The organism is Pseudomonas sp., from assembly GCF_049590575.1.
Taxonomy (GTDB): domain Bacteria; phylum Pseudomonadota; class Gammaproteobacteria; order Pseudomonadales; family Pseudomonadaceae; genus Aquipseudomonas.
Genome location: NZ_JBAWDE010000068.1, coordinates 1 through 57141, shown reverse-complemented (window position 1 = coordinate 57141; position 57141 = coordinate 1). Strand labels below are relative to the sequence as shown.

Here is a 57141-nt window from a genome sequence, read left to right as displayed (position 1 = left end):
AACGGTTTGCCGGTGGGCCTGACGTATGTCACCGGCGCGCTGTCGCGGTTTGGTCGCGGGCTGGGGCGCTGGATGCTCGGCGAGCGCCGCAACGGCTGGCGGGTGCAATTGATTCCGTGGGCGGGGATGTTCGTCGGCGCGGTGATGGGTGCACTGCTGGAGCAGCAGATGGGCCTGAAGGCGCTGCTGGTCAGCGGGGGGTTGGCGGGGTTGCTGGGGCTGGTGTCACTGAAGATTCCGCGCCGCTGGCACTTGGGTTTTATGCCGCGATAAGGTGCAAAAAGGAGGCTCGCCCGACGTTTAGGCCTCGACGTCCGTGTACTGGTAAAGAGCCATCATGTCGGGCGAGCGGTGTGAATCATAAGCGAATGCCCGGCGGCTGTCCGCCGGGGATTTCCTAAAAGCACTAAGGCAAAGGATTACAGGCAGGTCGCGAGCGCAGCCAAACGGCGCTTGGCGGGCATCGTGTCTTCGGCCGCGTAGTAATTCACGGTGGAGCCGGCGCCGGCGCTGATCACGTCGACAAAATAATCGCCACCCGTGGTGTAGACGGTAAAACCACCCGCTGCGGTCGGTTCCTTGAAGCCGCCGGCGTCCACGCCGAACACACTTTCGTCCTGCCAGCCGAACTGGATGCACTCGGCAACGACCAGTGTGGCTTTATCCGAGGCCATGCTTTTGTAGGGGCTGCCTGCACGCGCCTCTTTCATCTTCGAACCTGCGCAACCGGCCAATGCAGCCAGTGCTGCCAGTACCATTGCGCCCATTACGACCTTCCGCATGCCATCGCCTCCTTGGAAAAAACGCGACTTTACCATTTGCAGGAAGTGCGTGGGCCACTGTGAACTGGCGGGGTGCAGCGCATGAATTTAGTTTCACTGTGAAGGGAGACCACGCCGCCTATAGTCGACAGGCTCATTTTTAGAAGTCTCCCTTCTGCCCGCCCTCCCGCGGGCTTTTTTTCGCCGGGTTTTTATAACAGCCAGCGAAACAGATAAAACAACGCCATGCTCAGCAGCACAGTGACCAGCACACTGCGCGTCCAGTACATCAGCGCCACGGCGCAGATGCTCGCCAGCAGGTACGGGTTGGCGAGGCTCAGGTTCAACTGGTGGTCAGCCAGAAAAATGATCGGCCCGCAAATCGCCGTGAGCATGCCCGGCACCGCAAAGCCGAGGAATTCCCGCGCCCCACGGTTCAGCCGCACCGGCAAACGCGGCTCAATAAACAAGTAACGGTTAAGGAACACCACCAGGCCCATGGCCACAATCATCAGGTAAATCATCGCTGCCCGACTCCCAGTCGCTTGCACACAAACCCTGCACTCATGCCCAACACGCCGGACACCACCACCGCCGATTCCCAATGCAGAAAGCTCAACCACACCGAAAACAGCAGCGACACCGCCACGCAGACCACTGTCGGCACGTCGCGCACAACCGGGGTGATCAGCGCAATAAAGGTCGCCGCAATCGAGAACTCCAGGCCCAGTTGGTCAAGGCCGGGAATGCTTTTACCCAGCACGATGCCGGCCAGCGTGAACAGGTTCCAGGCGATGTAGAACGTCAGGCCGACGCCCAACGCATACCAGCGATTGAAGGTTTCACGGTCGTAATGGCTGACCAGCGCAAAGAATTCATCGGTCAGCAGAAACCCCAGGCTCAGGCGCCAGCGGGCTTTGAGTGGTGAAACTATCGGGCGCAAATGCATGCCGTACAGCAGATGCTGGGAGGTCAGCAGCAAGGTGGTCAGCACGATGGAGATCAGGCTGGCGCCGCTTTTGACCATGCCGATGGCGACCAACTGCGCCGCGCCGGCAAACACGATGGCCGACAAGCCCTGGGCTTGCAGCGGGGTAAATTGCGCATCGATGGCCATCGAGCCGGCCAGCAAGCCCCATGGCGCACAGGCCAGGGACAGGGGAATGACGGCGATCGCGCCGCGAGCGAAGGCGTAATGAGGTAAGGCGGTAGGCATGGAGACGGCTCATCGACAGACAGTCGACAAGCATGCCAGCGTATCCAGGGGCTTGTCTTGAACGATCTTGCTCAGGCCAGCCTTACCGAGACCTGCTCCACCGAATCGCGCGCTTCGCGCAATTCGTGGGCGTCCTGGTTGAGCCGGTGAATGGTATTGAGCAGGCGCTGGCGCAGCACTTCATCGCCGAGTTTTTCGACGGCGCGCATCAGGTCAAACGCTGCGGTTTCATTATTTTCCGCAACGGAATCCAGGGTCTTGCGCAGGTTACGAGTGGCACGGGTCACGCGGGGGTCTTCCTTCATCAGCAATGGCAGGCACCTTAGGACATTCGTGTTTCAGTTTAATTTCAGGCAGTTGTGGCTGATTTGCGCGGATTTGATCCATGTCAGTCGAATTCAGGATTTACCCTACAAATCGGAAAAAACACTATTGCAGTGGGCAAGCGCGAACTTTGCGTGTACGAACTGATCCATGCCATGCACGGCAACCCGCCACGGTTGCGCAGCGTCTGGATGCAATGGGCGACAGACCACAACGGACCAGCACCTGCTGCTGAACCCTCGGAGCGTTTATTCATGCTTGTCGCAATTGCGATTTTCATCTTCACCATCGTCCTGGTCATCTGGCAGCCCAAGGGCCTGGGCGTAGGCTGGAGTGCCACGATGGGCGCAATCCTGGCCCTGGCCTGTGGCGTGATCAGCCTGGCCGACATCCCGGTGGTGTGGCACATCATCTGGAATGCCACCGGCACGTTTGTCGCGCTGATCATCATCAGCCTGTTGCTCGATGAGGCCGGTTTTTTCGCCTGGACCGCGCTGCATGTCGCACGCTGGGGGCGCGGCCGCGGCCGGCGGCTGTTTGCCTATATGGTGCTGCTCGGCGCACTGGTCTCGGCGCTGTTCGCCAATGACGGCGCGGCGCTGATCCTCACACCGATCGTGATGTCGATGCTGCTGGCCCTGCGTTTTTCGCCGGCCGCAACCCTGGCATTCGTGATGGGCGCGGGGTTTATCGCCGACACCGCGAGCCTGCCGCTGGTAGTGTCGAACCTGGTGAACATCGTCTCGGCGGATTACTTCAAGATCGGTTTCAACGAATACGCCGCGGTGATGGTGCCGGTGAACTTCGTCAGTGTCGCGGCGACGCTGGCCGTGCTGCTGTGGTTCTTCCGCCGTGACATCCCGCAAACCTACGACCCGGCTGACCTGGATGACCCGGCCACGGCGATCCACGACCGCGCCACCTTTCGCGCCGGCTGGTGGGTGCTGGGCATCCTGCTGGTCGGCTGCTTTGCCCTGGAGCCGCTGGGCATTCCGATCAGCGCCATCTCCGCAGCCTGCGCGGTGTTGCTGCTGGTGATCGCCGCCAAGGGCCACCAGATCTCCACGCGCAAAGTGCTGAAAGAAGCGCCGTGGCAGATCGTGGTCTTTTCCCTTGGCATGTACCTGGTGGTCTACGGCTTGCGCAACGCCGGCCTCACCACCTACCTGGCGACCTGGCTGGATACCTTTGCGCATTACGGCGTGTGGGGCGCGGCCATGGGCACCGGGGTGCTGACGGCCTTGCTGTCGTCGGTGATGAACAATTTGCCGACCGTGTTGATCGGCGCGCTGTCCATCGAGTCCAGCCATGCCGTGGGCGTGGTCAAGGACGCGATGATCTATGCCAACGTGATCGGCAGTGACCTCGGTCCGAAAATCACCCCCATCGGCAGCCTGGCTACCCTGCTCTGGCTGCACATCCTGGCGCGCAAAGGCATCACCATCACCTGGGGCTATTACTTCAAGGTCGGGATCGTGCTGACCTTGCCCGTACTGTTGATCACCCTTGCCGCCCTCGCCCTGCGCCTGAGTATTTAGTTATGCTCGGCGCTTTCCTCTGTCGCGGGACGACTCGATGAGCGCCATGCAACACGCCTGGCTGGGCAACTACGAAATCAGCCGCACCACCTGCACCGGCCTGACCTTCGCCCGCCATAGCCATGACGAATGCGTGATCGGCGTAAACCTGTTGGGCGAGGAAAAGGTCTGGCTCGACCGCCGTGAATTCGAGGCAGGGCCTGGCTCCATCACCTTGTATAACCCCGGTCAGATTCAAGGCGGCGGCGCGGCGGATGGGGCGCCGTGGCAGTTTGTCAGCCTGTACGTCACGGCCGAGCAATTGGCCGCCGACCTGGGGCTGGCGCAGGTAGAGTTCGACCGTTCACTGTGCTTTCAGCCGGATCTCGCCCAGCGCCTGGCGGCGACGGTGAAAGGCGCGTTAAGCGCAGATGCCCGGGTGCGCGAATTGAATGAAGACGCCTTGGTCCTGCTGCTCGGTGAAGTGGTCAGCCTCAGCGGCGTACGCTTGCCCTGCAGTACGGGCACCGGCAAAAGCCTGGTCGGTCGCGCGCAGGAATTGCTCGCCGCGCACCTGCATCAGTCGCTGCCGCTTGAGCACTTGGGCGATGAGCTGGGGTTGTCCAAATTCCACGTGCTGCGCACCTTCCAGCAAGAAACCGGGCTGAGCCCCAGGCAATGGGCCATGCAATTGCGCACCTGTCGCGCCAAGGGCCTGTTGCGCAATGGCGTGGCAGCGAGTGAGGTTGCGCATGACCTGGGCTTTGCCGACCAGAGCCACCTCAACCGACACTTTCGCGCGGCCTATGGCATCACACCGGGGCGCTATCAAAGCGTGCTGAAACGCTGAACAGCGCAATCTGGTTCAAGACAATCCGCCCGCGCCGGCCCAGACTGCCCACGATCATTTGAAGGAACACGGGCATGCTGACGATCTTCTTTTACGCGCTGGTATTCGGTTTTGTGTTTTGCCTGTCTCCCGGCGCCGTGCTGGCAGAGACCTTGCGCCGTGGCCTGCTCCACGGGTTTACCCCGGCGCTGCTGGTTCAGGTCGGCTCACTGGTGGGCGACGCCGTGTGGGCGGTAATCGGCCTGACCGGCATCGCCCTGCTGATCCAGCATGACGCCGTGCGTGTGCCGCTCACGATCGTGTGCGCGGTGTATCTGGCCTGGCTCGGCGTGCGCAGCCTGCTCGATGCCTGGCATTTGCCAGAGACCGGCGATGCACCGCCCAGCTCCGGGAAAAATGCGCTGGCGGTGGGCGCGGCCATTTCCCTGGCCAACCCGAAGAACATTGTGTACTGGGGCGCGCTGGGCAGCGCGTTGGCCGGGATCGTCGGCGCCACCCCCAGCCACGCGCAGACCCTGATGTTTTTTGCCGGCTTTATGCTCGCGTCGGTGCTGTCCTGTTTTCTCACGGCCGCACTGGTCAACCTGCTGCGCAAGAACGCATCGCCGTTGTGGCAACGCATCAGTTATGGCACTTGCGGCGTGGTATTGATTTACCTGGCCATTCTGGCCGCGCAGGGCATATGAAGTTATATAACTCACTGCTTCAAAGTGCCTCTTGTCTGAACAAACTCTGAACAACGAGTTATTTAACTGATCCAGCGTTGACATTTTGTAACCGGCTGAGTAGATTGCCCGTGCCCGCAACTAGGGCCTTTTTTAAACCTCACAAAAGAAGCCAATGGACACAGTATCTAGTCGCTGTCCGAGCACCGCTTCAGCGGGCATCGGGCGCCAAACCCAGAATATGACAGGACTCGCCGGTCCGGTACGCTGCGCTAGAGCTTGATGCTCCACCGTAACGGCCTCACCGGATACGTGTCCGGTCCCGAGGTGTGTTATGACCTTCCAACTCCTTGTTTTACCTGATCTGCGCACGCTGGCCACGGCCCTGCGCGCCAAGCTGTGCCGCGAGCCCGTGGGCTTTTCGCCTACCCGTTCGCCGTATGCCACACCCTCCCCTCAAGTGCGCCCGGCCCCGCCGCTGGCGCACTGGCGTATCTGCCCAGCCACTGGCCAACTGCAGCAGCACTGGGATCACGCCGACCCGCAAGACCCACAGAGGCCGAGCGTTTCCAGCCTGGCGCAAGCTGGCCCGATGCTCGGCCTATCTCTGAGCACTCGCGCTGCTTAAGCCTGCTGGAAACAACAACTTCCTGATAAATACCCTGGTGTTCCTGATGAACAATTCCAGTTGTAATCGGCTGCGCGTTAGTTAACTAACGCGCGTTGTAGAAGTTATGCAAACCCTTATTTAAACCGATCGCGAAGTCCGCGACTCGGCATGCTTTCGCTCGCCTGTAGCCAGGTAAGTAACGGGTATGTTTTGTCGAGAATTGGCGACAGGAGTACACACAATGAGCGCTGTAAAAAACACGCCGCTGCACAAAAAAACCGCTACCGACGCCGATACCAAGCTGTCGATGCGTGCCGCCCGCGAAGCCCACAACGGCCTGGCGGCGACCCTGGCCAACGTGCGCGCCACCCAGGATGGCCTGACCGAACTGGACGCCGCCGCCCGCCTGCAACGCGAAGGCCACAACGAAGTCGCGCATGACAAGCCGCCGCACGCCATCGTGCAGTTCCTGCAAGCCCTGAACAACCCGTTCATCTACGTGCTGCTGACCCTGGCCGCTATCAGCTTTGTCACCGACTATTGGTTGCCGTTGCAGGCCGGCGAAGAAGTCGACCTGACCAAAGTCATCATTATCATGACCATGGTGCTGCTCAGCAGCCTGCTGCGGTTCTGGCAGGAACACCGCTCGGCGAAATCCGCCGAAGCCTTGAAAGCCATGGTGCGCACCACTGCCACCGTGCTGCGCCGCGAGCAAGTGGGCAGCCCGCCAGGCCTGCGCGAAGTGCCGATGCGCGAGCTGGTGGCCGGCGATATCGTGCAGCTGTCGGCGGGCGACATGATCCCCGCCGACATCCGCCTGATCGAATCGCGCGACCTGTTTATCAGCCAGGCCGTGCTCACCGGCGAAGCCCTGCCGGTGGAGAAATACGACACCTTGGGCGATGTGCAGCAAAAGTCCGCCAACGCTCTGGCGGCCGACCGCGACAACCTGCTGGACCTGCCGAACATCTGCTTCATGGGCACCAACGTGGTCAGCGGCCGGGCCAAAGCCGTGGTGGTCGCCACCGGGCCACGCACCTACTTTGGCTCGCTGGCCAAGGCGATTGTCGGTTCACGGGTGCAGACCGCCTTTGACCGTGGGGTGAACAGCGTCAGCTGGCTGCTGATCCGCTTCATGCTGGTGATGGTGCCGATCGTGTTCCTGCTCAATGGCTTCTCCAAAGGCGACTGGGGCGACGCGTTCCTGTTTGCCCTGGCGGTCGCCGTCGGCCTGACCCCGGAAATGCTGCCGATGATTGTCAGCGCCAACCTGGCCAAGGGCGCCACCGCCATGGCCAAGCGCAAGGTGGTGGTCAAGCGCCTGAATGCAATCCAGAACTTCGGTTCGATGGACGTGCTGTGCACCGACAAGACCGGCACCCTGACCCAGGACAAGATCATCCTCGAGCATCACGTCAATGCCTTCGGCCAGCGCGACGATGCGGTGCTGTCCCTGGCCTGGCTCAACAGCTTCCACCAGAGCGGCATGAAGAACCTGATGGACCAGGCCGTGGTGCAGTTCTCGGAGCAGAATCCAACGTTCCAGGTACCGTTTGCCTACAGCAAAGTCGATGAATTGCCCTTCGACTTTGTGCGCCGTCGCCTGTCGATTGTGGTCAAGGACGCCGCCGACGATCATCTGCTGGTGTGCAAAGGCGCAGTGGAAGAGATGCTGAGCATTTCCACCCATGTGGTGGAAGCCGGGGTGGCCGTGCCGCTGGATCAGCGCCGCCGCGATGAGTTGCTGGCGCTGGCCAATGACTACAACGAAGACGGCTTTCGCGTCCTGGTGGTGGCTACGCGCAACATCCCGCAGGCCTTGGCCCGCAAGCAATACACCACGGCGGATGAGCGCAACCTGGTGATCCAGGGCTTCCTGACCTTCCTCGATCCGCCCAAGGAAACCGCCGGCCCGGCGATTGCCGCCCTGCAACAGATCGGCGTGGCGGTGAAGGTGCTGACCGGCGACAACGCCGTGGTCACCAGCAAAATCTGCCGCCAGGTCGGCCTCGAGCCCGGCCAGCCGCTGCTGGGGGTGGAAATCGCAGCGATGGACGACGCCACCCTGCAGCGTCGCGTGGAAGAACGCACGGTGTTCGCCAAGCTCACGCCACTGCAGAAGTCTCGCGTGCTCAAGGCGCTGCAAGCCAACGGCCACACCGTCGGTTTCCTCGGCGACGGGATCAATGACGCGCCGGCCCTGCGTGACGCCGACGTGGGCATTTCGGTGGACAGCGGCACCGACATTGCCAAGGAATCGGCCGACATCATCCTGCTGGAAAAGAGCCTGATGGTGCTCGAAGAAGGCGTGCTCAAAGGCCGCGAAACCTTCGGCAATATCATGAAATACCTGAACATGACCGCCAGCTCCAACTTCGGCAACGTGTTCTCGGTGCTGGTGGCCAGCGCGTTCATTCCGTTCATGCCGATGCTCGCCATCCACTTGCTGCTGCAAAACCTGATGTACGACATCTCCCAGCTGGCCCTGCCGTGGGACAAGATGGACAAGGAATACCTGGCCAAGCCACGCAAGTGGGATGCGAAAAACATCGGCCGCTTCATGATCTGGATCGGGCCGACCTCGTCGATTTTCGACATCACCACCTTTGCGCTGATGTGGTACGTGTTCTCGGCCAACAGTGTGGAGATGCAGACCCTGTTCCAGTCCGGCTGGTTTATCGAAGGGCTGCTCTCGCAAACCCTGGTGGTGCACATGCTGCGCACCCGCAAGGTGCCGTTCTTGCAGAGCACCGCCGCGTGGCCAGTGTTGATGATGACGGCGATTGTCATCGGGCTGGGGATCTACGTGCCGTTCTCGCCGCTGGGCCCCCTGGTCGGCCTGCAACCGCTGCCGCTGGCGTACTTCCCGTGGCTGGTCGGCACCTTGCTCGCCTACTGCTGCGTGGCCCAACTGATGAAAACAATCTACATCCGCCGCTTCAAGCAGTGGTACTGATCCCCGCCGTTTAAACGGTGGCGGTCGCCCGGCCGCCACCGCGCAATACAAGGATTCTCACCATGCGCGTCTTGATCTGTGCAGGTCGTCATTACGCCGACACCAAAAAGTCCCGCCACGTGCTGGACGCTTACCACCGCCTGCGCCCGGTGCAGGTATTGATTCACGGCGGCAACCAGTTCCTCGGCAGCGACATCGAGGAATGGGCGCGGGAAATCGGCATCGACGTGGTGCGCTACCCGCCCAACTGGCAACGCCACGGCAAGCAGGCGGAACGCCAGCGCAACTATTTCATGCTGACCGACAGCCGCCCCGATGTGGTCATCGCCCTGCCGGGTGGTGACGACACGTCCGAGTTGGTCTGCCAGGCCAAAGCCAGTGGCATTTCGGTGCTGACCGTAGAAAGCTGAATTCACGCGAGGTGCATCATGCACAAAAAAAACAGCCCTCATCCAATGGACGGGTTCGCCAAATACCGCGCGCGCCATGCTCGCGGCCCGCACAAAACCTTGCTGTTGTTGCCACCGGCACAACGGCGCGCGTTGCTGCGCAATTTGATATTTATCGGCGTAACCCTGGGCCTGGTGCTGCTGGTTGCCGTGATCTCCAACGCCCACGCCGCCGGTGGCGCCTACGTCGTCGATGACGGTGCGATCAATGCGCCGGGAGCATGCAACGTCGACGCCTGGTACAGCGCCAACCGGCACGCCGTTGCAGCTACACCTTGGCCGGCTGCTCAAGGTATAGCTGCAACGGCGGGTCGACACGCCTTATGATGGTCCACTCACCCAGAAGAGATAAGCCTGTGAACCGTATCGAACAGATCGCGCTGATGGCGACCTACAATCAGTGGATGAACCGCAAGGTCTACGACGCGGCCAGTCAGCTCAGCCATGCCGAATTGGCCGTGGACCGGCAGGCGTTTTTCGGCTCGATTCTCGGCACGCTGAACCACCTGGCACTGGGCGATACGGTCTGGCTCAAACGCTTTGCGCTGCACCCCGCCGGCTATTCGGCGCTGGCGCCATTGAGTGCCATCGCCACCCCCGTCGACCTCAAGCAACTGGCCTTCGCCGACCTGCCCGCACTCGCGGCCCGGCGTGAATGGCTGGATCAACTGATTGTCGAGTGGGCCCACCGCCTGAACGACAGCGAGCTTGACCACCGCCTGCAGTATCACAACATGCGTGGCATGGCAGCGGACAAGCCGTTTTTCAGCCTGCTTGTGCATTTTTTCAATCACCAGACACACCATCGAGGCCAGGTGACGACCTTGCTGACACAGGCGGGTGTGGACGTGGGTGACACCGACCTGCTGGCGCTTATTGACTAGCGCCAGGCGCTTTACCCATTCGTTTGAAGGTCATAAACGAACGTCACACCCTGCGTGGGGTCGTACCTTCAGGTGCCGGGATTTTTCACCGCCCGCCCTCCCCGCGCACATCGTGAGTCTACCGATGCGCGTACCCCATAAGAAGGAGACGCTTACATGGTCATTCACTTCAAGGTCGCCGGGCACCTAGCCTGCGGCCATCACGGCAGCAACCTGACGTCCAGCACCGAACTGAACCGCGTCAAATGCCGTACCTGCCGCAATACCGAAGCCTACAAGGAAGCGCGCCGCACCCAGCGCAACGCCGCCCGCCGCGCCAATCGCAAAGCCAAGACCCACACCGCCGTTGACTGGCGCAGTGCCTGGACACAACGCCTGACCGACCTGCCCGGCTTGCAACGCCTGCCACGCGGCTTTATTGGCCAGCCTTTCGTTTAAGGCACACACGCAAAAGCCCCGACAATGCCGGGGCTTTTGCGTTTTGGTGTCATTTATGACTGTTGTTGCGCACTCTCGGAATCGCCTGACTTGACATTAAAGCCTCTGTAGATCACTGATCTACCGAGCTTTTTCATCGCATCCCACACGCAAGAAACCTGGCTGTCGACCTTGCGCCGGAGCGCCTGGAACTATATATTCCCAACCCTGCAACACCGCGCTACCGCCCGAATGGCGAAACTGGTAGACGCATGGGACTTAAAATCCCCCGCCTGTAAGGGCGTCCCGGTTCGATTCCGGGTTCGGGCACCAACTCTTGTTCCACTGACAGCCAGTAAAGTCCATGGAACCCTTTAAAACCCGCCACTTGGCGGGTTTTTTCGTTTATGGCGTTCCGTCGGTTTCCAGCTGAATCAAGCGCTGATCCTCGCGGCGCTGCATGCGATTGCGGGCACACCTGGAGATCCATCCACTTCCAGTGGATTGCTACATTGGGGCCACATCTGAGGGCATGCTTTGGATTAGTTTGAAAAAGGATGCCCCCAACTTGTGGTCCCACAGCCCCTTCTCGGAAAAGTTATACGCTACCGCTCCCAAGCCGCCGTCGAGCGCTATCCGACCACATCAGCTTATCGCCTACTATCTTCTGACCCCCTATGAAATTTTTTGGTGCAAGTCGTCGGAGGTTGCGTAGCTGTTTAAATATCCAATTGTTCGTAGGTCAGTCAGCGTCGATCAGGTGAAGTCGTCAGCGGCCTGGTCGTGGCCTTGCCCCGCCCGTGGGTTCCACTGAAAACCCGACCGGGCCAATACCCCGGGCTTGAGACGCTGATCCTCGTCATAATCTTCGTGCGGATGGAAAAACAGCGGTTTGGCTCTATCGATCGAGCGCAACACCTGCTCGTACCCGACCAGGTAAGCTTTGCGCTGTTGTTCAGACACATTGCCCGGCATCCAGGCAACGTAGGGTGGCAGCACGTCAAACCCCAGGTAGCGGAATATCCCGTTGTGGATCGGCCAGAGAAGGTGGGTCATACAGCCGTCGATCCCATCCGGCTGATACAGGCTTTCGGCGGTGCCGGTGGTGACGCAGACCATGGCTTTGCGGCCTTTGAACTTGCCGTTGTCGTATTTCTCACCGGCCGCGTATGCAAAGCCACGGGTCATGGTGCGGTCAACCCAGCCTTTCAGCACGGCTGGCATTGAGAACCACCAGATCGGAAACTGGAAAATCAACAGATCACACCAAAGCACCTTGGCCTGCTCCTGTTCCACATCAAAGGTCGGTCGGCCTTGGGAGAACATGTTCTCCTGTTCCGCAGGGAGGTTCAAAAACTCTGCGTTTACACGCGGCGTGGTGATATCCGCGCCATCCAGGGGCGCCTTCCATTCCAGCGCGTACAAATCACTCACTTGAACCTTATGCCCCTGGGCTGTCAGGCTTTCACTTGCCAGGTCTTTCAGTGCACCATTGAAAGACCGAGGTTCCGGATGGGCATATACAATCAGGACATTCATCTGCATTTCCTCAAGGCCAATGACGCCTTTGATTCTTATGCCTGACCTGGGGTATGACAAATCATCGTTTATAGCCTCATGAAAGAGAAAAACTGCGCCATGAAACCTGATATCCCCCTCAAGTCCCTCGCCTGCTTCGACGCAGTAATGCGCACCGGCAGTGCCGTCCTGGCCGCCGAGCAGATGTTTGTTACGCCGGGAGCCGTGACGCAGCAGATCCGTAAGCTTGAGTGTTGGCTGGGCGTGTCGTTGTTCACTCGCACCGTGCGCAAGCTGACTCCTACTCAGGAAGCGTTGGCCTACTGGCAACAGGTCCAACCTGCACTTCAGACGTTGGAGAACGCCAGCCTTGCGCTGCGTCATCGACACGCCCAGGAAGTGCGTCTCAGCCTGCCTCCCGCCTTTGCCAACTCATGGTTCGCTCGGCGTATGCCGACACTCACTCGCCAGCACACTCAACTCAAACTGCACCTGAGTGCGAGCACCGATCTGGTTGACGTCAGCCACGATGGATTTGACCTTGCCGTACGCCATTGCGATGGGCAGGTTCGAGGGTTGGTGGCCGAGTTGTTGCTGGCGGATGAGGTCCGGGTGTATTGCAGCCCGCTGTATCGCGAGCGCCTGCAATTACGCTCGCTCGCCGACCTCACGCGCACGACGCCGCTCTACACTACGTCGCATGCGCATTGGCCCGCGTGGCTCGCACAGCTCGGCATGGCCGATTCAAAAATGGCAACCGGCCTGCGTTTCGACCAGCCTGAACTCGCCATCGATGCGGCGCGGCGTGGTCAGGGGGTGGTGCTGACCAGCCCCTGGCTGGTCGAAGAGGCCGTGGAGCACGGGCAACTCGAGCAGGTGTTCGAAGCAACCCTGTCCGTCAGCAAGGGCTACTACCTGGTTCACAGTGCTAGCGCGCCCTTGCGTACACCCGTCGAGCAGCTCCGGCAGTGGTTATTGCAATCCGCGCTTATTGGCTCGCCTCACGTGCAGCCCTGACCAATCCATCCAACCAGTCCTGATGGCCATTGATCATTGGGTTTGGCCGAGCCAGGGCCAGTTCTACTGCCGGCTTACCCTTCTGGGTTTCCTGGGTAAGGATGCGCACGCGCCCCAGCGACAGATCCTCTATCAGCCACGCATGGTGTACATCCAGGCGGGTATCACCCTCGCCCGCCCAACCGTGCCAGGCAATCCGCCCTGGTTGGCCATCAGCCGGCGGGACGAATTCATTGCACTGCGCCTCGACCGGGAATCCGAAGGTCTCAAAGTAGAAGCGCATCCCGTCTTGTAGCTCAGGACCCGGGCCGTCATGCAAGCGCACATTCGCCGAGTTGGCGTAATAGCTCGGCCATTGCGACGCGTGGCTCAACAACGGCCAGATATCGGCGGCGGCGAGGCCGGCGACGATGATTTCATTGGAGACAAAATTCTCGGTGAAGCCCGGCAGGTAGCCTTGCGGCCAGATGATCTCTTTCATGCTCAGCACTCAGTGGTAATGGACTGGAGCCATGGTCGGTGCTAGCGTGAAATAAAACCAATCGTCATCTTTTATGCAGAGCATCATGAATCCTGATATCAGGCACCTCGACCTCAACCTGCTCAAGGCCCTCGATGCCTTGTTGGATGAGCGCAGCGTCACCCGTGCCGCCGCGCGATTGGCACTGACCCAGCCCGCCGTCAGCGGCATGCTCACACGCTTGCGCGAAAGCTTTAACGACCCGTTGTTCGTGCGTGCGCAACGCGGCATGGTGCCGACGCTTCGGGCTGAACAATTGGCCGGGCCGATCAAGCAGATGCTCAGTGCTATTGGGCAGATGCTGCAACCCCATGCGTTTGAACCGCACACGGCAACGATGACGCTTTCACTGGCGTCCACCGACTACGCGTTACGGGCCGTGGTGGTGCCTTTCCTCAGCGCACTGCGTGTGCAAGCGCCGAATATTCGTATCGCCGTGCAACCCGTCGACCCTCAGCAACTGCCTGGCCAACTGGACCGTGGCGATATCGACCTGGCCCTCGTGACACCGGAAAGCACCCCGCCAGGCCTGCATTCTGCAGCGTTGTTCGATGAGCGTTATGTATGCGTGATGCGCGACGATCACCCTGAGTCGCGGCATGAGGCGCTGACCCTGGAGCGCTTTTGTGCGCTGGATCATGCGCTGGTCTCCCCCGCCGGTGGCGCTTTTGAAGGGGTGACCGATCACGCGCTCGCCCGCATCGGCAGGTCACGGCGCGTGACCGTCTCGGTGACCAGCTTCCTGGTGCTGCCGGAGATCTTGCGTGCCAGCAACCTGATCGCCGTGGTGCCCCGCCGTTTGGCATTGCATGCCGATGGGCTGCTCATGCGTGAACCGCCGTTGGACATTCCAGGTTTCGGCAAGACTGTGGCGTGGCATGAGCGCACTCACCATGACCCCGCTCACACATGGCTGCGCGGACTGTTGGTGGACACTTGCCAGGCACTCGGCTGAATGCCTTCAAGCGCCGCGTTGCACCTTGACCTTGCTGACGATATACGCACCGATAGGAATCGCCGATGTAGCTGCCGGCGACGGCGCGTTACACACGTTCACACTGAGCCTTGTGTTCACGAAAAGGAAGTCGTCGATCAACTTGCCGCTGTTGGAGACGGCCTGGGCGCGGACACCTGCCGGATAGGGTTTTAACTCATCCTGCTTGATAGAAGGGCAATATTTTTGCACCTGCTTGAGATAGCCGCGCTTGAAGATCGAGTTTCTCATCTCGATCAACCCAGGCTTGAAGTTAGCCTTGAGCACTTTTAACACCCCAGGAGATGTGAAGATCTCGAACATGTCCACCAGTGAGAAATCGGTTTTCTTGTAGCCTTCCCTTTTCAGCGCCAGTACGGCATTGGGGCCGACCGTCACCGTGCCATCGATCATGCGGGTCAGGTGCACGCCCAGAAACGGCATGGCAGGATCGGGAATGGGGTAAATCAAGTGATTGACGATTTGATTATGCTCATGGGGTAGCAAGTAGTACTCGCCCCGGAACGGGCAAATCTGGAACTCAGGCTCCAGGCCGAGCATCCGCACCACACGATCAGCCATCAGCCCGGAACAGGAAATCAGAAATCGACCCTGATAAACCCCGGTAGTGGTCGTGATCACCACCTCATTCTCGCGCTCATCGAGCGCGATGACCTCGCTGTTGTAACGGATAACACCGCCCTGGCGGGTGAACTCGTTAGCCATTTGCCGGGTGACTTCGGCGTAATTGACAATACCGCTTGAGGGCACATAAATGCCGCCAAGGCCGATAATGTTCGGCTCCCTTTCACGCAGCGCATCTGCAGTCAGCCATTCACGCTCCAGCCCGTTGGCCGCCGTGCGGTCCCACAGCGCCTGCATTCGCTGCATCTCGACGTCATTGGTGGCCACCAGCAGCTTGCCGCAGGTGTCGTAGCGAATGCCGTGCTCATCACAGAACGCTTTGGTCGCCCGGTTGCCCTCCAGGCAGAACTTCGCCTTGAGGCTGCCAGGGGTGTAGTAAACCCCGGCGTGAATCACACCGCTGTTATGCCCGGTCTGATGACGGGCCGCGCCCGATTCCTTTTCCAGCAGCAGAATCTGCGCATCCGGGTATTCGCCCGCCAACTGCATGGCGGTAGACATGCCGATAATGCCGCCACCGATGATCACAAAGTCGTACACCTGTATTCCCTCTCTTACATCCGTCATGGGCAAACGGGGGCGTCTGCGCCCCCGCGCCGTGTCAGTTGGCGCTTTGCCCGTGCTGATGCGCCAGCTTGGGATAGCTGATGTAACCACGTTGCCGCATCAACTCACGACGCAGGCCCGGGTGCGCAGTGAAGCGATCGCGTCCGTGCAGCCAGAACAGGTTGTTGATCAGCAGGAATGAACCCACAGCGACCGGCACCGACAGCTTGGCATCGCTGTTTTCCAGTGACTCGCCGAGCGCGTATAACCAGGTGCCCTCTTCGAAATTTTCAGGCTGCACGAATTGGTCGATATAACGCATGGTCGGCCGGCCGACTTCATCGGTGTCGAAGATGGCATGGAACACATCCTCCTTGACGTTCTTGCTCGGCGGCGCCGTCCAGCGCAGGGGACGACGCGCCAGGGGATGCTTGTAGAACCTGTCCAGATCCGCCCAGTCATCCAGGTGCAGGATCAGCGAGTTGCCGCCTTCCATATTCTGTTCGTCGATCTTCATCATCAGCACGTAGTCGGTGATCTGATTCACGAAGGTGCCGTCGTTGTGCAACTCCATCACACGGTGCGGAGCACGCAAATAGCTGTCTGAGGTGTCGACGTTTTCCACCACGAACCGTGCATAGAACTGACCACTCATGGCATCGAAGTTAGAGCGCCCGAGTAAATGCGCCACGGCGGTGGAAAATTTGACCATGTCGTCGGCCTGGGACACGTTATCCAGGCCTTGGGGGACGATCAGCAGTCCCCCGGTTGCTCGGTCCATCACCGTGTTCACCAGCATTGGGCGCAGGGTACCGCCGCAGAGCTCATCAAGGATCTGGCCAAATTGGAATCGCAGGAAAGACTTGTACTCCAGCGCCTGCACCGGCAGTTGAGCCACAGCGCTCAAAAACGCACTGACCGTCGATTGCGCAAACGTTAATTCAAGCAGGCGTGGAGACTGGGCCGAAGGCTTGATTGAAAAGCCCTGGAAGGTTGCTGGTGGCTGCATGACCGCAACGTCGAGCGGGGCGAAGGCATTCATTGCTACATCCTCTTTTTTGTCGAGTAGAAAGGCGCACGACGACAGCGTCGTGCACCCGATGGAAATTACTGAATCAACACCTCAGAACAGCGCGACGGTGTAGCTCACCGTCATGCGGGTCTGGTCCTGATTGGCATCCGCCTCGGAGTGCAACACCCCCGAGCGCATGGCGAACCCAAGGCCCTTGAAGGTGCCGTCCTGGATCACGTAGTCGAGTGCCAGGTCGCGTTCCCATTCCTGTTGATCGCGGCCGGTGGTGGTCTTGATGTTGTCGCCCTTGAGGTAGACCACCGAGGCGCGCAGGCCAGGGAGACCGGCGGCGGCAAAGTCGTAGGCATATTGGGCAAACCAGGTCTGTTCACCGGCGCGGTTGAAGCTGGTGATCATGCGATCGGTGAACAGGTAGAGGGATGTGCCGGTAGCACCTTTGTCCGGCAGCGATGCCTGGTTGAGTTGGACAAAGTTGCTGGCGTTCGAAATGCTTTGGTAGCCGCCTGTCAATGCGTGGCCGCCGAGGCTGTAGGTGAAAATGGCGCTCCAGGTACGGTTATCGATCTCACCCGAGGCATCGTCGCTGTAGCCACTGGTGCGATAACCGGCACTACGCCCTGCCGCGCGGCCATTGGCACCACTGGAATCGGTGTCGAAGTAGCGCAGGTCGGTCTTCAACGACTGCCCTTCACCCAATCCCAGCACGTGCTGCAGGCCGTAAAATTGCTGCGTGTAATAGTCCTCAAGGTTGGCCACGTAGTACTGCAGCGTCAGGTCTTTGTTGACCTTGAAATCGCCGCCGGCAAATACGAAGGCAGTGCTCTGGCGTGTACCACCGGCGACGGCCAGTCCGGTGCTGTCTGTGGAGCCGCGCCCGGTTGCATGTTCCAAACGACCCGCCGTCAGGCTGAGGTTGTCGATTTCTGTGCTGGAGATCTGGGCGCCTTCAAAGGTCTGCGGCAGTAGGCGGCCGTCATTGGCTTGCAGGATCGGCAGCTTGGGCATCAGCGTGCCGTAGCGCAGTTCGGTTTGGCTCAGGCGCATCTTGGCGGTCAAGCCAAGGCGGCTCCATTCGTCAGTGGCGTGGTCTCCTCCGGATGGAATCATCGAACTGCCGCGATGCCGCCCTTGCCCGCTGTCCAGCGTCACGCCGAGCAAGCCCATGGCGTCGAGGCCAAATCCTAGAGGGCCATTGGTAAACCCCGAGGTGTAATTGAGCATGAAACCTTGGGCCCACTCCGCGGTTTTACTCTGACTGGCTGGCCCTGCCCGGTCGCGGTAATCGTTGTTGAAATAGTAATTGCGCAGGCCCAGCGTGGCTTTGCTGTCGCCGACAAAGTCCGCCGACGCGGGCTGACCGTAGAACAGCAGGCAAGCGCCGGCGCTCAAGCCCGTGAGGGCCAGGGATATTTTCATGGGAAGTATGTCCAGTGAGATTATTGTTGTTATGGATGACATTTATCGAGGAACGGCCTGGGGGCCGCCCTTCAATACCCCGTCATGCGAGGGTCAAACGCGCTCGATCACCATCGCGACGCCCTGTCCAACCCCCACACACAGGCTGACCACGGCGTAGCGCTGCTGGTTACGCTGCAAAGTGCGACAGGCACTGAGCACCAACCGGGCGCCTGAGGCCCCTAATGGATGCCCGATAGCAATCGCGCCGCCCAAAGGATTGACGCGGCTGTCGTCAAAGCTAAGTTCCAGCGCCTTGAGGCAGGACAACACCTGCGGCGCAAATGCCTCGTTGATCTCGATCAGATCCACCTGTGCCAGGCTGATACCGGCGCGCTGCAACGCCACGTTAATCGCCTGGTACGGGCCGATGCCCATGATGCGCGGCTCTACGCCAACCACTGCCGAAGACAGGATTCGGGCCATGGGCGCAACATCGTGGGCCTGGCCGATGGCTCGATTCCCCAATAGCAAGACTGCGGCGCCATCGTTGATGCCCGACGCGTTGCCGGCAGTCACGACGCCGCCGGGGAACAGCGGGTTGAGCCGCGACAACGCAGCTAAATCGGACTGTGGCCGTGGATGTTCGTCAACGCTGATCAGCTGGGTTTGCCCCTTGCGCCCAGTGGGCACCTCCACCGGCAGGATCTCATCGGACAGCCAGCCCGACTTCAACGCGTGGGCATAACGTCCCTGCGACGCGGCAGCAAAGTGATCGGCCTCATAGCGGGTTATGCCATACATCAGGGCGACGTTGTCACCGGTCTGCGGCATGCTGTCGTTGCCATACCGCTGAACCAGTTTCGGATTGGAGAAACGTGCGCCGATGGTGCTGTCCGCCAGCTCCTGGGTGCGGCTGTATGCACCCTCGGCCTTGGAGATCACCAGCGGCGCCCGCGACATGCTTTCGACGCCTCCGGCCAGGTACAGCGTCCCCTCACCGCAGGTGATCGCCCGCGCCGCATCGATGACTGCGGACAATCCGCTGGCACACAAGCGGTTGACAGTCTGGCCTGGAACGGAGCACGGCAGCCCGGCGCTGAGCAATGCGTTGCGCGCCACGTTACGGCTGTCCTCGCCGGCCTGGTTGGTGCAGCCGAGGATCACATCCTCCACGGCATGTTCCGGCAGACCTGAGGTCTGCATCAGGTGCGCCAGCAGGTTACCGACCAGGTCATCCGGCCGCATGCCCGACAGGCTGCCGCCGTGACGGCCAAAGGGGGTGCGCAAACCGCTGTAGATATAGGCATCAAGCATGGCAAATTTCTCGCTCAATCAAAGTGGCGCGGCGGCTGCCGGCATTGGGTTTTCGGCGCTGCACAGGGTGATTCCCAGGCGTGCCCGGCGGCGTAGCCAGTTACTGGGGCGGTAACGCGGGTCGCCGGTGAGGGTATGCATACGCTCCAGAATCAGCAGCAGTCGCCCCGCGCCCAGGGTGTCCCCCCACGCCAGCGGCCCGTCGGGGTAGCCGAGGCCCAAGCGCACCGCCATGTCGATATCCTCGACGCTGGCGATGCCCTGTTGAGCGATGTCGCAACCCAGGTTGACGATTGCTGCCAGCGTGCGCTGCAGCACAAAACCGCAGCTGTCGCGCAGCATCACCACATGGCCACCGTCGCGACTGAACAGCGCATGGGCGGCCTCCTGCATATCGACGCGGGTTGCCGGGTTGACCATCAGGCAGCGCAGCGCACCCAACTCCAGCACGGTATCGATCGCTACGCTGCGGGTGGGGTCGACACCATGGCGCAAAGCCGATTCGCTGGTGTCGTCACCCAAGGGCGCCAGCAGGCACAAGGCGTCGGGCGATGGGCTCGCGCCTGTCTCGACGTGTGCGCCCAATCGCTCAAGCAGCGCCAGCACACGGGTCTTGCCCAGATCATCGTCCGCAGCCACCCACACGGTGGGCAGTTGCGCGCACGTCGGTAAGGGCTGGAGCGCCGAGGGGCTGACGCTGTTGCCATCGTATCGATAAAAGCCCTGGCCAGTCTTTCGTCCCAGGTGCCCGCCGGCCTGCATCAAGCGCAGCAATGGATGGGGTCGGTAGCGCGGTTCCTCATAGAACTGGTGATACACCGATTCCATCACCGGTACGCTGACGTCCAGCCCCACCAGGTCCAGCAACTCGAACGGCCCCATTGGAAAACCCGCGCCGTCCCGAAGCAGCGCGTCGATCAGCGCCGGTGTGGCGATCCCTTCGCTGAGCATGCGCAACGCTTCGGTACCGTAGGCACGACCGGCATGGTTGACGATAAACCCCGGGGAGTCCTTGGAATCCGCCGAGTAATGGCCGACCTTGCGGACCAACGCGCGTAGCCGCTCAAGCGCGTCGGGCTGTGTAGCGATGCCCCCGATCACTTCGACCAGGCGCATCCGCGGCACAGGGTTGAAAAAGTGCAAGCCGGCCACCCGCCCTGGATACCTGCAGACTGAGGCAATCGCGGTAATGGACAACGACGAGGTGTTGCTCGCCAACAGTGTGGTTTCATCGAGCAGTTCGTCCAGTTGCCGGAACAGCTGCTGTTTGACCTCAAGATCTTCGACAATCGCTTCGATCACCAGCTCACAGTCATCCAGCGCTTCCAGGCGATCAACCACCTGCACCAACGCCAGCGCATCACGCGCCGCCTGCTGGCTGATACGGCCCTTACTCTGCAACGTGGCCAGCGTCGTCACCAATGCGCTTTGCGCGGCGCGCGCCGCCCCCGGGCGCACATCAAACAGTGAGATGTTCAAGCCGGCCAACGCCATGACCTGAGCAATGCCCTGCCCCATGGCACCGACACCGACCACACCGATTCGCTGAATGGGTAATGCGTTCATAGGCCGAGGTACTCCGGTGTGCGCTTTTGCAAAAACGCCTGCATGCCTTCTTTCTGGTCGTAGGAGCCGAACAGCAGTTGAAAGGATTTACGCTCCAGGGTCAGTGCCTGCTCCAGCGGCAGATCCATGCCGGCAAGCACCACTTCTTTGATCTGCGCGACGGCGATGGGCGGCATAGCCGCGATGGCCACCGCCATTGCCAGGGCTGCGGTGAGGGTCTGCGCGTCGGGTACTACTTCGCTGACCACACCCATGCGCAGGCCTTCGCCGGCGGTGAACTGGGCGCCCGTGAACAGCAGGCGCAACGCCTGGAATTTGCCCACCGCACGCAACAAGCGTTGGGTACCGCCCGCGCCGGGCATGATCCCGACCTTGACTTCGGGCTGGCCGAAACGGGCCGATTCCCCTGCGATAATCACGTCGCAGTGCATCGCCAGCTCGCAGCCGCCGCCGAGAGCGAAGCCGTTTACGACGGCAATCACCGGTTTGCGACATCCGGAAATCGCCTGCCAATGCCGCTCGGCATGTCGGGCATACAGCTCAAGCGCAGTGGCGTCGACCATTTCCCCCAGGTCCGCACCGGCGGCGAACACCGTAGGGCTACCAGTAAGAATGATGGCGCGTGTATCAGGACAGGCATCGAGACGTCGAAACTGTGCTGCCAGCTCTTCGCGCAATGCCATATTCAATGCATTGCGAGCCTTGGGGCGATTGAGGCGCAACAGTGCAACGCCCGGTGCGGGTTGTTCGTGCAGAACCAAGGGTTCGGGACAATCAGATGCGTGGCTCATAGGGGCTCCGTGGCCAGGTAAGTGGGCAGGCGTTAACCACGAACGATGCCGGCGGCATAGAGGCGCTCAATCTGCTGAGCGTCCAACCCGAGGTTCTCAAGCACTTTGCGTGTGTCTTGCCCCAAGGTCGGTGGCGGGCTGCGATAGGTCGCCGGGGTACGCGAGAGCTTCACCGGCGAGCCGATGCCACGGTAGTCGCCGATATCCACCAATAGGCCGCGATGCTGCGTGTGTGGGTGGGCCACTACGGTATCGATGGATGCAATGGCCCCGCACGGCACGCCCACGCTGATCAACTGTTGGGCCAGCGCCGCCCCATCATGGGCAGCCATATGCTGTTCCAGTGCAAGCTTGAGCGCCTCGCGGTTGACCGAGCGAGCGCCGTTATTGGCGAATCGAGGGTCTTCAAACATTTCGCCCGCGCCCAACTGCTCACATAACTTGGCAAACTGGCGATCATTGCCCACCGCCAGGAAAATCGGTTCGGTACCCGTGGCATAACTGTCATAGGGCGCAATGTTGGGGTGGGCATTGCCGGTGCGGCGCGGCGTTTTACCGGCGGCAAGGTAGTTGGGCACATGGGGGTGCAACAGCGACACACCGCAGTCGTACAGGGTGATGTCGAGGGATTGCCCGAGGCCGCTGCAATGACGCTCATTAAGTGCCAACAGTACGCCAGCCAGTGCATTGAGCCCCGTCACCATGTCGACAATCGGCAGGCCGATGCGCAACGCGCCGCTGTCGGCTTCGCCATTGACGCTCATAAGGCCGGCCATGGCCTGGATCACGGCGTCGTAGCCTGGGAGGCCGCCGAGCGGGCCATCGCCGCCAAATCCGGAGATGGCACAGTGGATCAAGCTGGGGAAACGCTGGCTCAACACTTCGCTGTAATCGATACCCCAGCGTTTCAGGGTGCCAGGTTTGAAGTTTTCGATCAGCACATCGGCGCCTTCAAGCAGGCCCATCAGCAATTCAATCCCTTCGGGCCGGGAAAGGTCCACGGCGATCCCCTGCTTGTTGCGGTTGACGCCACGGTAGTACGAGGCGTCGGCACCTTCAAAGGGTGGCCCCCACCCGCGCGTTTCGTCGCCGCTCAACGGTTCCAGCTTGATGACCTCGGCGCCATGGTCGGCGAGCGCCTGAGAGCAGTAAGGGCCGCCCAGCACACGGCTGAGGTCGATCACTTTCAGGCCGTCGAGGGCCCCTTTGGAATGGTTCATCAGTGCACCTGCGATCAATGGAAAAAGGATTCAAACCGGCAGCAGCTGCATGGCCTCGGCGTGAGAAAGCGGACTTTCCTCGGCCAGGCGTGACAGCAATTGCGCGTTGATCGAGGGTTCAGGGTTGAGCGGGTCGCGGGGCAGCAGCTTGTGTTGCAACAGCAAATGGGCCAGGGCCAAACGGCGACTGTTATCCGGTTGTTGGCTGGCTTCCCACGCCATGAAAATCGCCGTGGCGATGTGATACAGGGCACTACCGGCCTGGCGCACTTCGTCGTCACGTCGCTCGCTGGCTACGGTCGACATACGCGCCACCGTGCGATCCAACAGGCTTGCAAACAGACGATGGCTCTGCGCGGGCAAGCCAGCATCAGCCAGCAGTGTCGACAGGTGCTGCTGCAGCGGTTCGAGCGCTTGTTCACGGATGACGGCACGGCCGATATCCAGGGCCACGATATTACTCGTGCCTTCCCAGATGGAGCCCAGGTGAGCATCACGCACCAGCCGCGCATCACTCCACTCTTCGATATAACCAATCCCGCCACGGACTTCCATGGCGTCACCCGTCACACGGCGGGCATCGCGACAGGCGCGGAATTTGATCAGTGGCGTGAGGATACGTACACACTTGCGCGCCGCTTCATCGCCCGCATCCGCCTTGGGCAGCAACGTGGCAATCTGCATAAACATCGAGCGCGCCTGCTCGGTAGGCAGCATCATTTTCAGCAATTGCCGTTGCATCAATGGCATCTCGATCAAATGCTTGCCAAACGCGCGACGGTGCCGAGCGATATACAAGGCCTCGTTCACGCCGCGCCGCATCAGGCCGGCGGCGCGCACGCCATTGGACAGGCGTGACATATTGACCATGTCAGCCATCTGCTGAAAACCGCGCCCCACTTCACCGATCAGGTAGGCCGTGGCGCCTTCCAGGGTGATTTCACCGCTGGCCATCGAGCGTGTGCCGAGTTTGTCTTTCAGACGCTGAATCCGGTAAGCGTTGCGCGAACCGTCCGGACGCCGCTTTGGCAATAAAAACAGGCTCACACCGGACATCCCGTCCGGGGCGTCATCCGGGCGCGCCAGGACCATTGCCAGGTCGGCATCCGGGTTGGAGCAAAACCACTTTTCGCCGCTCAAAAGCCATTCGCCGTCCTTAAGCGTGGCGCGGGTTTGAGTGCGCGACACATCCGAACCGGCAGCCTGCTCAGTCATGAACATGGCACCCTGGAACAGCGTGTCAAAGTCCTGAGAGACCAGGGACGGCAGGTAGCGCGCCACCAGTTCCGGCGCGCCGAATTTTCGCAAGGTACGCGTCAGGGAGTCGGTCATGCTCACGGGGCAGCACAGGCCGAACTCGGCCTGCACAAACAGAAACGTGAGGGCATATTTGACCAGTGGCAGCGTCCCGTCATCGCGGTGACTCATGGCTGCCAGGCCCAGCTCGGCATACGCTACACGCTCCAGTTCGACAAAATCCGGGTGTTTCTGGATGCTCTGGATGTCTTCACCACGGCGGGTGCGCGGCAACAACTTGGGCGGATTCTTGTCGGCCGACAGAGCCAGTACATCCAGCTCGTTACCGGCCCGAGCCCCCAGCTGTTGCCAGGTCGGCAACCAGTGTCGATAGAGATCGGAGGGCAGGTAAACCTTGAGCAGCGCGGCAAGGCCGGCGTCACATTCGAACAGGTTGAGGCCACGACTATCAGGAATATTCAAGGGGTCGTGGAGCGCTTTGGACACGGCATTCATGGTGACTCTCCTGGTTCTTGTGGAATCAGAGTAGGGTCAGCATCGATAAGTATCTAATACAAAATAAATCAACTACGATAATAAAAAATTATCATAAGCCGAGGGCGTGCCATGGATCTCAAACAACTGCGTTATTTTGTTGCGGTGGCCGAAGAGCTTCACTTTGGACGCGCTGCCACACGGCTGTTCATCTCCCAACCGGCCCTGAGTTTTGACATCAAGAAGCTCGAAGGTCAGTTGGATATCCAGTTGCTGAACCGCAATAACAAGTCGGTGAGCCTGACCAATGCGGGCCAGGTCCTGCTCAATGAAGCGCGCTACCTGTTATTGCGTGCCGAGCAGGCCAAGCGCCTGACCCTGCGCTCCGCCCAAGGGTTTGCCGGTCGCTTGAGTGTGGGGTTCGTCAATTCTGTGTTGTACCGCGGTTTGCCCGAGGCGGTAAAAACCTTCGAACAGGACCACCCCGATACGGAGATCGTGCTGATGGAGATGAACAGCGCGGAACAGGCCCAGGCGTTGCAACGCGGGCAAATCGATATTGGGTTTGTGCACTGGAGCAAATTCCCCGACAGCATCGAGTGCGAACGGCTGTTGCGCGAACCCTTTGTCTGCTGCCTGCCAACGTCACATCGGCTCTCTGACCGCGACAGCATCGACCTGCAGGCGCTGGCAGATGAAGATTTCATTCTGTTCCCGCGCACGGTGTCGCCGCACTACCACGACCTGATCATCGCACGCTGTGTCGACGCAGGTTTCAGCCCGCGCATCCGCCACGAAACACGCCTCTGGCAGACGGTGGTAACCATGGTGGCTTACGGAATGGGCGTGGCGCTTGTACCACAAACCCTGGCCAAGACCCTGCGCGAAGGCGTGCGCTATTGCGCGATCAATGGGGACGGCGCACTTTCCGAAATTCACGCCATCCGCTTGGCCGCAACGCCGTCCGCCGCCGCGCAAAGTTTTCTGGAGCGGTTCAAAACGTTGCAGCCTACGCTCCCATCTACCCATGACCTCAACGATACGAAATCCCGTATCACGCAATAATTTTTAATCATTATTTTTATCACTGTTGGCTGTATAGGCTCTTAGCTATCGGCCTTGCGTGTGCCTTGGCGGGCCGATCCGCTCATAACCCTTCGCGCAGTGAAGAAGGGTTGTTTCCAATAAAAACAACAGGATCTCACTATGAATACCGCCCAGGATATTGCCGCTCACAAAAGAGCTCGCAAGGCAGGTGTTGCCTCGTTTATCGGCACGACAATCGAGTGGTATGACTTCTACGCGTACGGCATCGCGGCTGCACTGGTCTTCGGCAAAGTGTTCTTTCCCTCAGACCTCAACCCAGGCACTGCCACCCTCCTCTCATTCCTGACGCTCTGGGCCGGATTCATCGCGCGCCCGGTAGGCGGCATTATTTTCGGTCACCTGGGTGACAAGATTGGCCGCAAAACCACACTGGTGATCACCCTGGTGATGATGGGCATAGCTACCACCTGCATCGGTTTACTTCCGACCTACCTGCAAATCGGCATCTGGGCGCCGATCGCGCTGGTGGTACTGCGGGTAATTCAGGGGGTCGCCGTCGGCGGCGAATGGGGTGGCGCCATCCTCATCGCCAGTGAAAACGCGCCAAAAGGTAAAGGCATCCTGTACGCCGCCTTCGCCCAGCAAGGTTCGCCTGCCGGCAACCTGCTGGCCACGCTGGTGTTTTTCGGTTTGAGCGCCCTGCCGGTGACAGACTTCATGCTGTGGGGCTGGCGGATCCCATTCCTGCTATCGGCGGCGCTGGTCATCGTAGGCATGGTCATCCGTCTCAAGCTCGAAGAGTCCGACGACATGAAGCGTCTTATGGCGCAAAAGAAGACGGTCAAACTGCCAATCCTGGAGGTGCTGCGCAATCACTGGCAGATCGTGCTGCTGGGCGCCGGCGTGCTGCCGATCATCCATGTGACTTACTTTAAAAGCACCTTTGCGCTGTCTTGGGCCACCAAGGAACTGGGCTATGCACAAAGCACTTTTCTCAGCGTCATCGTTATTTCTCTGATCGTTCAGTTCATCGCCCAACCCTTTGGCGCCATTCTCGTGTCGAAGATTGATATGCGCAAAGCGGTTGCGTTCATGGTGATTCCCGAACTGATTCTGATGCCGGCGATGTTCTTTGCCGTCGAAACAAAGATCTATTGGATTGCGGTAGTGGGCATGTGCCTGGCGACCATTCCGCACTCGATGTTCTACGGCGCCGTCGGTGGCATTCTCGCGCGTGCCTTTCCCACAAAAGTGCGCTACAGCGGTTTGTCGATCGCCTACCAGCTCTGTTCACTGTTGGTAGGTGGTGCCACCCCCGTCCTTGCCCAAGGGCTGCTCAACTCCACCGGCAGCATCATTGGGGTGGCCATCGCTTCGGCTTCCTATGCCCTGGTGTCGCTGGTGTGCATGCTGCTCCTGCTCAAACGTATCGGGCATAACGCCTCCGAGCTGTCCTGCGCGGAACAGGCAGACGCCGATGAGTTGGCCGGCGACGCAGTTACAGCGTCGACGCAACCGTCACACGGGCAGCGGCCGGTCCTGGATAACTCGCTTCATGACGAGCGTCGAGGTCAACCGTTGCACATTGGGCAAGGCTGACAGACTCTCATCGTAGAGCCGCTGAAAGGCCGGCAGGTCCTGGGTAATGACGTGAAGCAGGTAATCCGGCTCGCCGAACAATCGTTGGGCATCGATGACCTGAGGAATCTGCATCAGCGCAGCCTCGAACGCATGAACGGCGGCCTTGTCACCCTCACGCAGGGTCGCAAACACCATTGCAGAAAAGTTGAGGCCAAGGGCGCCGGGGTCCAGTTGCGCACGATAGCCCATTAATACCCCGGACTCTTCCAGCGCCCGCACGCGACGATGGCACGGTGAAAGGCTGAGGCCCACGCGCTCAGCCAATTCCGTTACCGATAGGCGACCGTTTTTTTGCAGCTCTGAAATAATCTTGCGATCAATCTCATCCATCCGGAAGATTCTCCCAATTCAAAGCGCTTTGATGACTGTATTTGAAAGCACATTCTAACAATATTTCATTATTCTTCCTGGCGTTCATTATTGCGCGAGGCGCCACGATGCAAAGATGTATGAGTCACCAACGAAGGGGGGCAGCGGCATGACCTTGAGTATCTTCGTTGCCTTCTGGGCCGTATCTATTCTGTTCGTGATCACACCTGGTGCGGACTGGGCTTATGCGATTTCGGCAGGGCTGAAAGGCCGCGTGGTCCTGCCTGCCATCGGTGGGTTGCTGTCCGGGCATATCATCGCCACCCTGATCGTTGCTGGCGGTGTCGGCACACTGGTTGCCAGGCATCCACTGGCCTTGTCAGTGCTGACTGTCGCCGGCGCGGGCTACCTGCTGTGGCTGGGCGTGAATATGATTGCTCACCCTTCCACGCCCCACGCTGATCAGGTCCAGGTGTCCGACTCGTGGCAACGCTGGGCGATCAAGGGGCTGTGTGTGAGTGGTTTGAACCCCAAGGTATTCCTACTGTTCCTGGCCCTCCTGCCGCAATTCACCGATGGCACGGCGACCTGGCCGGTACCTATGCAGATGATTGCGCTGGGGCTCGTTCATACGCTGAGCTGCGCAGTGATTTATCTGTTGGTCGGCTATGGATCCCAGACAGTGCTGCGGGCACGGCCTGCTGCGGCACGGCGTGTCAGTCGTTTTTCCGGTGCAGCCATGATCCTTATCGCGATCGTATTGTTCATCGAGCAATTATTGGGTTAACCCCTATTTCAGTGAGGCGACAAGAATGACTGATCAGCCTGCACCCTATGGCAATGCCCAACCGGCTTCTCGTATCCGTATTCCGCACTTGAAGCAGATGAAGATGGAGGGCCGGAAGTGGGCGATGCTCACCGCCTACGACATGTACAGTGCAGCCATCTTCGAGGAGGCCGGCATCCCGGTACTATTGGTAGGTGATTCGGCCTCCAACAATGTCTATGGCAACGAATCTACGCTCTCGGTCACTGTGGACGAACTGATCCCGCTGGTGCGCGCAGTCAGTCGTTCAACGAAACGAGCGCTGGTAATTGCCGACCTGCCTTTCGGCTCCTACCAGGCCTCGGCGGAACAATGCTTTCACACTGCCGTGCGCTTTATGAAAGAGGCCGGTGCCCATGCGGTCAAACTGGAGGGCGGCATTGAAATGCTGCCTCAGGTCGAGAAGCTGACGACCTGCGGTATTCCGGTCATGGCGCACATTGGTTTCACGCCTCAGATGGAGCATCAACTGGGTGGTTATCGGGTGCAGGGGCGCGGGGAAGACGCACAACGTCTGATCCATAGCGCCAAGGCCTTCGAGGCAGCCGGCGCCTTTGCGTTATTGGTCGAGATGGTGCCGGGTGAGGTAGGCCGTGAGATCACTGAAGCGGTATCGATTCCGACCGTTGGCATTGGCGCAGGTAACCAGTGCGATGCACAGGTGCTGGTCTGGCAGGACATGACGGGGCTGCGCAATGGCCGGCTGCCGCGCTTCGTCAAACAATATGCGGACCTCAGGTCTGTGCTCCATACCGCCGCCAGTGATTTTGCGCGAGAGGTGCAGGCCGGCGAGTTCCCGGGGCCTGAACATACGTTCTGACCCTCGGAACCCAGGCGTTTCAACGACTCAGTTTGAACGCCTGGCGCGCATTCTCCGCCAGGAACAGACGCCGGACATTATCGTCCAGACCCAAGGCTGCGAGTCCATCCAGACAATCCGCCGGCGTCAGCATCGGGTAGTTTGTGCCAAACAACACCTTCCCCTTTCCCGCCCCACGCATATACGCCACCAGCTCGTCAGGAAACCGCGACGCCTTGTAGGCCGATGTATCCACGTAGACATTCGGGTGCTTGATCATCAGGGAAATCATTTCGGCCACCCACGGAAAGCCGATATGTCCACCGACGATGCGTAGCTCAGGAAACTCGTGCGCTACGTTATCCAGATAAGGCATCGGGCGCCCGGGCTCAGACGGGCGCATCGGGCCTGCATGGCCCACTTGCAAACAGAAGGTGATATCCAGCTCGATGCACTCGGCGTATAGCGGATAGTATCGGCGGTCATCAGGCGGCAGCCCCCATAGCCAGGGCAACACGCGCAAGGCCTTGAAGCCATATTGCCTGACGCAACGACGCAACTCCCTTACCGCATCCATCGGCCGGCTCAGGTCCACTGACGCTACGCCAATGACCCGCTCCGGTTGCGCCGAGACCGCAGCCGCCACTTCTTCGTTAGTGATCATCGGCCCAGCCGGCCCCCACCAGGCACTGGCAAAGACCTTGGATACTCCGTCCTTTCGGAAGGTCTCAAGCGCCTCGGCCGTGGTGATGTCAGGGGTATTTTCGGCTAAAGCCTTCCATGCTGTTGGCCAGCGCCGCAATGACTCAAACATCGAGTCCTGCAAAAAACGCTTGTTGGGAAACTGCATCCAGGCGTCGATTATTTCCACGGCGTTTTAACTCCTATTCACCCATGATTTCCCGGCGGCGTTTGTCCTGGGCCCGGCGATTACCCTCATCACTCATGCCGGTGGGCAGTTCCTGGTCGAGCAGCGTGGTACGCAGGTCAATCTGCTGCATGACCGAATCCTGCAAGGCCTTCTTGGACATGGCATACGCCACGTTGCAATCGGGGGTAATGCAGCGCGCATAGGCAATCGCGGTGGCCAGCAGTTGCGAGTCCTCCACCACCTCATGGAAGAACCCGAGCTTCTCGGCCTGCTCCAGCGAATAGAGCTCACCCTTGAGGGTGGTCAGCGCGCCGACCTGATCACCCAACGCGTACTTGATGATTTCCACATACGCGGCGGGCATCGGAATACCGATAGGCACTTCGTTGAGGCCGAACTTGGCCTCTTTGCGCGCAGCGATACGGAAGTCGCAATCCAGAGCCGTGATCAGACCGCCGGCAATGGCATGCCCGTTGATCGCTGCCACCGTGGGGCGCGGGTACTGGAAAATACGCAGGTTGGTCGCGCGGTATTCGGCGTACCACTGGCGGATTCGCTCTTTGTTCTGGCTGCCAAATACATCAAAGCTGTACTTGAAGTCGATACCGGCTGAAAAGGCATTGCCCTGCCCGGTTAGAATCACCGGCAACTCGCTGAACTCGGTTTCGAGCTGATCGAAGACATCATGCAGGTCCTTGAAGAAGGTGTCGTTCTGCACATTGACCTTGTTAGTATTCATGCGCACAACCGCACACCCCTCCATCACTTCAATCTGCCATGCCATGTTTCACTCCTTATCGGTGGCGCCTCTGAATTGGCGCATCATTGAATGTCAGCAACGCTCTAGCACACAGCCAACGCAAGCTCTTCTTCCATGATTTCGCGCATCCTGAACTTCTGTACCTTGCCGGAGAGCGTCATCGGGAAGCCGTCTACGAAGCGTATGTAGCGTGGGATTTTGTAACGAGCGATCTGGCTGCTGCAGAACTCGCGTATTTCGTCTTCGTTGATCACCAGGCCTGGGCGCACGATGACCCAGACACACAGCTCCTCGCCGTACTTCTCATCCGGCACACCGATCACCTGCGCATCCTGAATGGCCGGGTGTTGATACAGGAACTCCTCGATTTCGCGCGGGGAAATATTTTCGCCGCCGCGTATCACCATATCCTTGATACGCCCCGTGATGCTGACGTAGCCCTCGGCATCCATCGTGGCCAGGTCGCCGCTGTGGATCCAGCCGTCGCTGTCGATGGTTTGAACGGTCTTTTCCGGGTCATTCCAGTAGCCTTGCATCAGCGAATAACCGCGAATACACAACTCCCCCACTACACCGGTCGGCACAGTATCTCCTGACTCAGGGTGGACCACCTTGGCTTCCAGATGGGGATGCACTTTGCCGATGGTCGACACACGTTTTTCCAGCGGTGTCTCACACGTGCTTTGATAGCTGGCGGGACTGGTCTCGGTCATGCCGTAGGCAATGGTGACATCGCGCATATGCATGTCGCGCTGAACGCGGCGCATCACCTCGATCGGGCACGCCGTACCGGCCATGATGCCGGTGCGCAAGGTGGACAGGTCAAATTCGTGAAACCGTGGGTGGTCCAGCTCGGTGATGAACATCGTCGGCACCCCATGCAGGGCGGTGCAGCGCTCATTCTGTACTGCCTCAAGGGTGCGCACCGGGTCAAACGTATCGTTTGGGTAGACAATGGTGCTGGCATGGCTCAATGCCGCCAGGTTGCCAACCACCATCCCAAAGCAGTGAAACAACGGCACGGGAATGCACAGACGATCAGTGGCCGTGAGGCTCATGCCCTCGCCGAGGAAAAATCCATTATTGAGAATGCCGCGATGGGTCAGCGCTGCGCCCTTAGGCGAGCCCGTGGTGCCGCTGGTGAACTGGATGTTGATCGCATCAGTGTTCTTCAGCGTCGCCGCGACACGCGGGACGCGCTCGTCCAAGGCATCCCCCAGGCTCATCAGATCGCGAAAGCGCATAAAACCGGGCACTTGCTCCTCGCCCAGGTGGATCACCGTATGCAACGCGGGCAGCCTCGCAGCACTGAGCTGCCCAGGCGCGCAGGTGTTGATTTCCGGGGCAATCGTTCTGATCACTTGCAGGTAATCGGTGGTCTTGAATGCCGACAGGGTGATCAATGCCTTGCAGCCCGCCTTGTTCAACGCGTACTCAAGTTCCATGGTTTTGTAGGCTGGATTGAAGTTGACCAGGATGATCCCGACCTTGGCCGTCGCCAGTTGGGTTATCAACCATTCGGCGCTGTTGTTTGCCCAGATGGCCACACGATCGCCCGGCGCCAGTGACAACGCAATCAGGGCACTCGCCAGTTGGTTTACTTCAGCTTGAAGTTGAGAATAGCTAAGCCGGATATTCTGATGACACGAAACAAGCGCCTCATTATCGGGAAATCGCGCGACCACGTCGTCAAAGAAATCTCCCAGGGTTTTCTCTATCAACGGAATATGAACCGCGCCACGCGAATAACTTCTTTTTATTGTGTTCATCGTGTCTGTCTCAACATTGAAGTACTGCTGTGCCTGTATGCACAGTACGAGAGTCGACAGCGCTGGCACATTGGCAAAACTGACGTTTTTTATGCCAATCTTGCCAAGCCAGTAATTCCCTGCGGGTGTGCGCCAGGCTGCGACTATTTCGGGCCTACCAGAGTGGCAAGCTGTAGCTGACGATCAGGCGGTTCTCATCCAGATCACTCAGGAAGTTGCTGCGGGTGGTGGCGTTACGCAGCTTCAACGCCAGGTTTTTCAGTGGTCCGCTCTGAATGACATACCCCAGATCCGTGTTGCGCTCCCAGGTTCTGCCTTCGCTCAGCCCCGCCCCGCGGTCCACGTTGTCACCCGAGAGATAGCGGGTCATCAGGGTCAACCCGGGAATGCCCAACGCGGCTAAGTCATAGTCGTAGCGCACCTGCCATGAATGCTCATCGCGGTTGCCAAAGTCGTTGATCTGTACCTGGTTGAGCAAAGCATCGTCCGCGCATTGACGTAGGCGAAACCGGTGCGACCGCTGAGGTGCTGGTAGCCGGCGCTGAAGCTGTGGCCAAGCATTTTGTAGGTAAACAAGGCGCCCAGAGCATCGTTGTCCACGTTACTTCCGCCATCGGCACCCGAGTGTGCAAATCGGATATCGGACTTAAGGCTTTGCCCACCCCCCAACGGCAATTGGTGCACCAGATTGATCAAGTGTTGTTTGTAGATGCCATCAAGACCACCGTAGTAATAACTGGTGAACAGTGTCGGGTCCATTGATAACGACCTCCGCCAAACAGAAATTCATCACTGGTTTTGGCACTTCCCAGCACTATATTGCGCTTGCCGCCATTGAAGACCGTCATCACTTCATTGTCCGAAGAGTCGCGCTGATTGACCCGATCAAGACGGCCCAGGTCAAGGTTTAAACCCTCGATCTCGTTACTGGCCAACCAGGCCCCGCGAAAGGTCTGCGGCATAAGGCGTGAGTCATTGCGCATCAGAGGCGGCAACACCGGCTGGACTGTGCCGAGCTTCAAGGTGCTCTTGGAGATACGTACCTTGGCAGTAAAGCCAGACTCGCCATATTCATCCTTGGCACGCTTTGGCCCGACCGCATTGGTCTTGAGCAGGCCAGTGCCAACCCGATCAGGGCTGGAGTCCAGTTTCAGCCCCAGCATCCCGATGGCATCAATACCGAAACCTACCGGGCCCTCGCTGTAGCCGGACTCTAAGCGCAACATAAATCCTTGCGCCCATTCCTCTGCTTTATTTTGCGCCGAGCCGCCCTGTCGGAAGTCGCGATTCATATAGAAGTTACGCAGTTCCAAAGTGGATTTACTGTCCCCCAGAAAGTCTGCGTGAGCCGATCCGACAATACCCAGGGCCGCGACTGCGCAGAGTACGGGCATAACTGTACCGAAGTTGAAATGCATGGTTAGTCTACCTTTCGCTATTTTTATTGTTATTGCTGTTTTTTATTGTTTTCGACTGTGACGCACACTTTAGTGCCGCTGGAATGACTCCCAACGTCACCAAACTTATTCAAACTTCCTGTTCACATTTTAAGCTGTAACTTGCGTTACTCCTTATTGGGCGGCCATGCGCAGTGCACCATCGAGGCGAATCACCTCGCCGTTGAGCATGGGGTTCTGCACGATCGACGCTACCAGTTGCGCGTACTCGCTACCGCGTCCAAGACGTGACGGGAACGGCACCGTTTTGCCTAGGGACTCCTGTACTGCTGGCGGTAGACCCAGCAGCATCGGCGTCTCAAAGATGCCGGGGGCGATGGTCACGACTCGAATGCCGACACGTGCCAGCTCGCGGGCAATCGGCAGTGTCATGCCAACCACGCCAGCCTTGGATGCCGCATAGGCCGCCTGACCGATTTGCCCATCAAAGGCGGCCACGGAAGCGGTCGTGATGATCACCCCGCGCTCGCCATCGCCATTGGGCACATTGTTGCTCATGGCGGCGACGGTCAATCGGATGGCGTTAAACGTACCCACCAGATTGATCGTGATTGCCCGTGCAAAGGTCTCCAAGTCATGCGGCCCCACTTTACTCTGCACCTTCTGCCCAGGCGCAACGCCGGCGCAGCAGATCAGCCCATCCACCCGACCGAAGCGGCTCAACGATTTATCAATAGCGACCTGCATGGAGTGTTCGTCGACCGTATCCGCATGCACAAACAACGCGGCCGTTCCGAGTTCATTCGCCAGCGCTTCACCTGCCGCTGTATTGAGATCAGCCAACACTACCTGGGCACCGGCCTCGACCAACCATTTGGCTGTGGCAGCGCCTAACCCTGAAGCACCACCCGTGATGAAAAAAACCGAACCTTCGATGTTCATGAAAGACCTCTTGGAGAATTAACGAGAAGCACCAAATTGAGTTTTGCGTCGCTGGCAGAACGCGGCGACGCCCTCTGCAAAGTCAGCGCTGGCGGAAACCGTCACGAACGTGGCTTTTTCGGCTGCCAAGGCCGTTTCCAGGGTTGCGTCCAGGCCGCTACGCAGCAAGCGTTTGATCCCCGCATGCGCCGCCGCGGGGCCGTCGGCCAAACGCTGGGCGATGGCCAGGCCAGCGGTGTGTAGTTCATCGCGAGGCACCACTTCAGTCACCAGGCCCGCGGCCTTCGCGTCCGCGGCGCTCAGTTTCGGGTTCAACAACGCGATGGCCATGGCCCGATGCAACCCAACCTGCCGTGGCAGATGCCAGGTAGCACCGCCGTCTGGCGTTGCGCCAATTGCGCTGTACGCCATCAGGAAGCTTGCATCGTCGGCCGCGACCAGAATGTCGCATGCCAAGGCCAGCGACAGGCCAAAGCCAGCGGCCGCGCCGTTGATCAAAGCCAGCACCGGACAGGGCAATTGCGTCAGCCCGGTTACCGCTTCGTTGACGGCACTGATCAGGGTTTCCAATTCATCGGCGCACGCCGCGTTGGAGACATTCAACAAAGCCTCGAAGCGGCGCACATCGCCCCCCACCATGAAGTGCGCGCCACTGCTGCGCAGCACCACAACGCTTGGCGGGTTCACCACCAACGAGCGCACCGCATCTCTCAGCGCCAGCCCCATGCCCAGATCCACACTGTTGCCCGTCTCAGGACGATTCAACGTGATGAAACCAATGAGCCCTTGGCGTTCGACTTGAACGCCTGCATCTGTGTTTAAAGCAGCTGTCATATCGACCTCGCAGACCTTCACGCGTGAGCCGTCGAAGGTTTTGGGCGCAGGATTTCGTCGTAGTCGTCAAGCGACGGAAACTCGAGCGCGGCACGCTGATCCAGGGTCAACAGATGCTCGCGGTACTTCGCCAGGTAGTCCTCACGCGCCGCCTGGCTGATATAGGGCACATGGAAGGCCACAAATGGCGGCAGCACCGTAAGACCGACATAGCCCAGCACACCGCGCTGGATGGGCTGCAACAGGATTTCCAGCTCACCGTGCACAGCGCCCGGACCAAACATATGGTCCTGCCCGCCCAGGGAGAACGCGAGCATGGCTTTTTTATCCTTCAAGCCGCCGCGGTCATAAATGCGTGCACCGCCATAGCAGTACCCCGAGATGAACACGCGGTCGAACCAGCCCTTCATGATCGCCGGCATGCTGAACCAGTAGATCGGGAAGTTGAAGATGATCAGGTCGGCGCGCTTGATCTTCTCCAGTTCAGCGAGGATGTCCGGCGCGAGGGTGCCAGTGGTGTAACCGTTGCGCTGCTCCAGGGCGTAGACCAGGTGCTCGCTGTTGGCGCGCTGGCCAAAGTCGCTGGCGCTGGCGACAGGGTTGAAGTTCATCGCGTATAAATCAGACACGTCCACCTCATGCCCCTGCCCGCTCAACACCTCCACAGCGAGGTTGAACATGGCCGTGTTGAATGACTGCGGTTCGTTGTGCGCGTGGACAATCAGTACGTTCATGAAAGCTCCGGTCAATGGCTGATGAGCTCACTGTACGGAAGCGGATCGCGGTGCTAAATTGGCATTAATGACTATTTTTATGCGTAATTTGCCATTATGAAAATCACCCCGGTACGCGTCGCCATTCTTGCTCTCGATGGCTGTTATGCCTCCAGCCTCGCCGGCATCGCCGACGTGTTCCATGTCACCAATGCGCACCTCAGTCGCCAGCAACATAAGACCGGTAAAGCCATTGCCCGGCCCTTTTCCTGGCAGTTCGTGTCGAACAAGGGTAAGCCCGTCACGGCATGCAATGGCTTGGCGTTGAATATTGCCACCCCACTGCCGCAAGAGAAGGTCGATATGATCTTTATTCCGGGGCTGTACTACGCCGGGCATGACGCTTTCGAACAGATGCTCGAATCCGCCGCTCCGCAGTTAGAGTGGCTCAAGGCGCAATGGCGCGAGGGCGCGGTGCTGGCCGCTAATTGCACGGGTACCTTCCTGCTTGCCGAAACAGGCTTATTGCAGGGCCGCCAGGCCACTACCACCTGGTGGCTGGAGCGGCTGTTTCGCGAGCGCCACCCCACGGTGAACCTGCAATTGCGCTCGATGGTGACTGAGGAAGACCGCCTGTGGTGTGCCGGCGCCAATGCCTCGTATCTGCTGCAAGGGGTCAGGATGGTTGAGCATTTCTGTGGCGCGAATACCGCGACCCTGACCGCCAAAACGATGCTTATCGACACCAGCCAGACCACTCAACTGCCTTATCTGCCCCTGCAGATGGAAACCGTGCACAGCGACACCATGGTCGCCAAGGCACAGCACTGGCTGCTCAAGCACTTTGCCGAGGACATAAGCCTGCCTGAGCTTGCTTCTGCGCTGTCAGTCAGCGTGCGTACGCTGATCCGCCACTTCAACAGCGTGCTGGGGACAACGCCCCTCGCCTACCTGCAAAATCTGCGTATTGAGATCTCCATGACCCTGCTCGAGAGCGGCGATCTGAGCATCGAGGAGATTGCCAATCAAGTCGGTTATCAGAACGCCAGTTCCTTTACGCGATTATTTCGCCAGCAAGTGGGATCGACGCCAGCCGCTTATCGCAGTCGGTTTGCGACAACGGGCGGCAATCGACAACGATAGTCCAACCACAAACGTGCAAGCCACGGCCCCCAGTGCAGACGTACTCTGCGGGAAATCACTGAGTAGCCGCTCCCGATGCAGACAAAAGACTGGGTCAGACACACGCCGCAGACCTCCCCCATAGAGAGACTCGAAGCGTTTTTTGGCACCCATGCGTTCAACACGCACCAGCACGATACCTACGCGATCGGCATCACGCTGCACGGCGCGCACCGCTTCAATTACCGAGGTGAGGCCAAAGTTTGCGCCCCTGGTGAAGTGATGGTAGTGCACCCCGACGAACAACATGATGGCCGCGCCGGTACCGACGCAGGCTTTCGCTATCAGGGCCTGTACTTGCCGCCCGCGCTGGTACAACAAATCCTCCAGGGCAAACCGTTGCCGTTCCTGAAAACCGCGGTATCCCAGGACCCACGTCTGACGACGACGGTATTCGAACTCTTGCACGCGCAAGACCTCGATCCCATGTCTGAAGAAGATGCACTGCTATCCTTCGTGACCATCCTCGCGGCCGTTACCGGCCAACCCCGCACACGCACGGCCCATCATTTCGAGGCCGCACGCAGGGCGCGGGACTATATTCATGACAACCTGGACCGCCCAATCACCCTTGACGAGCTCGCAGAGTGCGCAGGGCGCGACCGCTGGAGCCTGTCAAAGGATTTTCGGGTGTTCTACGGTACCAGCCCCCATCGCTACATCACCGCACGCCGGCTAAGCCGCGTAAAACTATTAGTACAAGCCGGGCAGACCTTGTCCAAAGCCGCGGTCGATGCGGGCTTCTTCGACCAGAGCCATATGTCCCGGCACTTCACGCGCAGTTTTGGGATTGCCCCTTCCCGTTGGCTTTTCCCAGAGCATGGCGCACCTGCAGAAACTGCTCCATACGACTAACCGCTTCTTTGAGCCTTTCAATACTGGTCGTGTAGGAGAAGCGGATATAGCGCTCCGGCTGATTGGTCCCAAAATCCAGACCCGGCCCCGTTGCCACCCCAGCCTCTTCCAGCAGCGTCATGGCGAATGCAAAGCTGTCGGTGGTGAATGCTGAACAGTCGGCATAGATGTAAAACGCGCCTTCCGGCTTGGCCACCACACGAAAGCCCAACCTTGCCAACTCGGCAGAAAGGAAGTCGCGACGGCGCTGGAACTCCATGCGACGCGTCTCCAGCAAGTCGAGGGTTTCGGGTTTAAAGGCTGCCAGCGCCGCGTACTGGGCCGGTGCCGATGGCGATAGGAAGAGGTTTTGCGCGAGCTTTTCGATGTGCCGTGTATAGCCTTCGGGTACCACCAGCCAGCCCAGGCGCCAGCCGGTCATCTGGAAGTATTTGGAGAAACTTTGCACGATCCAGACGCCCTCGCAGCACTGCAGTGCGGTGGTGGACTCCTGGTCGTAGGTGAGGCCCTGGTAGATCTCATCGAGAATAAAATGTCCGCCCTTGGCGCGGATAAACTCTGCGAACGTACGGACCTGTTCGAGGCTGAGCATGGTGCCCGTAGGGTTGGCCGGTGAGGCAAACAGCGCGCCGGCGGTCGAATCATTCCAATGGGCTTCAAGGTCAGCCAGGGTGGGCTGGAAGTTATGCGCTTCGCCCACCGGAATCGAGGTAGGCACGCCCTCAAAGATGCGCACAAAATTGCGGTTGCACGGGTATCCAGGATCGGTCAGCAACCATTCCTTGCCCGGTTCGGCCAGGCAGGCCAGTGCGAGTAACAGCCCACCCGAAGCGCCCGCCGTCACCACGATGCGTGCCGCCGGCACCGTGACGCCATAGCGCCGCAAGTAGTAATCGGCGATCGCCTGCCGCAGCTCGGGAATCCCCAGCGCTGGGGTGTAGGTGGTCTTGCCGTTGGCCAGGGCCGCTTGGCCGGCAGCAATGATGGCGGGTGGGGTCGGGAAGTCGGGCTCGCCGACCTCCATGTGCACAATGTCGCGCCCTTCCGCCTCCAGCCGCTTGGCGCGGGTCAGGATATCAATCACATGAAACGGCGCGACATCGTCCATACGGGTGGCGATAACGGGCGGTTTGATCAGTGAGTTCATGGTTTTATCCTCCATTGATAATCGGTGCGACCTGGGTGACTCAAGCCACTTTTTTCAGCGCGATCACACGACCGCGCAACACATCCAGCAAAACGCTTTCGCGCTGCCTGGCCAACGCCATGGCTTTGGCGCGAACGTGCCCATAACCGCGGATCTGCTCGGGTAGCGAAACCAGCTCCAGCAGCGTGTCGTAATGCGCGCCACCGTCCTCCAGCAGCGGCAATACCTCAGCAATCACCGCCTCGTAGCGTTGGATCAGTGCGCGCTCCTGACGGCGCTCGACGGAGTAGCCGAACACATCCAGCGCAGTCCCCCGTAGCCCACGCAGCTTGGCGAGCAGGCGGAACACCGGCACGATCCAGGGGCCAAATTCGCTTTTCTTCGGCAGTCCGGTATCAGGCGCGCGTTTGGCAAACAGCGGTGGGGCCAGGTTGAACACCAGTTTGTAGTCGCCTTCAAACTGCTGGGAGATGCGGTCAAGGAAACCGCTTTCTACATGCAGGCGTGCGACTTCGTACTCATCCTTGATCGCCAGCAATTTGAAGTAGTACTTGGCAACGGCCTGGGTCAGTTCGCTACGTCCAGTGCCGAGCCGTTGTTCTGCGTTACGTACCTGTTCGACCAAGGCGCTGTAGCGTTGGGCGTAGGCACTGTTCTGATACTCGGTAAGGAACTGCTGACGGACAGCGATCACCTCATCCAGTGTCTTGACGGGCTCCGGTGAAATACGCACACCCTGGCGGGCAGCCTTGGACTCCAGCAATTGCTCGACGGCTTGTGGGTTGACCGCTGCCTGGCGCCCCCAACGGAAGGCTTCTGTGTTCATCTTTTTGGCCGCGCCATTGAGTTCGATGGCCGATTCGATTGAAGTCGCAGAGATAGGAATCAGCCCGCGCTGGTAAGCAAACCCGAGCATGAACATGTTGGCGGCGATGCTATCGCCCAACAGCGCTGTGGCGATGCGACCGCAATCTACGAACTCGGCATGATCCTGGCCCACTGCCTCGACGATATTGCGCCGCAGCGCTTGGGTGGGGTATTGCATATCGGCATTGCGAGTAAAGGCACCCGGCATGGTTTCCTGGGTGTTGGCCAAGACGTAGGTGCTGCCATGGCGCGTTGCCGCGAGGGTCTTGGTGTTGCCCGCCACAATCAGGTCGCAGCCCAGCACCAGGTCGGCGCCACCGGCGGCGATACGGATGGTCTTGATTGACTGCGGGTCGGGGCCGAAGCGCAGATGGCTCCACACCGATCCCCCCTTCTGGGCCAGGCCCGCCATATCGAGCAAGCCACAGCCGCGCCCTTCAAGGTGCGCAGCCATGCCCAAAATGGCGCCAATGGTGACGACCCCAGTGCCGCCCATGCCCGCGACTAAAATGCTGTAGACCCGATCATCGATACTCGGCCGCATCGGTTCCGGCAGCAACGGTACCGCCTGCCCCTGCACGGCCGCCTCCGGCTTGCTCAGGCTGCCGCCAACAACGGTGACAAAGCTTGGGCAGAAGCCGTTGACGCAGGAATAGTCTTTATTGCAGGAAGACTGATCAATCGCACGCTTGCGACCAAACTCGGTTTCCACCGGCTGCACTGACACGCAGTTGGACTTCACGCCACAGTCACCACAGCCTTCACACACCAGGTCGTTGATCACGATGCGTTTGGCCGGGTCGGGGAAAGTACCGCGCTTGCGGCGCCGACGCTTTTCCGCTGCGCAGGTCTGGTCGTAGATCAGCACCGACGTGCCTCGCACCTCGCGGATCTCGCGCTGGACGTTGTCGAGTTCGTCACGGTGATGGAAGGTCACGCCGGCGGGCCAGGCGGTCTCCAGCGGGTATTTGTGGGGCTCATCGCTGACCACCACGATGCGCTTGACCCCTTCGGCACTGACTTGATGAGCGATGGCCGGCACGGTCAATGCGCCATCGTGTTTCTGCCCGCCGGTCATGGCCACGGCGTCGTTGAACAGAATCTTGAAGGTGATGTTGGTGCCGGCGGAAACGGCGGCGCGTATGCCCAGATACCCGGAGTGGAAATAGGTGCCATCGCCGATGTTCTGGAACATGTGCTTGCGCTTGGAAAACGGCGCCTCGCCGACCCACACCATGCCTTCGCCGCCCATGTGGGTGTAGCCCAGGGTGGAGCGGTCCATGGACTGCGCCATCCAGTGGCAGCCAATACCGGCGTAGCCTTTGCTGCCTTCCGGCAGCACCGTGGACGAGCTGTGCGGGCAGCCGCTGCAGAAGTAATAACTGCGTGCCAGCAACTCGGTGTCGCCCTTGACCACTTGGTAGGCACGCAGCTCTTCAATGCGCAGACGCAGGCTGGAGTTGCTACCCAGTTCGAGCAGGCGTTCGCCCAGGGCGATAGCGATCTGGTTGGAGTCAAGGGCCATTTCCGACTGGAACAGCGTCTGGCCCGCCTCATCCAGTTTGCCGACAATGACCGGGGCGCCGGCGCGGCCGTAGAACTGCTCCTTGAGCTGGAATTCGAGCAGGCTGCGCTTCTCCTCCACCACCAGGATTTTGTTCAGGCCCTCGGCAAAACGTAGCGCGCCTTTGGGTTCCAGAGGCCAGACCATCCCGACCTTGTAAATGCGCAAGCCCATGACAGCGGCGGCCTGTTCGCTCAGGTTCAGGTCGTCAAGTGCTTGCAGTACATCCAGGTAGCTCTTGCCGTGGGTGATCACGCCAAGCGTAGCGCCAGGGGCATCAATGACTACGCGGTCCAGCGCGTTGTCACGGGCAAAGGCGCGCACCGCATTCAGCTTGTAGCGGTGCAGCCGCGCTTCCTGTGCGTGTGGGGTATCGGGCTGGCGGATATTGAGGCCGTCGGGCGGCAGGGCAAAATCCTGGGGGATTTGGATTTTCACGCGGTTGATGTCGACGTCAATGGTCGCCGTGGCCTCCACGGTGTCCTTGACGCATTTGATGCCGACCCAGCAGCCGCTATAGCGAGACAACGCCCAACCGATCAGGCCGAAGTCGAGGATTTCCTGGACGCCGGACGGGCTGAGTACCGGAATTATGGCGTCGACCATGGCAAATTCGCTCTGGTGACAGGTACTGGACGATTCGCAGGTATGGTCATCGCCCATCAGCACCAGCACCCCGCCCAACTGCGCGGTGCCCGCGAGGTTCGCATGCCGGAACGCATCACCGGTGCGGTCAACGCCGGGCCCCTTGCCGTACCACATGCCGAACACACCGTCATACTTGCCCTCACCGCTCAGCTGCGCCTGCTGCGCCCCCCAGATGGTGGTGGCCGCCAGATCTTCGTTGATGCCTGGGACAAACAAGGTGTGGTGCTGCTCAAGGTGTTTTTTCGCCTTGCCCAACTGATCATCCAGGCCGCCCAGGGGCGAGCCCCGATAGCCGGAGATGTAGCCAGCCGTGTGATGGCCCGCTTGCTGGTCACGTTGACGCTGGGTCATGGACAATCGAACCAGGGCCTGGGTGCCGGTGATGAAAATACGCCCTTGGGTAAGCGTGTATTTATCGTCGAGCTGGACGGTCTTCAGGGTCATCATTCAACTCCACCCCTTGGTTGGGGTATTTATTGTTTTTAGTGACGAGCAGGCGCGACTTGCCCTCACGCGGCTGCATGGAGACGACCGCGCGTATTACGTCTGTCTTGGGGCTAAGCGGTATGAGGGCTGGCTAGTCCGGCGAGCGCCACATCGTGTAGAGCACCAGCGTGGAGAACACCCCAATCGCCAGCCCTGCCGCGAGTGAAATCTTGAGCCCCATGACGCCGCCAAAGAAGCCTCCCGTCAGGAGCGCCAGCAGCAGGTAAACACCGTCGCTGCGCTTGCGATGAGGGCGAATGATCAAACTCAGAAAAGGGGTCATAACCTTGCTCCGTCGCGATGACGGCCTGGGTCAGCCGTCATGTGGAGCTGACTTTATCGGCTGGCGCCGGAATTGGATTGTACGTTTGTAGGTCTGCGCCTGGACGCCGATATGCACCGGGTGTGCTACCGGTCCAACCACGAAAGGCACGGTGAAACACCGCCGTGGAATCAAAGCCCAAGCCCAAGGCAATCTGCATGATGGAGAGGTCGGTATGAATCAGTTGTTGTACGGCGATGTCCCGGCGCAACGCATCCTTGACCATCTGGTAACTGGTTCCTTCCTCCTTGAGCCGACGCGTCAGCGTGCGGGTCGACAGCAACAGCGCCGAGGCCGCGCCCTGGATGGTGTCAGCCTGTTTGAGATGGGCCAACAGGTATTGCCGCACCTGTTGTGCCACCAGGCGCTCCTTCAACGTGGTGAACAGCCAGTAGCGCGGCGCTTCGCGCAGGAACGGCAGTAACTCGGCCTTGCTGCGGCGAAACTGCATTGCGCCCCACGCGGCATCGAACGACAACGCCGTGCACGGCTGCTCGAAACGGACAGGGCCAGGAAACATATGCATGTATTCCGATGCATACACCGGCGTAGCGAAGGAGAACGCCACGCTGTGCAGCGGAATTTCCTGGCCGACCAACCAGGAGGCCACGCCGTGCACCAGTTTCATCATCAGTTCGTGCCCCCAGCGCTGGGCGTTGGCGGCGGGATCACGGGCCTCCAGCGAGATCACCATCTGGCCGTCGTGCTCGTCGTAGCCAAAACAATAGTCGTCCAGCAATAAATTCCAGAATCGCGTAAAGCGGTACATCGCATTACTCAGTGAACGAGCATCCAGCAGGCTCGCACACAAGTACTTGAGCGTGCCGCTGCGCATGCGCCTGGAAAACTGCCCCATCACTTCATCATCGGTACCCAGCGCGACCTGCTGATACAAACGCACAAACTGGTCGTAAGTCACCCGCGCACCCGGTGCCTCAAGCAAATGTCCGGCAATGCCCGCAGCACCGACGAATCCACGGATATCTGCCTCGCTGCAGATGTTCAACGCCCCTTGCAGCAAGCCTTGAACGAAGGTCATGGGCAAGGTGTTATCCACGGGATGGTCCACCTGCTGCGCTCCTATGCTGACGGCTGATATGGCGTGATATGCAAACTATTCGGCGGATCGGGTTATTTCAAGGGCCCAGGCGCACTGGCTAAGCTAGGCCAAAGCCCATACCCAACGCAACCTTGCTCGAATGGCCGCTTGAAAAATGCAGCCATCGCCTGGCCGTTAATGCAAACCTTTCGGAGTCTGAGCCATGCCGTTTGAAACCCTGCTGCTGGAAGTCCATGAGCGCGTCGGTCTGATCACGTTGAACCGCCCCCAATCACTCAATGCCATTAACACCCAGGTGATCACCGAGCTTAACCTGGCCCTGGATCAACTGGAGAACGACCCGGCGGTCGGCTGTATGGTCATCACAGGCTCCATCAAGGCCTTTGCCGCCGGTGCCGATATCAAGGAAATGGCCGAGTTCACCTACCCTCAGGTGTTTCTCGATGATTTCTTCTCGGCCGCCGACCGCATCGCCAGCCGCCGCAAGCCGCTGATCGCTGCCGTGGCCGGCTATGCCCTGGGCGGCGGCTGCGAGCTTGCCGTGATGTGCGATTTCATCTATGCGGCCGACAATGCGCGCTTCGGGTTACCGGAAATAACCTTGGGTGTGTTGCCGGGTATTGGCGGTACACAGCGTCTGACCCGCGCCATCGGCAAAGCCAAGGCAATGGAAATGTGCCTGTCCGGACGCCACATGGGCGCCGAAGAGGCCGAGCGGGCAGGCTTGGTGGCGCGCGTTTTCCCAGTCGACAAGCTGTTGGAGGAAACACTCAGGGCCGCTAGCGCCATCGCCGAAAAATCCCTGCCGGCGGCCATGCTGGTCAAGGAAAGTGTCAACCGTGCTTTCGAGTCGAGCCTCAGTGAGGGCGTGCGCTTCGAGCGCCGCGTGTTCCATTCGATCTTTGCCACCGCCGACCAGAAGGAAGGCATGGCCGCCTTCGTCGAAAAACGTGCGCCCGTGTTCAAACACAGATGACCTGGCCACCGCGGCCCTAGCTGCGACGAACCTCCTTCAACTTTTACCTCTCAAAACGGGAGCCTTCCATGGCCCACAAAGATGTGTTTTTCGTTGGCACCGCGCGCACCGCCATCGGCAGTTTTGGCGGCAGCCTGAAAGATGTGCCCCTGGTTGACCTGGCTACCGTCGCCGTCAAAGGCGCCTTGGCCCATGCCGGGATCGATGGCGAGCCTATCGGCCATGTTGTCATGGGCAATGTAGTGCCCACCGAGTCACGTGATGCCTATCTCTCCAGAGTCGCGGCCATCGGTGCCGGGATGCCCCATGAAACCCCGGCCTTCAACGTCAACCGCCTATGTGGTTCCGGGCTACAAGCGATAGTGAGTGCCGCACAAGGTATTTTACTGGGGGATTTTGCCCTGGCCGTTGCCGGTGGCGCGGAGTCCATGAGCCGTGGACCGTACCTGCTGCCCAACCTCCGCTGGGGCAGCCGTCTGGGTGATAGCCAGGCCGTGGACTACATGAATGGCATCCTGCATGACCCGTGGAAGCGAACTCACATGGGCGTGACCGCCGAAAATATCGCCAAGCGCTACGGCATCACCCGCGACATGCAGGACCGCCTGGCCCTGCAAAGCCAGGAGCGCGCTGCTCGCGCCATCAGCGAAGGCCGCTTCGAGGCGCAGATCGTTCCGGTCGACGTGCAAATTAAGCGCCAGACGACGCTCTTCGACACAGATGAAAACGTGCGCGTCAACATCGACCTCGAACAGCTGTGTCGGATGCAACCAGTCTTTCAGAAAGGCGGAACGGTCACCGCCGGCAACGCGTCAAGCCTCAACGATGGCGCAGCCGCGGTGGTGCTGGCAGACGCCGGCGCGATCCAGCAACACAACCTGCCGCCTCTCGCACGCCTGGTCGCGTATGCCCATGCCGGCGTTGACCCGGATTACATGGGCCTCGGCCCGGTACCGGCGACCCGCCTGGCCCTGAAGCGCGCCGGCTTGAACATCCAGGACATTGATGTAATCGAGTCGAATGAAGCCTTTGCCGCACAGGCCTGTGCCGTGGCGCAGCAACTGGAGTTTGACCCGGACAAGGTCAATATCAATGGTTCGGGCATCTCCCTCGGGCACCCGGTGGGCGCGACCGGCGCAGTGATTGCGATCAAGGCGATCCACGAGTTGCAACGCAGTGGCGGACGCTATGCCCTGGTCACCATGTGCATCGGCGGTGGGCAAGGGATTGCCGCCATTCTTGAGCGGGTATAACCCACCAGTCTGCTTTTGCCCCGCAAAAACCGCCGGCCAGGTTAAACCCACAAACGTCCAAGCCAAACGGCGATGCCTCTGCTTATGCTCTGCCAGACAACAGCGGTATCGCCTCGGTGCGCCAACATGCAGAACGAACAACCGAAACAAGACTGGGTCAAACACGCAACGCCAACCTCAAAAGTGGAGCGTTTTGAAGCCTACTTCGGTTCGCACGCGTTTGATCCGCACCGACACGATACCTATGCCATCGGGCGCACCCTGTCGGGCGTACACCGCTTTCACTATCGGGGTGAATGCAAACTGTGCCTGCCCGGCGAAACCATGATCATCCATCCGGATGAATCCCATGATGGTTGCGCCGGCTCCGACGCCGGCTTCCACTATCGTGGCGTGTATGTGCCGCCGTCTCTGGTTCAAGACATCATCAAGGGCAGCGCCCTGCCCTTTTTCGGCGCCTGTATCACGCAGGATCAGCAACTGGCGATGGCCGCCGACGCACTGCTCAATACACTGGATGCCGACCTGGACTCCATGGCCGAGGATGACGCGCTTTACACGTTCGTTATCACCCTCGCCAGCGTCGCCAACAGCGGCGTTGTCAGCGCGTCCCATCACTTTGCGGCTGCCGCCATCGCACGCGAATACATAGACGACAACCTCGACCAGGCGATTACCCTCGACGACCTCGCCCACTGCGCCGGGCGCGACCGCTGGAGCCTATCGAGTGACTTCCGGGAGTTTTTCGGCACCAGCCCCCATCGCTACCTGACGCTACGGCGCCTCGACCGGGTCAAGGCGCTGGTCCAGGCCGGGCAAGGATTGTCGGATGCGTCGGTCGAAGCTGGTTTCTTCGACCAGAGCCATATGACCCGACACTTCAAGAAGGCCTTCGGTCTCTCCCCCACGCGCTGGTGCAGCCCGCGAAAAACCTGAGGTACAGGCGCCGCGCAGGACTGGCGGGTTATGCAAGTTAATCGGCGGATCGGGTTATTTAATCGCCAGTGGAGCACTGGATAAGCTAGCGCCACCTACACCGGACATGACGTCCACGTTGCCCCTGCAAGGCAGATTCACCACGCACTTCGCGCGGGGTGAAAACGCTGCGGACCGTAATGCAGCACCCGCTGTGCGCAAGCATGGCAACCCCATAACAAAAAACTCCAGCCAATAACAATCAAGGTATCAAGGAGCTCAACATGTCATTGCACCCTGCCTACCAGGCGTTGCGCAGCAGCCCGCGTTATCGCGAACTGGTCCGGCGCCGCGCTCGCCTGACCTTCACCCTCAGCGCCATTGTGTTAGGGCTCTATTCGCTGTTTGTCGCAGCGGTGTCCTGGTTCCCCCACGTCCTGCTACATGTGCCTGTGGGCGGTGGCATCACGCTGGGGATCTGGTCGGCACTCATCCTGATTGTCGGCTCCTGGCTATTGACCGGGCTGTACGTATTTCGCGCCAACCACGTATTCGACAAGCTGAACCAGGCGCTGCTGTTGGAGGTGCAACCATGAGGGCTCCTCGCCTATTGTTGGGCACTGGGGTGCTATGCCTGATCAGCTTTGCGACCCTGGCACAAGCCAGCCAAGCTGTGGCGCGCCAACCCAATATGACCGCCATTGCGATTTTCCTGGCCTTCGTTGTCACCACCGTCGGCATCACCTACTGGGCGGCTGGCCGCACGCGCTCAGCAGCGGACTTCTATACGGCCGGAGGCGGCATCAGTGGTGTGCAAAATGGCTTTGCGATTGCCGGGGACTACATGTCCGCCGCCGTGTTGCTGGGCGTATCGAGCATGGTGTTTTCAACCGGGTTCGACGGCATGATCTACTCGGTCAGTGCGATTCTTGGCTGGCCCTTGATCATGTTCCTGATGGCCGAGCGTCTACGCAACCTGGGGCGCTACACCCTGGCCGACATCATCGCCTACCGCCTCGACCCGGTGACCACTCGCTTGTTTTCGGCGTTCAGTTCGTTCGTCATCGTGTGTTTCTACTTGATTGTGCAGATGGTCGGCGCCGGACAATTGATCAACTTGCTGTTCGGCCTTGACTACGAAGTCGCGGTGGTCTGCGTCGGTGTGCTGATGGTGGTGTACGTCACGTTCGGCGGCATGGTGGCGACCACCTGGGTGCAGATCATCAAGGCCGTGCTGCTGCTCAGTGGCGGCATCCTGCTGACAGGGCTGGCCTTCCAGCACTTTGGTTTCAGCATGGAGCGCATGATTGACAGCGCCGTCGCGACCCACCAGAGCGGCCAGCTGATTCTCGGACCATTGAAGATCGCCACGGACCCGGTGTCGATGATTTCCCTGTCCTTGGGGCTGGTGTTCGGCATCGCCGGTTTGCCGCATATCATGATGCGCTTTTTCACCGTGCCGGATGCAAAGGCGGCGCGCAAATCGGTGCTGGTGGCCTATGGTTTGATCGGTCTGTTTTTTATCCTGGTGTGCATCCTCGGCACCGCCGCCATCAGCATCGTCGGTACCGATCCCAGCTACTTCGACCAAGGCGTGATTGGCGGCCCCCTGCTGGGTGGTGTGAACATGGCAATCATGCACCTGGCACAAGCCTTGGGCGGTGAGCTGATGTTCGGCTTCCTCGCCGCCGTTGCCTTCGCGACGATCCTGGCCGTGGTGTCGGGCCTGGCGCTTGCCGGCGCGTCCGCGATATCCCATGACCTCTACGCCAACGTGTTGTGCAAGGGCAAAGCCGACAGTGGCAAGGAAATGCGCGTCAGCCGTTGGGCCACCGTGATCCTGGGTGTGCTGGCAGTTGCGCTGGGGATTCTATTCAAGGGTCAGAACGTGGCGTTCCTGGTGGCGCTGGCATTTGGTATTGCGGCCTCGTCGAATTTTCCCATTCTGCTGCTGGCTATGTACTGGAAAGGCCTCACCAGCCGCGGCGCTCTATGGGGCGGGCTGAGCGGTTTGGTCAGCTCACTGGCGCTGGTGCTGCTGTCGCCGGGGGTATGGGTCAAAGTACTGCATCACCCCGAGGCCTTGTTCCCGTACGACTACCCCGCCCTGTTCTCGATGCCGTTGGCCTTCGCCGTCGCGTGGAGCGTTTCCTGCCTGGATCGCAGCCCGAGCACTACGAGCGAACGTGATGCATACGAGCAGCAAAGCGTACGCGCCGAAACCGGCTGGGGAGCTGAGAAAGCCGCACAGCACTGAAAACTTCTAACGGGAGCGTGGCGCAATCGCGTCACGCTCCCTTTTTTTGAGCTATCGAGAGGCCCGACGATGCCTGTTTCTGAACGACGGTCGCATTTCGGCCAGTACCGGCCCCAGGTGCTGGAACTGCTGGCCAGCAAAGGCTTCAGTCAGGTTGGCATGCGTGAACTTGCCTCCTCCCTGGGCCTGTCACCCGGCGCGCTTTACCACCATTACCCCAGTAAGCAGGACTTGTTGTTCGACCTGATTGAAGAGTTATATGAGGAGTTGCTTGCCGCCGTCGCCAGCGTCAGGCGCTTAGCGGTGAAAAAGCCGGAAAAACTCAACCTGTTAATTCAGGTACACCTTCGCCTGCATGCAGAGATGCCCTGGCACTTCCGCCTGGCGGAACGGGACATTGGGTGCTTGACCGAAGAGCAACAGCAGCGTTTGCAAACCCTGCGTGAAGACTACAAAGGCGATCTTTATAGGACCTTGGGCACACCTGCTCAAATATTTGATCCTGAAGCCGAACTCATCGCCAGGCTTATCGCGAACCTACTGCAATTTGCCCCGACCTGGCTGGCAGGCTCAGCGATAGATCAACGCCAGCAACATAAATTTCTGCAGGACTTCCTGATAACGGCCATAAACAAGTTGCAAATACACAAACGTACAACTATCCGTAGATTAGTTTAGAAAATACACAAGTGATTTTTTAAATTCTGGCATTTGTACCTCACCCTACCCTGCGCATAATCCTCTCGATCCAGAACGTATGGCTACATCACCAATACACTTTTCCGTATTTACGGAATCGCTGCCAAAACAATAAAAACAGGAAGAGACAGTGAATATCACAGACACGCGAGTCCGCAGTATCCTGATCGCTGGCGCCTTGTCGCTATCGTCTTACTCCGCCCAGGCCAATTCTTTCTACTCCTTTGGCGACAGCCTCACCGACAATGGTATTTCAGTGCGTGAATTTGGCGCAGCCATCGGTAACGCCCCGGGTCGCTACCCGGGCGCAGATGGGAAATTCACCAATGGCAGCACATGGGCCGAAGTATTACCCGGTCTGTCCGGACTTTCATTCAGCGACACCAATGGCTATGCAATCGGCGGCGCAAAAAGTGGATATAGCGGTTTTGATGACGCCTTGGTGGGAGCACCGACCGGTTTTCTAACCCAAATTGAAAAGTTCCGCAGTGACGTGGTCAGTGGAAAAAAATTCCTCGGCGAAAATGACCTGGTTGGTATCTGGATTGGCACCAACGACATTTTCGATGACGCATCCCTCGCGGCACTGGATACCTACGTCAACAATATAGAAACAGGCATCCGCACACTTCAGGCACTGGGCGCACATAACGTTGTGCTGATTGGTTCTGATGACGTCTCGTTATTGGCAGGCCCTTCGTCCGCGGTAGATCCGGGCCTTGAAGCGCTTTCAAATGCTGGCAAAAACTTCAACCAGAAACTGCTGGCGCTTAATATTTCCAACGTGAACATCTACTATTTCGATGTACTGACCTTATTGAGAAATACGGTCAGCGATCCCGTGAAATATGGTTTCACTCATGTCACCAGCCTGGATAACTGCGAGGCAAACCAATGCGACACGTTGACACTTGCACAACAAAACACTTACTTAATGAAGGACAGCATTCATTAGACCGACCGCTTTGAAAGACTTATTGCGAGTTATATCGCCAATATCATCAATGCTCGAAACACGCTCAGCGTGCAATCGACCATGGTCGGTTCAGCAGGCGCCAATTTTCTTCAGCCGCTGATCAGTCGATATGACCTGCGGGGTATCGATCTTCAGGAGCGCGATCAAGCTTCGTCATGGACGGTGTTTATCAACGGTGGCACAGCCCATGGGGCCGATCATTCGCAGATACCGGGGCCTGGGCTCGATCGCGGAAAAAACACCTTGAAGAGCGACACCATCAGTATCGGAGTCGACTACCGACTCTCAAGTGAATGGACGCTCGGAGCAGCTCTTAACTACTCAGATATCGAATCGAGACAAGCAACCAGAGGTGGCAGCAACACCGCATTGCAAATGGGCCAGGCCGCGGTCCTCGCGAGCTTTGCCGCACGAGGAACATTTATCAATATGGGGGTGGCCTATGGCGCAGGCCAGTTCGATATCTCACGGGCCGGCGTTTTCGACAGCCTGTCTGCCTCACCCAATGCCAATGTCTTGAGTGCCGCAGTACGTGCAGGCCGGTGGTTTCACTTTGAATCGGTTGAGTTGGCCCCGGTGATCGGCCTGGATTACTGGCGTAGCAGAATCAGTGGCTACTCCGAGCAAGGCGATTCATTACTGCAAATGGGTGTGCGCGGCCAGCAATACGAACAACTGAATGCCAGCCTGGGTGGGCAGATAGGAAAGCGCATCAATAGCCACGGGGCATCCGTAGAGTCACTGCTGCGCCTGACCGCAGAGCAAGTCGTGACCGACAGCGATCGAACGCTTGAAAGCTTTCAACGCAACGCGCCCAATTTCAACATCAAAACCCCCGTCAACGGGACGGACGAAAGACCATTCGGGCGCCTGAGCGCGCAAGTCGACATCCATCTTCCTTCAGGATGGGGCATGAACTTGAATGCGATGAGTACCTTTGGCAACCGGCAGGATGATCGCTCGATAATGGCTAGCTTTAGCTACGATCTCTAACGCAGGTCTGGGGCCGTCACCGCCCCAGAAGCCTTCACTCCTAATAGGATATTTTTAGGGATAAAACTTTCACGAACCAAGAAAATACTTGAATACTTTCAATATGTTATACAGTCATTCGATTCCGGGTTCGGCACCAAAGATATCAAGGGCTTGCCAGGGAAACCTGAGCAGGCCCTTTTGTTTTGCGCTCCTCAATTGTCATCTTCGGTTAGAAGCTGCCTTCGTCTAAGCTCAGGTTTCAGAGTGAGGGCCTGGCCATGTGCGGAAGACTGACGCAATACCGAGGAATCCACGACTTCGTTGCAGCGCTGAGCATGCCCAATGCCCTCGCAAACTCCGTGGGCGACGAGCCGATTGAGCGATACAACGTGGCACCTTCCACTCAGGTAGCCCTTCTCCACAGGCAGGGTGACCTGCTGCATGCCGACTGGGTACGTTGGGGATGGAAGCCGCACTGGGCCAGGGACCGCATGGCGCCGATCAATGCTCGCGTCGAAAAGGTAGCGCACAGCCCGTTCTTCCGGGCCATATGGCCACACCGGGCGATCACGCCGATAGACAACTGGTTTGAATGGGTGGATGAAGGCAGCCCGAAAAAGCAGCCCTACCTGATCCGCCGGCGGGACGGTGCGGCGGTGCTCTGCGCAGCGATTGGTCAACTGCCCGCCAGCAATGGAGGCCCCGGCGAGCACGACGGCTTCGTGATCATCACCGCCGACAGCGCTGGCGGCATGGTGGACATTCACGACCGCCGGCCTGTGGTGCTGGCACCGGAGCTGGCCCGGGAATGGCTTGATCCGGCCACGCCCAAGGAGCGCGCTGAGCAGATGGTACTGAACCAAGGCGAGCCGGCGCAGGCCTTCGAGTGGTTCAAAGTCGATACGGCCGTCGGCAATGTCAGAAACAAGGGGCGGGCGTTGATAGAGCCGATGGGCTAGTTTTCGTAGAAGTACCACATCACAAACGCCACGGCGACTACCCAGCCGAGGGTCAGCAGAAACGAAAGGCCTGCAAGCCGCTTATCCATGGTGCCCTGTCCACAACCCGATGATCGCAATACAAACGTGCACGCAGAGCATAGTTCACTGGGCTCAGCGCACAACCCGGCAACGTACGCCTGGTGCGCCCGCAGCGCGATCACGGCATTGTCAGCAGCGGCGCTGAGTGCTATCGATCCAGCTTTCACAGACGACAGTGCCGCTTGAAAAAGCTAGGGCATCAAGCCCTAGCAGATCTCACTTTTTCTTTTTTGCAGGTTTCTCTGCCTTCTCTGATTTCTTGGCTTTTTCCGGCTTGCTATCCGCTTTTTTTACAGATTTTTTTGGCTCGGATTCTTTTTTCTTGTCTTTCTTTTCAGAAGATTTTGAAAGCGCCGATGCGGCGGCGGATTTTTTTGCGGGTGAGGACTTCTTGTCTTTCAATTCCTTACTGGCCTTCGAAGCGTCACCTTTGCTTTTCTTCTCGTCTTTAGCCATGTCGCTCACCTCTTGGAGTATGCCGTTATTGGCAATGGCCTGTGCAATTCTTCACAAGCTAATCGTTAGGGGAGCGCATTCACTGGCGGTTCAAATTTTAATGCGGCGAAAATTGGCCGGGCGATTTGGGTTTGGCTTTTTCTGATTACGAGGAACAGCGCATCGCCTGGAAAAAATGAACGCGTGGCGGTCTCGAGTCTCAGATCTGTAAGCGCGAGACTGTCATTTATCGGAGAATTTCCATGCGACCCCAAACATCGTTCATATTCGACCTTGATGGCACGCTGACCGACAGCGTGTACCAAAACGTAGCGGCATGGAAACAGGCACTCGATTCCGAGAACATCCCACTGGCCATGTGGCGTATTCACCGAAAGATCGGTATGAGCGGAGGTCTGATGTTGAAAACCTTGTCACGTGAAACCGGTGTTGAAATTACTGAAGAGCAAGGCAAGACGCTCAGTAAAAAACATGCTGCTGCCTATGAGGCGCTCAAAAGCCAAATCACCGCGCTGCCAGGTTCAGTCGAGCTATTAAAGACGCTCACCCGCGAAAAAATACAGTGGTGTATCGCCACCAGCGGTGGTCTTTCTACAGCCAAAATCAACTTGGAAGCGCTTGGCCTGGACATTGACGACATCAATATAATCACCCGCGACGATGTCAAATATGGCAAACCCGATCCAGATCTTTTCCTGGCCGCAGCGCAAAAGCTCAAGGCACCGATTGAAGACTGTGTGGTGGTTGGCGATGCCATTTGGGACATGCTTGCCGCGAGGCGTTGCAAGGCGACAGGCGTCGGCTTGCTTTCAGGCGGCTACGACATCAGCGAGCTTGAAAGGGCCGGAGCCCTGAGGGTGTACGAGGACCCTCAAGACCTTTTACACCATCTGGAGGAAATCGCCGCCAGGCCCTGATTTGCGGCAACGCTTTCAGGACCTTGGATCTGAAAGGGACGCGGCCACCACCCGATCAGGCGGTGGCCAGCCCACACTCAGCGATAGACCGGAAAACGCCGGCACAGCGCGACAACCTGTTCGCGCACGTGGTGTCCGACCTTGTCGCTGTCGCCGTTTTCCAGGGCGTCCAGTACGTCGCACAACCAGCCGGCCACTTGCTTGCAGCTCTCCACGCCAAACCCACGGGTGGTCACCGCCGGGGTGCCGATACGCAGGCCGGAGGTCACAAACGGTGAGCGCGGGTCGTTCGGCACCGAGTTTTTGTTGGCGGTGATATAGGCACTGCTCAGGGCCGCGTCGGCTTCCTTGCCGGTGTAGGGTTTGTCGGACAGGTCGATCAGCATCATGTGGTTGTCGGTGCCGCCCGAGACGATCTTGTAGCCGCGCTCTTGTAAGACCCCGGCCATGGCGCGGGCGTTGATGACCACCTGGGTCTGGTAGACGCTGAACTCCGGCGTGAGCGCTTCCTTGAAGGCCACGGCCTTGGCCGCGATCTGGTGCATCAACGGGCCGCCCTGCACGCCGGGAAACACCGCGGAATCGAGCTTTTTGTAGAAGGCGTCATCCTGTCCCTTGGACAAAATCAGACCACCGCGCGGCCCGCGCAGGGTTTTGTGCGTGGTGCTGGTGACCACATGCGCATGGGGCAGCGGGTCCGGGTATTCGCCCGCGGCGACCAGGCCGGCGACGTGGGCCATATCGACCCAGAAGATAGCCCCGACCTTGTCGGCGATGCTGCGCATGCGGGCCCAGTCCTTGTACCGCGAATACGCGGAAAAACCGCCGATCAGCATTTTGGGGCGCGTCTGCAGGGCGATGCGCTCCATCTCGTCATAATCGAGAAAGCCGGTTTTCGGGTCCAGCCCGTAAGGCACGATACGGTAGTGGCGCCCGGAGAAATTGGCCGGGTTGCCGTGGGTCAGGTGACCGCCCTGGGCCAGGTTCATGCCCATTACCGTATCACCGGGGTTGATCAGGGCCAGGAACACCGCCGCGTTGGCCTGGGCGCCCGCATGCGGCTGCACGTTGGCGTAGTCGCAGTCGAACAGGGCCTTAGCCCGCTTGATGGCCAAACGCTCGGCCACATCGACGTACTCGCAGCCGCTGTAATAGCGCTTGCCGGGGTAGCCTTCGGCGTACTTGTTGGTGAGCACCGTGCTCTGGGTTTTCATCACCAGCGGGCTGGCATAGTTTTCCGAGGCGATCAGCTCGATATGGTCTTCCTGGCGATGCTCTTCGTTGTGTATCGATTCATACAGCTCAGGGTCGAAGGCATTGAGGGTCAGTGTCGAGTCGTACATGGCAAAGTGTCCTTGGTCGAGAATTCAAACTCCGGGTGACAACAGGCGCGTGATGCGTGCGGCGATGTCGTCGATCTGTGCGTCAGTGCAGATCAACGGCGGCAACAGGCGCACGGTGGTGCCCCGCGTGACGGTGATCAGCAGGCGTTGTTCTTCGCGGGCACGGCCGACCAGCTCGGCGCACGGGCGGTTGAGTTCAATCCCGATCATCAAACCGATACCGCGAACGGACACCACCTCAGGATGGCTGCCCAGCGCCAGTTTCAACGCCGCCAGCAAGCGTCGGCCCGAGGCGGCAGCGCGTTGCGGGATGTGATCGCGCTGCATGATGTCGAGCACGCTGCAGCCCACGCGGCAGGCCAGCGGGTTGCCGC

The 57141-nt window shown here is 59.4% G+C and carries 55 protein-coding genes, 1 tRNA gene and 2 pseudogenes (1 of these 58 only partly in view); 29 read left to right on the top strand and 29 right to left on the bottom strand.

Annotated features, from left to right (window positions below):
- A protein-coding gene (locus WBR57_RS05040) for a YoaK family protein (protein WP_424082700.1) crosses the window boundary here: on the top strand, window positions 1-273 show its 3' portion. 432 nt of this gene lie to the left of the window's left edge; the window shows 273 of its 705 coding nt (coding positions 433-705); the start codon falls outside the window, past its left edge; it ends in the stop codon at window positions 271-273.
- Between the two features lie 146 nt (window positions 274-419).
- On the opposite strand, the gene WBR57_RS05035 is transcribed toward WBR57_RS05040, so the two are convergent.
- The 4 genes from WBR57_RS05035 to WBR57_RS05020 all read right to left on the bottom strand — a co-directional run bounded on the left by WBR57_RS05035 (window position 420) and on the right by WBR57_RS05020 (window position 2264).
- On the bottom strand, window positions 420-782 hold the full coding sequence (locus WBR57_RS05035) for a hypothetical protein (protein WP_424082698.1): 363 nt from the start codon (window positions 780-782) through the stop codon (window positions 420-422).
- A gap of 191 nt (window positions 783-973) precedes the next feature.
- The gene (locus WBR57_RS05030; RefSeq protein WP_424082696.1) at window positions 974-1285 is read right to left on the bottom strand and encodes an AzlD domain-containing protein; all 312 of its coding nucleotides are present in this window, start codon (window positions 1283-1285) and stop codon (window positions 974-976) included.
- Window positions 1282-1977: an AzlC family ABC transporter permease gene (locus WBR57_RS05025; protein ID WP_424082694.1), complete on the bottom strand. Its 696-nt coding sequence runs from the start codon at window positions 1975-1977 to the stop codon at window positions 1282-1284. The genes WBR57_RS05030 and WBR57_RS05025 overlap by 4 nt, the downstream gene beginning before the upstream one ends.
- Before the next feature lie 71 nt (window positions 1978-2048).
- A complete protein-coding gene (locus tag WBR57_RS05020; RefSeq protein WP_025856028.1) occupies window positions 2049-2264 on the bottom strand; it encodes a hypothetical protein in 216 nt (71 codons plus the stop codon).
- A gap of 291 nt (window positions 2265-2555) precedes the next feature.
- On the opposite strand from WBR57_RS05020, the gene WBR57_RS05015 reads away from it, so the two are divergent.
- From WBR57_RS05015 to WBR57_RS04970, 10 genes and pseudogenes are all read left to right on the top strand, one after another.
- On the top strand, window positions 2556-3839 hold the full coding sequence (locus tag WBR57_RS05015; RefSeq protein WP_424082691.1) for an arsenic transporter: 1284 nt from the start codon (window positions 2556-2558) through the stop codon (window positions 3837-3839).
- Window positions 3840-3858: 19 nt separating this feature from the next.
- Complete coding sequence (locus WBR57_RS05010; RefSeq protein ID WP_424082773.1) at window positions 3859-4668, top strand: AraC family transcriptional regulator; 810 nt, start codon at window positions 3859-3861, stop codon at window positions 4666-4668.
- A gap of 74 nt (window positions 4669-4742) precedes the next feature.
- Window positions 4743-5354: a LysE family transporter gene (locus WBR57_RS05005; RefSeq protein WP_424082689.1), complete on the top strand. Its 612-nt coding sequence runs from the start codon at window positions 4743-4745 to the stop codon at window positions 5352-5354.
- Window positions 5355-5667: 313 nt separating this feature from the next.
- Window positions 5668-5961 carry a hypothetical protein gene (locus tag WBR57_RS05000; protein WP_424082687.1) on the top strand — a complete coding sequence of 98 codons (294 nt, stop codon included), beginning with the start codon at window positions 5668-5670 and terminating at the stop codon, window positions 5959-5961.
- Window positions 5962-6184: 223 nt separating this feature from the next.
- Window positions 6185-8899: a magnesium-translocating P-type ATPase gene (mgtA, locus tag WBR57_RS04995; protein ID WP_424082685.1), complete on the top strand. Its 2715-nt coding sequence runs from the start codon at window positions 6185-6187 to the stop codon at window positions 8897-8899.
- 62 nt (window positions 8900-8961) lie between these two features.
- Entirely contained in the window at window positions 8962-9309 is a 348-nt protein-coding gene (locus tag WBR57_RS04990) for an SLOG family protein (RefSeq protein WP_424082684.1), read from the top strand.
- A gap of 18 nt (window positions 9310-9327) precedes the next feature.
- Window positions 9328-9609, top strand: a pseudogene (locus WBR57_RS04985) (hypothetical protein); the annotation flags it as partial.
- Between the two features lie 95 nt (window positions 9610-9704).
- Window positions 9705-10232, top strand: a complete 528-nt coding sequence (locus WBR57_RS04980) for a DinB family protein (RefSeq protein WP_424082681.1) — start codon at window positions 9705-9707, stop codon at window positions 10230-10232.
- 156 nt (window positions 10233-10388) lie between these two features.
- The gene (locus tag WBR57_RS04975) at window positions 10389-10670 is read left to right on the top strand and encodes a hypothetical protein (RefSeq protein WP_424082680.1); all 282 of its coding nucleotides are present in this window, start codon (window positions 10389-10391) and stop codon (window positions 10668-10670) included.
- A gap of 225 nt (window positions 10671-10895) precedes the next feature.
- Window positions 10896-10982 (top strand) — tRNA-Leu (locus WBR57_RS04970).
- Between the two features lie 423 nt (window positions 10983-11405).
- Here the strand turns inward: WBR57_RS04970 and WBR57_RS04965 are convergent.
- Window positions 11406-12188 (bottom strand): NAD(P)H-dependent oxidoreductase, encoded by a 783-nt coding sequence (locus WBR57_RS04965; RefSeq protein WP_424082678.1) that lies wholly within the window; start codon window positions 12186-12188, stop codon window positions 11406-11408.
- A gap of 99 nt (window positions 12189-12287) precedes the next feature.
- On the opposite strand from WBR57_RS04965, the gene WBR57_RS04960 reads away from it, so the two are divergent.
- The gene (locus WBR57_RS04960; RefSeq protein WP_424082676.1) at window positions 12288-13184 is read left to right on the top strand and encodes a LysR substrate-binding domain-containing protein; all 897 of its coding nucleotides are present in this window, start codon (window positions 12288-12290) and stop codon (window positions 13182-13184) included.
- Here the strand turns inward: WBR57_RS04960 and WBR57_RS04955 are convergent.
- A complete protein-coding gene (locus tag WBR57_RS04955) occupies window positions 13156-13665 on the bottom strand; it encodes an SRPBCC domain-containing protein (protein ID WP_424082674.1) in 510 nt (169 codons plus the stop codon). The two genes, WBR57_RS04960 and WBR57_RS04955, sit on opposite strands and share 29 nt — an antisense overlap.
- A gap of 85 nt (window positions 13666-13750) precedes the next feature.
- Here WBR57_RS04955 and WBR57_RS04950 point away from each other — a divergent pair, with 85 nt between their 5' ends.
- Window positions 13751-14659: a LysR family transcriptional regulator gene (locus WBR57_RS04950; protein WP_424082672.1), complete on the top strand. Its 909-nt coding sequence runs from the start codon at window positions 13751-13753 to the stop codon at window positions 14657-14659.
- 6 nt (window positions 14660-14665) lie between these two features.
- Here the strand turns inward: WBR57_RS04950 and lhgO are convergent, their stop codons facing one another.
- The 8 genes from lhgO to WBR57_RS04910 form a co-directional block, all read right to left on the bottom strand.
- Window positions 14666-15862, bottom strand: coding sequence for an L-2-hydroxyglutarate oxidase (gene lhgO, locus WBR57_RS04945; protein WP_424082671.1), 1197 nt, complete (start codon window positions 15860-15862; stop codon window positions 14666-14668).
- 61 nt (window positions 15863-15923) lie between these two features.
- Window positions 15924-16910, bottom strand: a complete 987-nt coding sequence (gene glaH, locus WBR57_RS04940) for a glutarate dioxygenase GlaH (RefSeq protein ID WP_424082669.1) — start codon at window positions 16908-16910, stop codon at window positions 15924-15926.
- An 81-nt stretch (window positions 16911-16991) separates the two neighbouring features.
- A complete protein-coding gene (locus tag WBR57_RS04935; protein ID WP_424082667.1) occupies window positions 16992-18317 on the bottom strand; it encodes an OprD family porin in 1326 nt (441 codons plus the stop codon).
- A gap of 93 nt (window positions 18318-18410) precedes the next feature.
- Entirely contained in the window at window positions 18411-19613 is a 1203-nt protein-coding gene (locus WBR57_RS04930) for a 3-oxoadipyl-CoA thiolase (protein WP_424082665.1), read from the bottom strand.
- Between the two features lie 18 nt (window positions 19614-19631).
- The gene (locus WBR57_RS04925; protein ID WP_424082663.1) at window positions 19632-21179 is read right to left on the bottom strand and encodes a 3-hydroxyacyl-CoA dehydrogenase; all 1548 of its coding nucleotides are present in this window, start codon (window positions 21177-21179) and stop codon (window positions 19632-19634) included.
- The gene (locus tag WBR57_RS04920; RefSeq protein WP_424082661.1) at window positions 21176-21970 is read right to left on the bottom strand and encodes an enoyl-CoA hydratase-related protein; all 795 of its coding nucleotides are present in this window, start codon (window positions 21968-21970) and stop codon (window positions 21176-21178) included. The genes WBR57_RS04925 and WBR57_RS04920 overlap by 4 nt, the downstream gene beginning before the upstream one ends.
- 32 nt (window positions 21971-22002) lie before the next feature.
- A complete protein-coding gene (locus tag WBR57_RS04915; RefSeq protein ID WP_424082659.1) occupies window positions 22003-23190 on the bottom strand; it encodes a CaiB/BaiF CoA transferase family protein in 1188 nt (395 codons plus the stop codon).
- 30 nt (window positions 23191-23220) lie between these two features.
- Window positions 23221-24942: an acyl-CoA dehydrogenase family protein gene (locus WBR57_RS04910; RefSeq protein WP_424082657.1), complete on the bottom strand. Its 1722-nt coding sequence runs from the start codon at window positions 24940-24942 to the stop codon at window positions 23221-23223.
- Window positions 24943-25053: 111 nt separating this feature from the next.
- Here WBR57_RS04910 and WBR57_RS04905 point away from each other — a divergent pair, with 111 nt between their 5' ends.
- Both WBR57_RS04905 and WBR57_RS04900 read left to right on the top strand, forming a co-directional pair.
- Window positions 25054-25986, top strand: coding sequence for a LysR substrate-binding domain-containing protein (locus WBR57_RS04905; protein WP_424082655.1), 933 nt, complete (start codon window positions 25054-25056; stop codon window positions 25984-25986).
- A gap of 141 nt (window positions 25987-26127) precedes the next feature.
- Entirely contained in the window at window positions 26128-27567 is a 1440-nt protein-coding gene (locus tag WBR57_RS04900; protein WP_424082653.1) for an MFS transporter, read from the top strand.
- Here the strand turns inward: WBR57_RS04900 and WBR57_RS04895 are convergent.
- On the bottom strand, window positions 27487-27939 hold the full coding sequence (locus WBR57_RS04895; protein ID WP_177009980.1) for an Lrp/AsnC family transcriptional regulator: 453 nt from the start codon (window positions 27937-27939) through the stop codon (window positions 27487-27489). The genes WBR57_RS04900 and WBR57_RS04895 overlap by 81 nt on opposite strands.
- A 148-nt stretch (window positions 27940-28087) precedes the next feature.
- Here WBR57_RS04895 and WBR57_RS04890 point away from each other — a divergent pair, with 148 nt between their 5' ends.
- Both WBR57_RS04890 and panB read left to right on the top strand, forming a co-directional pair.
- Window positions 28088-28705 (top strand): LysE family translocator, encoded by a 618-nt coding sequence (locus WBR57_RS04890; protein ID WP_424082650.1) that lies wholly within the window; start codon window positions 28088-28090, stop codon window positions 28703-28705.
- Between the two features lie 25 nt (window positions 28706-28730).
- The gene (panB, locus tag WBR57_RS04885; RefSeq protein WP_177009978.1) at window positions 28731-29564 is read left to right on the top strand and encodes a 3-methyl-2-oxobutanoate hydroxymethyltransferase; all 834 of its coding nucleotides are present in this window, start codon (window positions 28731-28733) and stop codon (window positions 29562-29564) included.
- A gap of 19 nt (window positions 29565-29583) precedes the next feature.
- On the opposite strand, the gene WBR57_RS04880 is transcribed toward panB, so the two are convergent.
- From WBR57_RS04880 to WBR57_RS04850, 7 genes and pseudogenes are all read right to left on the bottom strand, one after another.
- Window positions 29584-30414, bottom strand: a complete 831-nt coding sequence (locus WBR57_RS04880) for an amidohydrolase family protein (RefSeq protein ID WP_424082648.1) — start codon at window positions 30412-30414, stop codon at window positions 29584-29586.
- 13 nt (window positions 30415-30427) lie between these two features.
- Window positions 30428-31198, bottom strand: coding sequence for an enoyl-CoA hydratase/isomerase family protein (locus WBR57_RS04875; RefSeq protein WP_424082646.1), 771 nt, complete (start codon window positions 31196-31198; stop codon window positions 30428-30430).
- A 59-nt stretch (window positions 31199-31257) separates the two neighbouring features.
- Window positions 31258-32943, bottom strand: a complete 1686-nt coding sequence (locus WBR57_RS04870) for an AMP-binding protein (protein WP_424082644.1) — start codon at window positions 32941-32943, stop codon at window positions 31258-31260.
- A 154-nt stretch (window positions 32944-33097) separates the two neighbouring features.
- Window positions 33098-34337, bottom strand: a pseudogene (locus WBR57_RS04865) (OprD family porin).
- A 177-nt stretch (window positions 34338-34514) separates the two neighbouring features.
- Window positions 34515-35282: an SDR family NAD(P)-dependent oxidoreductase gene (locus tag WBR57_RS04860; protein ID WP_106803943.1), complete on the bottom strand. Its 768-nt coding sequence runs from the start codon at window positions 35280-35282 to the stop codon at window positions 34515-34517.
- 18 nt (window positions 35283-35300) lie between these two features.
- Window positions 35301-36137, bottom strand: a complete 837-nt coding sequence (locus WBR57_RS04855) for an enoyl-CoA hydratase/isomerase family protein (protein WP_424082642.1) — start codon at window positions 36135-36137, stop codon at window positions 35301-35303.
- Window positions 36134-36850: an NAD(P)H-dependent oxidoreductase gene (locus tag WBR57_RS04850; RefSeq protein WP_106803944.1), complete on the bottom strand. Its 717-nt coding sequence runs from the start codon at window positions 36848-36850 to the stop codon at window positions 36134-36136. The genes WBR57_RS04855 and WBR57_RS04850 overlap by 4 nt, the downstream gene beginning before the upstream one ends.
- Window positions 36851-36946: 96 nt before the next feature.
- Between WBR57_RS04850 and WBR57_RS04845 the strand changes: the two genes are divergently transcribed.
- Both WBR57_RS04845 and WBR57_RS04840 read left to right on the top strand, forming a co-directional pair.
- The gene (locus WBR57_RS04845) at window positions 36947-37972 is read left to right on the top strand and encodes a GlxA family transcriptional regulator (protein WP_424082639.1); all 1026 of its coding nucleotides are present in this window, start codon (window positions 36947-36949) and stop codon (window positions 37970-37972) included.
- Between the two features lie 75 nt (window positions 37973-38047).
- Entirely contained in the window at window positions 38048-38866 is an 819-nt protein-coding gene (locus tag WBR57_RS04840; protein WP_424082637.1) for an AraC family transcriptional regulator, read from the top strand.
- Here WBR57_RS04840 and WBR57_RS04835 read toward each other — a convergent pair.
- The 4 genes from WBR57_RS04835 to WBR57_RS04820 all read right to left on the bottom strand — a co-directional run bounded on the left by WBR57_RS04835 (window position 38784) and on the right by WBR57_RS04820 (window position 44969).
- Window positions 38784-40013 carry a pyridoxal phosphate-dependent aminotransferase gene (locus WBR57_RS04835; protein ID WP_424082635.1) on the bottom strand — a complete coding sequence of 410 codons (1230 nt, stop codon included), beginning with the start codon at window positions 40011-40013 and terminating at the stop codon, window positions 38784-38786. The two genes, WBR57_RS04840 and WBR57_RS04835, sit on opposite strands and share 83 nt — an antisense overlap.
- Window positions 40014-40053: 40 nt before the next feature.
- Entirely contained in the window at window positions 40054-43536 is a 3483-nt protein-coding gene (locus WBR57_RS04830) for an indolepyruvate ferredoxin oxidoreductase family protein (RefSeq protein ID WP_424082634.1), read from the bottom strand.
- Between the two features lie 133 nt (window positions 43537-43669).
- The gene (locus WBR57_RS04825) at window positions 43670-43861 is read right to left on the bottom strand and encodes a hypothetical protein (protein WP_424082632.1); all 192 of its coding nucleotides are present in this window, start codon (window positions 43859-43861) and stop codon (window positions 43670-43672) included.
- 37 nt (window positions 43862-43898) lie between these two features.
- Window positions 43899-44969: an AraC family transcriptional regulator gene (locus tag WBR57_RS04820; RefSeq protein WP_424082630.1), complete on the bottom strand. Its 1071-nt coding sequence runs from the start codon at window positions 44967-44969 to the stop codon at window positions 43899-43901.
- Between the two features lie 193 nt (window positions 44970-45162).
- On the opposite strand from WBR57_RS04820, the gene WBR57_RS04815 reads away from it, so the two are divergent.
- From WBR57_RS04815 to WBR57_RS04775, 9 genes are all read left to right on the top strand, one after another.
- Window positions 45163-45936, top strand: coding sequence for an enoyl-CoA hydratase (locus WBR57_RS04815; RefSeq protein ID WP_424082629.1), 774 nt, complete (start codon window positions 45163-45165; stop codon window positions 45934-45936).
- Between the two features lie 68 nt (window positions 45937-46004).
- Window positions 46005-47189, top strand: coding sequence for an acetyl-CoA C-acyltransferase family protein (locus tag WBR57_RS04810; RefSeq protein WP_424082627.1), 1185 nt, complete (start codon window positions 46005-46007; stop codon window positions 47187-47189).
- A 126-nt stretch (window positions 47190-47315) separates the two neighbouring features.
- Window positions 47316-48125 carry an AraC family transcriptional regulator gene (locus tag WBR57_RS04805; protein ID WP_424082625.1) on the top strand — a complete coding sequence of 270 codons (810 nt, stop codon included), beginning with the start codon at window positions 47316-47318 and terminating at the stop codon, window positions 48123-48125.
- Between the two features lie 263 nt (window positions 48126-48388).
- Window positions 48389-48700, top strand: a complete 312-nt coding sequence (locus WBR57_RS04800) for a DUF485 domain-containing protein (protein ID WP_424082623.1) — start codon at window positions 48389-48391, stop codon at window positions 48698-48700.
- The gene (actP, locus tag WBR57_RS04795) at window positions 48697-50361 is read left to right on the top strand and encodes a cation/acetate symporter ActP (protein WP_424082621.1); all 1665 of its coding nucleotides are present in this window, start codon (window positions 48697-48699) and stop codon (window positions 50359-50361) included. Before WBR57_RS04800 ends, actP begins: the two co-directional genes overlap by 4 nt.
- Window positions 50362-50430: 69 nt before the next feature.
- Window positions 50431-51039: a TetR/AcrR family transcriptional regulator gene (locus tag WBR57_RS04790; RefSeq protein WP_424082619.1), complete on the top strand. Its 609-nt coding sequence runs from the start codon at window positions 50431-50433 to the stop codon at window positions 51037-51039.
- 151 nt (window positions 51040-51190) lie between these two features.
- Window positions 51191-52015, top strand: coding sequence for an SGNH/GDSL hydrolase family protein (locus WBR57_RS04785; RefSeq protein ID WP_424082617.1), 825 nt, complete (start codon window positions 51191-51193; stop codon window positions 52013-52015).
- A 69-nt stretch (window positions 52016-52084) separates the two neighbouring features.
- On the top strand, window positions 52085-53029 hold the full coding sequence (locus tag WBR57_RS04780; protein ID WP_424082615.1) for an autotransporter outer membrane beta-barrel domain-containing protein: 945 nt from the start codon (window positions 52085-52087) through the stop codon (window positions 53027-53029).
- A 260-nt stretch (window positions 53030-53289) separates the two neighbouring features.
- A complete protein-coding gene (locus tag WBR57_RS04775; protein WP_424082613.1) occupies window positions 53290-53970 on the top strand; it encodes an SOS response-associated peptidase family protein in 681 nt (226 codons plus the stop codon).
- 297 nt (window positions 53971-54267) lie between these two features.
- Here the strand turns inward: WBR57_RS04775 and WBR57_RS04770 are convergent, their stop codons facing one another.
- Window positions 54268-54516 (bottom strand): hypothetical protein, encoded by a 249-nt coding sequence (locus WBR57_RS04770; RefSeq protein ID WP_424082611.1) that lies wholly within the window; start codon window positions 54514-54516, stop codon window positions 54268-54270.
- Between the two features lie 233 nt (window positions 54517-54749).
- On the opposite strand from WBR57_RS04770, the gene WBR57_RS04765 reads away from it, so the two are divergent.
- Window positions 54750-55424, top strand: a complete 675-nt coding sequence (locus tag WBR57_RS04765; RefSeq protein WP_424082609.1) for an HAD family hydrolase — start codon at window positions 54750-54752, stop codon at window positions 55422-55424.
- A 77-nt stretch (window positions 55425-55501) separates the two neighbouring features.
- Here WBR57_RS04765 and glyA read toward each other — a convergent pair whose 3' ends face one another.
- Window positions 55502-56767, bottom strand: a complete 1266-nt coding sequence (glyA, locus tag WBR57_RS04760) for a serine hydroxymethyltransferase (RefSeq protein WP_424082607.1) — start codon at window positions 56765-56767, stop codon at window positions 55502-55504.
- A 24-nt stretch (window positions 56768-56791) separates the two neighbouring features.
- A partial coding sequence (locus WBR57_RS04755; RefSeq protein ID WP_424082605.1) for an aminotransferase class III-fold pyridoxal phosphate-dependent enzyme occupies window positions 56792-57141 on the bottom strand: 350 nt, incomplete at its 5' end.

Bases quoted from the DNA above. Each gene is read 5' to 3' on its own strand.
- WBR57_RS05035 (WP_424082698.1), bottom strand. From the start codon at position 782: ATGCGGAAGGTCGTAATGGGCGCAATGGTACTGGCAGCACTGGCTGCA.
- WBR57_RS05030 (WP_424082696.1), bottom strand. From the start codon at position 1,285: ATGATTTACCTGATGATTGTGGCCATGGGCCTGGTGGTGTTCCTTAAC.
- WBR57_RS05025 (WP_424082694.1), bottom strand. From the start codon at position 1,977: ATGCCTACCGCCTTACCTCATTACGCCTTCGCTCGCGGCGCGATCGCC.
- WBR57_RS05015 (WP_424082691.1), top strand. From the start codon at position 2,556: ATGCTTGTCGCAATTGCGATTTTCATCTTCACCATCGTCCTGGTCATC.
- WBR57_RS05005 (WP_424082689.1), top strand. From the start codon at position 4,743: ATGCTGACGATCTTCTTTTACGCGCTGGTATTCGGTTTTGTGTTTTGC.
- WBR57_RS05000 (WP_424082687.1), top strand. From the start codon at position 5,668: ATGACCTTCCAACTCCTTGTTTTACCTGATCTGCGCACGCTGGCCACG.
- mgtA (WP_424082685.1), top strand. From the start codon at position 6,185: ATGAGCGCTGTAAAAAACACGCCGCTGCACAAAAAAACCGCTACCGAC.
- WBR57_RS04990 (WP_424082684.1), top strand. From the start codon at position 8,962: ATGCGCGTCTTGATCTGTGCAGGTCGTCATTACGCCGACACCAAAAAG.
- WBR57_RS04975 (WP_424082680.1), top strand. From the start codon at position 10,389: ATGGTCATTCACTTCAAGGTCGCCGGGCACCTAGCCTGCGGCCATCAC.
- WBR57_RS04965 (WP_424082678.1), bottom strand. From the start codon at position 12,188: ATGAATGTCCTGATTGTATATGCCCATCCGGAACCTCGGTCTTTCAAT.
- WBR57_RS04960 (WP_424082676.1), top strand. From the start codon at position 12,288: ATGAAACCTGATATCCCCCTCAAGTCCCTCGCCTGCTTCGACGCAGTA.
- WBR57_RS04955 (WP_424082674.1), bottom strand. From the start codon at position 13,665: ATGAAAGAGATCATCTGGCCGCAAGGCTACCTGCCGGGCTTCACCGAG.
- WBR57_RS04950 (WP_424082672.1), top strand. From the start codon at position 13,751: ATGAATCCTGATATCAGGCACCTCGACCTCAACCTGCTCAAGGCCCTC.
- glaH (WP_424082669.1), bottom strand. From the start codon at position 16,910: ATGAATGCCTTCGCCCCGCTCGACGTTGCGGTCATGCAGCCACCAGCA.
- WBR57_RS04935 (WP_424082667.1), bottom strand. From the start codon at position 18,317: ATGAAAATATCCCTGGCCCTCACGGGCTTGAGCGCCGGCGCTTGCCTG.
- WBR57_RS04930 (WP_424082665.1), bottom strand. From the start codon at position 19,613: ATGCTTGATGCCTATATCTACAGCGGTTTGCGCACCCCCTTTGGCCGT.
- WBR57_RS04925 (WP_424082663.1), bottom strand. From the start codon at position 21,179: ATGAACGCATTACCCATTCAGCGAATCGGTGTGGTCGGTGTCGGTGCC.
- WBR57_RS04920 (WP_424082661.1), bottom strand. From the start codon at position 21,970: ATGAGCCACGCATCTGATTGTCCCGAACCCTTGGTTCTGCACGAACAA.
- WBR57_RS04915 (WP_424082659.1), bottom strand. From the start codon at position 23,190: ATGAACCATTCCAAAGGGGCCCTCGACGGCCTGAAAGTGATCGACCTC.
- WBR57_RS04910 (WP_424082657.1), bottom strand. From the start codon at position 24,942: ATGAATGCCGTGTCCAAAGCGCTCCACGACCCCTTGAATATTCCTGAT.
- WBR57_RS04905 (WP_424082655.1), top strand. From the start codon at position 25,054: ATGGATCTCAAACAACTGCGTTATTTTGTTGCGGTGGCCGAAGAGCTT.
- WBR57_RS04900 (WP_424082653.1), top strand. From the start codon at position 26,128: ATGAATACCGCCCAGGATATTGCCGCTCACAAAAGAGCTCGCAAGGCA.
- WBR57_RS04895 (WP_177009980.1), bottom strand. From the start codon at position 27,939: ATGGATGAGATTGATCGCAAGATTATTTCAGAGCTGCAAAAAAACGGT.
- WBR57_RS04890 (WP_424082650.1), top strand. From the start codon at position 28,088: ATGACCTTGAGTATCTTCGTTGCCTTCTGGGCCGTATCTATTCTGTTC.
- panB (WP_177009978.1), top strand. From the start codon at position 28,731: ATGACTGATCAGCCTGCACCCTATGGCAATGCCCAACCGGCTTCTCGT.
- WBR57_RS04875 (WP_424082646.1), bottom strand. From the start codon at position 31,198: ATGGCATGGCAGATTGAAGTGATGGAGGGGTGTGCGGTTGTGCGCATG.
- WBR57_RS04870 (WP_424082644.1), bottom strand. From the start codon at position 32,943: ATGAACACAATAAAAAGAAGTTATTCGCGTGGCGCGGTTCATATTCCG.
- WBR57_RS04860 (WP_106803943.1), bottom strand. From the start codon at position 35,282: ATGAACATCGAAGGTTCGGTTTTTTTCATCACGGGTGGTGCTTCAGGG.
- WBR57_RS04850 (WP_106803944.1), bottom strand. From the start codon at position 36,850: ATGAACGTACTGATTGTCCACGCGCACAACGAACCGCAGTCATTCAAC.
- WBR57_RS04845 (WP_424082639.1), top strand. From the start codon at position 36,947: ATGAAAATCACCCCGGTACGCGTCGCCATTCTTGCTCTCGATGGCTGT.
- WBR57_RS04840 (WP_424082637.1), top strand. From the start codon at position 38,048: ATGCAGACAAAAGACTGGGTCAGACACACGCCGCAGACCTCCCCCATA.
- WBR57_RS04835 (WP_424082635.1), bottom strand. From the start codon at position 40,013: ATGAACTCACTGATCAAACCGCCCGTTATCGCCACCCGTATGGACGAT.
- WBR57_RS04830 (WP_424082634.1), bottom strand. From the start codon at position 43,536: ATGACCCTGAAGACCGTCCAGCTCGACGATAAATACACGCTTACCCAA.
- WBR57_RS04825 (WP_424082632.1), bottom strand. From the start codon at position 43,861: ATGACCCCTTTTCTGAGTTTGATCATTCGCCCTCATCGCAAGCGCAGC.
- WBR57_RS04815 (WP_424082629.1), top strand. From the start codon at position 45,163: ATGCCGTTTGAAACCCTGCTGCTGGAAGTCCATGAGCGCGTCGGTCTG.
- WBR57_RS04810 (WP_424082627.1), top strand. From the start codon at position 46,005: ATGGCCCACAAAGATGTGTTTTTCGTTGGCACCGCGCGCACCGCCATC.
- WBR57_RS04805 (WP_424082625.1), top strand. From the start codon at position 47,316: ATGCAGAACGAACAACCGAAACAAGACTGGGTCAAACACGCAACGCCA.
- WBR57_RS04800 (WP_424082623.1), top strand. From the start codon at position 48,389: ATGTCATTGCACCCTGCCTACCAGGCGTTGCGCAGCAGCCCGCGTTAT.
- actP (WP_424082621.1), top strand. From the start codon at position 48,697: ATGAGGGCTCCTCGCCTATTGTTGGGCACTGGGGTGCTATGCCTGATC.
- WBR57_RS04790 (WP_424082619.1), top strand. From the start codon at position 50,431: ATGCCTGTTTCTGAACGACGGTCGCATTTCGGCCAGTACCGGCCCCAG.
- WBR57_RS04775 (WP_424082613.1), top strand. From the start codon at position 53,290: ATGTGCGGAAGACTGACGCAATACCGAGGAATCCACGACTTCGTTGCA.
- WBR57_RS04765 (WP_424082609.1), top strand. From the start codon at position 54,750: ATGCGACCCCAAACATCGTTCATATTCGACCTTGATGGCACGCTGACC.
- glyA (WP_424082607.1), bottom strand. From the start codon at position 56,767: ATGTACGACTCGACACTGACCCTCAATGCCTTCGACCCTGAGCTGTAT.